At 65.1% G+C, this 57,671-nt stretch carries 41 protein-coding genes and 1 pseudogene (1 of these 42 running past the window's edge); 23 read left to right on the top strand and 19 right to left on the bottom strand.

The window, feature by feature from the left end:
• On the top strand, positions 1 to 247 hold the end of the coding sequence (gene gcvA, locus EV147_RS21390) for a transcriptional regulator GcvA (protein ID WP_130393221.1). Its footprint begins 647 nt before the window's first position; the window shows 247 of its 894 coding nt (coding positions 648–894); its start codon lies beyond the left edge, outside the window; it ends in the stop codon at positions 245 to 247.
• Here the strand turns inward: gcvA and EV147_RS21385 are convergent.
• From EV147_RS21385 to EV147_RS21355, 7 genes are read right to left on the bottom strand one after another with little or no spacing between them, the layout of a single operon-like run.
• Positions 244 to 1,431 carry a CaiB/BaiF CoA transferase family protein gene (locus EV147_RS21385; RefSeq protein ID WP_130393220.1) on the bottom strand — a complete coding sequence of 396 codons (1,188 nt, stop codon included), beginning with the start codon at positions 1,429 to 1,431 and terminating at the stop codon, positions 244 to 246. The two genes, gcvA and EV147_RS21385, sit on opposite strands and share 4 nt — an antisense overlap.
• The gene (locus EV147_RS21380; protein ID WP_130393219.1) at positions 1,421 to 1,825 is read right to left on the bottom strand and encodes a PaaI family thioesterase; all 405 of its coding nucleotides are present in this window, start codon (positions 1,823 to 1,825) and stop codon (positions 1,421 to 1,423) included. Before EV147_RS21380 ends, EV147_RS21385 begins: the two co-directional genes overlap by 11 nt.
• Positions 1,822 to 2,793 (bottom strand): tripartite tricarboxylate transporter substrate binding protein, encoded by a 972-nt coding sequence (locus EV147_RS21375; protein WP_130393218.1) that lies wholly within the window; start codon positions 2,791 to 2,793, stop codon positions 1,822 to 1,824. The genes EV147_RS21380 and EV147_RS21375 overlap by 4 nt, the downstream gene beginning before the upstream one ends.
• Positions 2,794 to 2,832: 39 nt before the next feature.
• Positions 2,833 to 3,633: an enoyl-CoA hydratase/isomerase family protein gene (locus EV147_RS21370; RefSeq protein WP_130393217.1), complete on the bottom strand. Its 801-nt coding sequence runs from the start codon at positions 3,631 to 3,633 to the stop codon at positions 2,833 to 2,835.
• An 8-nt stretch (positions 3,634 to 3,641) separates the two neighbouring features.
• Complete coding sequence (locus tag EV147_RS21365) at positions 3,642 to 4,412, bottom strand: SDR family NAD(P)-dependent oxidoreductase (protein WP_130393216.1); 771 nt, start codon at positions 4,410 to 4,412, stop codon at positions 3,642 to 3,644.
• A 1-nt stretch (position 4,413) separates the two neighbouring features.
• A complete protein-coding gene (locus EV147_RS21360) occupies positions 4,414 to 5,559 on the bottom strand; it encodes a thiolase family protein (RefSeq protein WP_130393215.1) in 1,146 nt (381 codons plus the stop codon).
• A gap of 13 nt (positions 5,560 to 5,572) precedes the next feature.
• Positions 5,573 to 5,926 (bottom strand): Zn-ribbon domain-containing OB-fold protein, encoded by a 354-nt coding sequence (locus tag EV147_RS21355; RefSeq protein ID WP_130393214.1) that lies wholly within the window; start codon positions 5,924 to 5,926, stop codon positions 5,573 to 5,575.
• Between the two features lie 332 nt (positions 5,927 to 6,258).
• On the opposite strand from EV147_RS21355, the gene EV147_RS21350 reads away from it, so the two are divergent.
• Positions 6,259 to 7,851, top strand: coding sequence for a phage integrase family protein (locus EV147_RS21350; protein WP_130393213.1), 1,593 nt, complete (start codon positions 6,259 to 6,261; stop codon positions 7,849 to 7,851).
• A gap of 6 nt (positions 7,852 to 7,857) precedes the next feature.
• On the opposite strand, the gene EV147_RS21345 is transcribed toward EV147_RS21350, so the two are convergent.
• Together EV147_RS21345 and EV147_RS21340 are read right to left on the bottom strand one after the other, a co-directional pair.
• Positions 7,858 to 8,874 carry a ParB/RepB/Spo0J family partition protein gene (locus EV147_RS21345; protein ID WP_130393212.1) on the bottom strand — a complete coding sequence of 339 codons (1,017 nt, stop codon included), beginning with the start codon at positions 8,872 to 8,874 and terminating at the stop codon, positions 7,858 to 7,860.
• Between the two features lie 4 nt (positions 8,875 to 8,878).
• Positions 8,879 to 9,535, bottom strand: a complete 657-nt coding sequence (locus EV147_RS21340; RefSeq protein WP_130393211.1) for an AAA family ATPase — start codon at positions 9,533 to 9,535, stop codon at positions 8,879 to 8,881.
• Positions 9,536 to 9,947: 412 nt separating this feature from the next.
• Between EV147_RS21340 and EV147_RS21335 the strand changes: the two genes are divergently transcribed.
• Positions 9,948 to 10,151, top strand: a complete 204-nt coding sequence (locus tag EV147_RS21335) for a cold-shock protein (RefSeq protein ID WP_006159056.1) — start codon at positions 9,948 to 9,950, stop codon at positions 10,149 to 10,151.
• Positions 10,152 to 10,272: 121 nt separating this feature from the next.
• On the opposite strand, the gene EV147_RS21330 is transcribed toward EV147_RS21335, so the two are convergent.
• On the bottom strand, positions 10,273 to 11,367 hold the full coding sequence (locus EV147_RS21330; protein ID WP_130393210.1) for a replication protein RepA: 1,095 nt from the start codon (positions 11,365 to 11,367) through the stop codon (positions 10,273 to 10,275).
• Between the two features lie 1,562 nt (positions 11,368 to 12,929).
• A complete protein-coding gene (locus EV147_RS21325; protein WP_008646365.1) occupies positions 12,930 to 13,133 on the bottom strand; it encodes a cold-shock protein in 204 nt (67 codons plus the stop codon).
• 311 nt (positions 13,134 to 13,444) lie between these two features.
• Here EV147_RS21325 and EV147_RS21320 point away from each other — a divergent pair, with 311 nt between their 5' ends.
• Entirely contained in the window at positions 13,445 to 14,800 is a 1,356-nt protein-coding gene (locus tag EV147_RS21320) for an NCS2 family permease (protein WP_130393209.1), read from the top strand.
• Between the two features lie 867 nt (positions 14,801 to 15,667).
• On the top strand, positions 15,668 to 17,044 hold the full coding sequence (locus EV147_RS21310) for a sigma-54 dependent transcriptional regulator (RefSeq protein WP_130393207.1): 1,377 nt from the start codon (positions 15,668 to 15,670) through the stop codon (positions 17,042 to 17,044).
• Between the two features lie 150 nt (positions 17,045 to 17,194).
• Here EV147_RS21310 and EV147_RS21305 read toward each other — a convergent pair whose 3' ends face one another.
• Together EV147_RS21305 and EV147_RS21295 are read right to left on the bottom strand one after the other, a co-directional pair.
• Positions 17,195 to 17,512 (bottom strand): hypothetical protein, encoded by a 318-nt coding sequence (locus EV147_RS21305; RefSeq protein WP_130393206.1) that lies wholly within the window; start codon positions 17,510 to 17,512, stop codon positions 17,195 to 17,197.
• 893 nt (positions 17,513 to 18,405) lie between these two features.
• The gene (locus EV147_RS21295) at positions 18,406 to 18,615 is read right to left on the bottom strand and encodes a hypothetical protein (RefSeq protein WP_130393204.1); all 210 of its coding nucleotides are present in this window, start codon (positions 18,613 to 18,615) and stop codon (positions 18,406 to 18,408) included.
• A gap of 177 nt (positions 18,616 to 18,792) precedes the next feature.
• Here EV147_RS21295 and EV147_RS21290 point away from each other — a divergent pair, with 177 nt between their 5' ends.
• The 6 genes from EV147_RS21290 (at position 18,793) to EV147_RS21265 (ending at position 25,244) form a co-directional block, all read left to right on the top strand.
• Positions 18,793 to 19,785 carry a YihY/virulence factor BrkB family protein gene (locus EV147_RS21290; RefSeq protein WP_130393203.1) on the top strand — a complete coding sequence of 331 codons (993 nt, stop codon included), beginning with the start codon at positions 18,793 to 18,795 and terminating at the stop codon, positions 19,783 to 19,785.
• A gap of 123 nt (positions 19,786 to 19,908) precedes the next feature.
• Positions 19,909 to 21,501, top strand: a complete 1,593-nt coding sequence (locus EV147_RS21285; protein WP_130393202.1) for a peptide chain release factor 3 — start codon at positions 19,909 to 19,911, stop codon at positions 21,499 to 21,501.
• 155 nt (positions 21,502 to 21,656) lie between these two features.
• On the top strand, positions 21,657 to 22,217 hold the full coding sequence (locus EV147_RS21280; protein ID WP_130393201.1) for a Panacea domain-containing protein: 561 nt from the start codon (positions 21,657 to 21,659) through the stop codon (positions 22,215 to 22,217).
• Complete coding sequence (locus EV147_RS21275; RefSeq protein ID WP_130393200.1) at positions 22,214 to 22,645, top strand: hypothetical protein; 432 nt, start codon at positions 22,214 to 22,216, stop codon at positions 22,643 to 22,645. Before EV147_RS21280 ends, EV147_RS21275 begins: the two co-directional genes overlap by 4 nt.
• Before the next feature lie 126 nt (positions 22,646 to 22,771).
• Positions 22,772 to 24,049 carry an MFS transporter gene (locus tag EV147_RS21270; protein ID WP_130393199.1) on the top strand — a complete coding sequence of 426 codons (1,278 nt, stop codon included), beginning with the start codon at positions 22,772 to 22,774 and terminating at the stop codon, positions 24,047 to 24,049.
• A 298-nt stretch (positions 24,050 to 24,347) separates the two neighbouring features.
• Positions 24,348 to 25,244: a mechanosensitive ion channel family protein gene (locus EV147_RS21265; RefSeq protein ID WP_130393198.1), complete on the top strand. Its 897-nt coding sequence runs from the start codon at positions 24,348 to 24,350 to the stop codon at positions 25,242 to 25,244.
• Between the two features lie 91 nt (positions 25,245 to 25,335).
• Here EV147_RS21265 and edd read toward each other — a convergent pair whose 3' ends face one another.
• Positions 25,336 to 27,162, bottom strand: a complete 1,827-nt coding sequence (gene edd, locus EV147_RS21260; RefSeq protein WP_130393197.1) for a phosphogluconate dehydratase — start codon at positions 27,160 to 27,162, stop codon at positions 25,336 to 25,338.
• A 252-nt stretch (positions 27,163 to 27,414) separates the two neighbouring features.
• On the opposite strand from edd, the gene zwf reads away from it, so the two are divergent.
• From zwf to EV147_RS21235, 5 genes are read left to right on the top strand one after another with little or no spacing between them, the layout of a single operon-like run.
• Complete coding sequence (gene zwf, locus EV147_RS21255; RefSeq protein WP_130393323.1) at positions 27,415 to 28,863, top strand: glucose-6-phosphate dehydrogenase; 1,449 nt, start codon at positions 27,415 to 27,417, stop codon at positions 28,861 to 28,863.
• 59 nt (positions 28,864 to 28,922) lie between these two features.
• On the top strand, positions 28,923 to 29,612 hold the full coding sequence (gene pgl / locus EV147_RS21250) for a 6-phosphogluconolactonase (RefSeq protein ID WP_130393196.1): 690 nt from the start codon (positions 28,923 to 28,925) through the stop codon (positions 29,610 to 29,612).
• Complete coding sequence (locus EV147_RS21245; RefSeq protein WP_130393195.1) at positions 29,609 to 30,625, top strand: glucokinase; 1,017 nt, start codon at positions 29,609 to 29,611, stop codon at positions 30,623 to 30,625. The genes pgl and EV147_RS21245 overlap by 4 nt, the downstream gene beginning before the upstream one ends.
• Before the next feature lie 25 nt (positions 30,626 to 30,650).
• A complete protein-coding gene (locus EV147_RS21240) occupies positions 30,651 to 31,361 on the top strand; it encodes a response regulator transcription factor (RefSeq protein WP_130393194.1) in 711 nt (236 codons plus the stop codon).
• The gene (locus EV147_RS21235; protein ID WP_130393193.1) at positions 31,361 to 32,695 is read left to right on the top strand and encodes a sensor histidine kinase; all 1,335 of its coding nucleotides are present in this window, start codon (positions 31,361 to 31,363) and stop codon (positions 32,693 to 32,695) included. The genes EV147_RS21240 and EV147_RS21235 overlap by 1 nt, the downstream gene beginning before the upstream one ends.
• An 82-nt stretch (positions 32,696 to 32,777) precedes the next feature.
• Here the strand turns inward: EV147_RS21235 and EV147_RS21230 are convergent, their stop codons facing one another.
• Entirely contained in the window at positions 32,778 to 33,713 is a 936-nt protein-coding gene (locus tag EV147_RS21230; protein WP_130393192.1) for a 2-hydroxyacid dehydrogenase, read from the bottom strand.
• A gap of 259 nt (positions 33,714 to 33,972) precedes the next feature.
• On the opposite strand from EV147_RS21230, the gene EV147_RS21225 reads away from it, so the two are divergent.
• Positions 33,973 to 35,712, top strand: a complete 1,740-nt coding sequence (locus EV147_RS21225) for an OPT/YSL family transporter (RefSeq protein WP_235844899.1) — start codon at positions 33,973 to 33,975, stop codon at positions 35,710 to 35,712.
• 9 nt (positions 35,713 to 35,721) lie between these two features.
• Here EV147_RS21225 and EV147_RS21220 read toward each other — a convergent pair whose 3' ends face one another.
• From EV147_RS21220 to EV147_RS21210, 3 genes are all read right to left on the bottom strand, one after another.
• Positions 35,722 to 36,213: a DUF421 domain-containing protein gene (locus EV147_RS21220; RefSeq protein WP_130393191.1), complete on the bottom strand. Its 492-nt coding sequence runs from the start codon at positions 36,211 to 36,213 to the stop codon at positions 35,722 to 35,724.
• 112 nt (positions 36,214 to 36,325) lie between these two features.
• Positions 36,326 to 36,631 carry a hypothetical protein gene (locus EV147_RS21215; RefSeq protein ID WP_130393190.1) on the bottom strand — a complete coding sequence of 102 codons (306 nt, stop codon included), beginning with the start codon at positions 36,629 to 36,631 and terminating at the stop codon, positions 36,326 to 36,328.
• A 64-nt stretch (positions 36,632 to 36,695) separates the two neighbouring features.
• Positions 36,696 to 36,890: a DUF1059 domain-containing protein gene (locus EV147_RS21210; RefSeq protein WP_130393189.1), complete on the bottom strand. Its 195-nt coding sequence runs from the start codon at positions 36,888 to 36,890 to the stop codon at positions 36,696 to 36,698.
• A gap of 144 nt (positions 36,891 to 37,034) precedes the next feature.
• On the opposite strand from EV147_RS21210, the gene EV147_RS21205 reads away from it, so the two are divergent.
• Positions 37,035 to 37,691 carry a DsbA family oxidoreductase gene (locus EV147_RS21205; protein ID WP_130393188.1) on the top strand — a complete coding sequence of 219 codons (657 nt, stop codon included), beginning with the start codon at positions 37,035 to 37,037 and terminating at the stop codon, positions 37,689 to 37,691.
• A gap of 24 nt (positions 37,692 to 37,715) precedes the next feature.
• Here EV147_RS21205 and EV147_RS21200 read toward each other — a convergent pair whose 3' ends face one another.
• Entirely contained in the window at positions 37,716 to 38,792 is a 1,077-nt protein-coding gene (locus tag EV147_RS21200) for a porin (protein WP_130393187.1), read from the bottom strand.
• 622 nt (positions 38,793 to 39,414) lie between these two features.
• Between EV147_RS21200 and EV147_RS26510 the strand changes: the two are divergent.
• The 5 genes and pseudogenes from EV147_RS26510 to EV147_RS21180 form a co-directional block, all read left to right on the top strand.
• Positions 39,415 to 39,531: pseudogene (locus tag EV147_RS26510) on the top strand (ESPR domain-containing protein); the annotation flags it as partial.
• Positions 39,532 to 39,558: 27 nt separating this feature from the next.
• Positions 39,559 to 44,607 (top strand): beta strand repeat-containing protein, encoded by a 5,049-nt coding sequence (locus EV147_RS21195; RefSeq protein ID WP_198680330.1) that lies wholly within the window; start codon positions 39,559 to 39,561, stop codon positions 44,605 to 44,607.
• A gap of 75 nt (positions 44,608 to 44,682) precedes the next feature.
• Positions 44,683 to 46,077, top strand: coding sequence for a two-partner secretion domain-containing protein (locus EV147_RS21190; protein ID WP_206751186.1), 1,395 nt, complete (start codon positions 44,683 to 44,685; stop codon positions 46,075 to 46,077).
• Between the two features lie 263 nt (positions 46,078 to 46,340).
• Entirely contained in the window at positions 46,341 to 55,613 is a 9,273-nt protein-coding gene (locus EV147_RS21185) for an ESPR-type extended signal peptide-containing protein (protein WP_130393184.1), read from the top strand.
• 237 nt (positions 55,614 to 55,850) lie between these two features.
• Complete coding sequence (locus EV147_RS21180; RefSeq protein ID WP_130393183.1) at positions 55,851 to 57,497, top strand: ShlB/FhaC/HecB family hemolysin secretion/activation protein; 1,647 nt, start codon at positions 55,851 to 55,853, stop codon at positions 57,495 to 57,497.
• Positions 57,498 to 57,671: the final 174 nt, after the last annotated feature.

Here is a 57,671-nt window from a genome sequence, read left to right as displayed (position 1 = left end):
GACGTACCAGAGTTCGGCGATGGCCTACGCGGCCGCCCTCGAAGGCCAGGGTTTCGCCATCGCCCAGCGCTTTCTGGTCGAGGACGACCTCGCCTCGGGCAAGCTCGTCGCGCCGTTCCGCAAGGCGCTCGACATGGGCGATTTCACCTACTACCTGATCACGCCGGCGGACCGCAAGGAGAGCCCGAGCATGGCCACGTTCCGCAAGTGGCTGCTGGCGCAGTTCGGAGACGGCGCGCCAGGCTAGGCCGCAGCGGCTTCGCAAAGCGTGGCGATCTGCGCCTCGCCGAAGCCGAATTCCCGCAAGACCTGCTCCGTATGCTGCCCGCATGCCGGCGCGGGGCGGGCCGGCCGTGCGTTGACCTCGGCACTGCAGACCGGAAAGCCGGGCACGCGCAGGGTGCCGAGCACCGGATGTTCGATCTGCGCGATCATGCCGTTCGCGGCGGCCTGCGGATGCGCCACCACATCGTCATAGGCCGCCACGCGCGCGCAGAGGATATCGGCCGCCTGCAGCGCGTCGAGCCAGGACTCGGTCGAACGGGTGACGAACGCCTGCGTCAGCGCCTCGACCATGGCGGCGCGGTTCGCCACGCGCAGCGGCGACGTGACGAAGCGCGCATCGTCGGCCAGCGCGGCCACCCCCAGCGTCTCGCACAGGCGGCGCCAGCGGTCCGGCATGTAGGCAGCCACCATGATCCAGCCATCGGCGGTGCGGAACGCCTGGTTGGGCGCGGCGTACGGCGCGGCACTCCCGGCGCGCACCGGCAACTGCCCATCGGCCAGGTACGAGGTCAGCGACGACTGCTGCAGCGCCAGCGCAGCGTTGAACAGGTTGACGTCGAGATGGCCGCCGCGCCCGTCGCGCGCCCGCTGGGCAAGCTTCGCCAGGATGCCGACCACGGCGATGTAGCCGGTCATCACGTCCACCACCGGCGCCTGCACCTTGCACGGCTCGCTGTCCGGCAGGCCGACCAGGCTCATCAGCCCCGCGTCGGCCTGCAGGATGCCGTCCACCCCGGCACGCTGCGCGTAGGGCCCGTGCTGTCCGTAGGCGGAGATCGAACAGTAGATCAGCGCGGGGTGCGCGGCGCACAGGGCCTCCGGACCGAGCCCGAGCCGCGCCATGACGCCGGGGCGCATGCTTTCCACCACGATATCCGCGCCGGCAATCAGGCGCCGCGCCGCCTCCGCGCCGGCGCCGGTCTTGAGGTCCAGCATCACACCCTGCTTGTTGCGGTTGAAGCCGTGGAACAGCGCGCTGTCCTCGCCGAGCCAGCCCGGCCCGAGCGTACGCCCCAATTCCCCGCCGGGCGGCTCCACCTTGATGACGCGCGCGCCCAGATCCGCCAGCAGCATCGTCGAGGCCGGGCCCGCCGCGATCTGCGTGAAATCGATGACCGTCAGGCCCTCCAGCGCGTTACCGAGCATGGTCGCGTCCTCCCGCTCTCTTGAATGTTCCCTGCGCGGTGGCAATCAGCGCGCCGTGCGCGTCGACCAGTTCGGCCGACGAAAAGTAGATGCTGCGGCCCGCCCGCGTCAGCCTGGCGTTGGCCCGCACCCGTCCGGCGCTGACCTTGCCCAGATAGCTGATCGACAGCATCAGCGTCACCGCGTTGCCCAGTTCGCCCTGGTCATCCTGCAGGCCGGCGTACCCGCACGCGGCGTCGAGCAGCGTGGCGCTGACCCCGCCCTGCAGCGTGCGCTGCCGGTTCAGGTGAGCCGGCGCGATGTCGAGTTCGAACGTGCACGTGCCGCGCCCGAGGCTGGCCAGCCGGATGCCCAGCGATTCGAGCAGCGGGTTGTCGATCTGCGCGGGGTTCACATCGCCACCTTGATGTTGTTCTCGGAGATCACGCGCTGCCAGCGCGCCAGCTCGCGGCCGATGTAGGCGCGCAGCTCGTCCGGCGTGGAACCCTTGACCTCGAACCCCTGGTTCGTGAACTGCGCCGCCAGTTCGGGCGACCGCAACGCCGCCAGCAGCGCCGCATTGAGGCGGTCCACCACGGCGCGTGGCGTCTTGGCCGGCGCCAGCAGGCTGTACCAGAGCTCGGCGTCGTAGCCCTTGAGCCCGGCTTCGGCGAAGGTCGGCAGTTCGGGCATCAGCGCCGTGCGCTGCTGGCCGGCAATGCCGAGCGCGCGGAGCTTGCCCGTCCGCACATACTGGATGGCCGACGCGAACGTGGCGAACGACACCTGTACCTGATTGCCCATGAGGTCCGAGATCGACGGCCCCGTGCCGCGATACGGCACGTGCAGCAATTCGGTGTGATTGAGCCGGGCGAACACCTCTCCGGCCAGATGCTGGGGCGTGCCGGGGCCGGGGCTGCTGTAGCTGACCTTGCCCGGATTGGCGCGCGTGTAGTCGACGAACTCCCTGAGCGTGCGGTACGGCTGCGCCATGTTCGATACCAGCACCAGCGGCACCGAGCCGATGCGGCCCACGGGCTCGAAATCGCGCTCGATATTGAACGGCACCTTCATGCCCAGGTACGGGTTCATCGTCACCTGGCTCGACGCGATCACGAGCGTGTAGCCATCGGGCGCGGCATGGGCCACGTGGTCCGTGCCAAGGTTGCCGCCCGCGCCCGGCTTGTTCTCGATGACGACGGGCTGGCCGAGTTGCTGGGCCATTTTCGGCGCGATCAGCCGCGCCAGGATGTCGTTGCCGCCGCCGGGCGCGAACGGCACCACGAGCGTGATCGGCTTCGACGGAAACGGCGCCTGCGCGGCGGCCGAGGTGGCGAGGATGATCGCAAACGCGGCCAGCGCGTGGCGGATCAGCTTGTTCATGATGGTCTCCTTGTGGTCTTGTCGTGAGCCTGGAGCGGCCTAGCGCCCGACGAACCGGGGCGCGCGCTTCTCGGCAAACGCCTGGCGCCCCTCGGTGCGGTCTTCGGTATCGCGCAGGGCGCCCCAGTACAGTTCGGTCAGGTCCTGCGCGTCGGCTTCGGACAGGTGCGCGGTCTGCCGCGCGAGCTTGCGCACCGCCTGGACGGCCAGCGGCGCATTGGCGGCAATCTGGCTGGCCAGGGCGAGCGCGCGGTCGAGCAGCCGGTCGGGCGCCACGGTTTCGGACACCAGCCCGATCCGGCTGGCCGCCTCAGCGCCGATGCGCTCGCCGGTCAGTACCATCTGCATCGCGTGGGCCGACGGCACGGCCTTGAGCAGCCGATGCAGGCCCGAGACGGCCGGCACCGAGCCGACCCGCACCTCGGGCAAGCCAAAGCTCGCCTGCGTGGACGCAATGCGCAGATCGCACTGGAGCGCGATTTCCAGCCCCGCGCCGAGGCAGTGCCCGTTGATCGCGGCAATCAGGGGCTTGGCGCACTGCAGGCCGCTCAGGTCCATGAGCCGGATGTAAAGTCCCCGCTCGGCGGCGGCCTCCGGCGCGTGAAACATCGCCTCGGGATAGCTCGCGGGCGCTGGCGCCCCCTTCAGGTCGGCGCCGGCACAGAAGGCACGCGTACCGCTGCCGGTCAGCACGGCCACGTGGATGCCGGCGCGGTCGCGGATCTCGCCCAGATGCTGGCGCAGCACGCGCAGCGTGGGCACGTCGAGCGCGTTGAGCGCCTCCGGCCGGTCCAGCGTCAGCACGGCCACCCGTCCTTCGATATCGAGATGTACGGTCATCGCTCCCCCTACACGCTCGGCGACGAAAGGCTGCGCCCGCCGCAGACATAGAGCGTCTGGCCCGTCACGTACGACGCCCCGGGGCTGACGAAGAAGCGCACCGCGTTGGCAATGTCGCCGGCCGTGCCAATACGCTGCACCGGCACCGACTTCTGCAGCCGCGCCTGCACCTCGGGTGCGAAGTTGCGGAACAGCGGCGTGTCGACGATGCCCGGCGCCACCGCATTGACCGTGATGCCCTGCGCCGCGAACTCGATCGCCAGCGAGCGGGTCAGGCTGACCACACCGCCCTTGGCCGCCGAGTAGTTGGCCTGGCCGAACCCGCCCAGCCACGCCCGCGACGAAATATTGACGATGCGCCCATACCCGCGCTCCACCATGCCGGGCAGCGCCGCGCGGCAGCACAGGAACTGCGACCGCAGGTTGGTATCGACCACCAGATCCCAGTCTTCGTCGCGCATCTTGAGGAAGCGCATGTCGCGCACGGCGCCGGCGTTGTTCACGAGGCAGTCGATCGGCCCCATCGTGCCGGCCACATGCTCGAACGCCGCGTTGACGGCGGCCGATTCCGTCAGGTCGACCGTCACGCCCATGGCGCGGTGGCCCCCATGGATCAGGCCCGCCACCGCGTCAGACAGCGCCGCCGCGTCGCGGTCCAGCAGTGCTACCGCCATGCCCTGGCCCGCCAGCTCCGTGGCGATGCCCAGCCCGATGCCGCGCGCCGCGCCGGTCACGACGGCTACCTGCCGCCCGTTGCTCTCATCGATGGATGCGTGCATGTCAGGCTCCCAGCAGGTGGACCGACGACGCGGCGTGATCCACGCCGGCAATGCCGCCCCCCGTGCACTGCGTCAGGCCGATGCGCGCCCCCTCCACCTGCCGGCCGTCGGCACGCCCCTGCAACTGCCACATGATTTCCACCATCTGCGCGATGCCGGTGGCGCCCAGCGGATGGCCCTTGGCCAGCAGTCCGCCGCTCGGGTTCACGGGCACGCGCCCGCCCAGCCGCGTGGCGCCCGAGCGCAGCAGCGGCACGGCGTCGCCGGGCGCCGCCAGCCCGAGGGCCTCGTAGTACAGCAGTTCGGCAATCGTGAACGCGTCGTGCAGTTCCACGACATCCACGTCCTGCGGCCCGAGCCCCGCCTGTTCGTAAGCCAGCCGCGCGGCCCGCGCCGTGATCTCGGCGTCCAGGATGTCGTCATCGGCGCCTTCCCGCAGCCCCGACACCACCACCGAGGACAGCACGCGCACGGGTTTCTCCCGCCGGGGCCGGCGCGTGGTCAGAACCACGGCCGCGGCACCATCGACCTGCGACGGGCAGCACTGCAGCAGCGTCAGCGGATCGGCGATCATGCGCGACGCCAGCACGTCTTCCAGCGTGGTTTCGGTGCGCTGCTGGGCGTACGGATTCAGCGCGCCGTGCCGGCGGTTCTTGACCGCCACGGCGGCGAGGTCTTCCGGCGAAGCGTCCCGCTCGTGCAGGAAGCGCGTGCCGCGCATGGCGTAGACGGCCGGCAGCACCATGCCGGCCGTGGCATAGAGATCGGTCATCGTGTCGTTGCGCTGCATCGGGATCGTGCCCCCGCCCAGCGCGGTCAGTTGCTCGATGCCGAAGACCAGCACGGTGCCGTACTGCTGCGCCAGCAGCGCGTGCCGCGCCAGGTGCACGCCGGTGGCGCCGCTCGCGCAGGCATTCTCGATGTTGTAGACCGGTACGCCCCGCAACCCGAGATCGCGCACGATCAGCTGGCCCAGAATCATGCCGCCCAGCACGTTGGCGCAATAGACGGCCTCGATGTCGTCGAGCCTGACGCCCGCATCCGCCACCGCGTCCAGGATGGCCTGCTGGGCCAGTTCCGGCGCCTTGACGCCGGTATGCCGACCGAACGGCGTCATCGCGCCGCCGGCAATGTAGATGTCCTGCATGGTCTCGCTCCTCTCAGTCCTGCTCTGCCTGGAACACGTAGCCGAACGTGGCGTCGGCCACTGGCGCGTAGCGGTCGCCGATGGCCGGGCGCTCCTTGCCTTCGAGCCGCCCGAACACGCGCAGCGGACCGTCAAGGTCGACATAGCCCAGCGCGTAGGGCGGCAGGCCGGTCTTCGGCGCGGGGTGGATGACCGTGAAGCTGTAGACGGTGCCTGCGCCGCGTACGGGCACCGTGTCGTATTGCGCGGCGAGGGGCGAGTGCGCGGGCAGCGCCGGAAAGTGGCGGGCGCCGGTGTCGCGGTGCCGGGAAGCCTGCAGGGTGGCCGGGGTGTCGGAACTCCACAGGCCGGGGGCCGGGGTGGTCATGGGTGTCTCCTTTGTCGAGGGTTGCCTTGCCGTGCGATGACTGGATAGTGGTCGGCGACAGGCGGCGCGACAAACGAGTTTTCGGGAGTCTTGACTTGTGTTTTTCTCAATCGATCAGCCACTGGCCCGAACGGTGGTTCGGTCCCGGGCCCCCGGTGCCGGGGCCGGCAGCGATAGGGTCAAACGTGCGCGACGACGCGATACAGCCCCGACAGATCCGTCTAAAACGGCTAAAATAATTTGCATTGCATTTCACACGACAGATTGGACCGGATGGATTTCCGCCGTGCCGAATCTTGTTGTAATTCAATCACTTATGTGCATCTCCCCAGATGGCTGAAGACCGCGATACGTTGACCGCGACCAAGCTGACCCGTACGGAATTCGCGGTCGTCCGCGCCTACGCGCAGGGGATGCGGCCGGTCGACATCGCCAATCGGTACCTGCTCGATCCCGATGACGATGGCGATCTCACGGAACACCAGGCCATCCAGCGAATACTGGCGCTGCGCGACCGTCTGGTGCAGTTTGCGCTGCAGCATGACCGGCCCGACATCGCCGAGATGTTCGAGGCGCTGCGCGGCCGCTCCGACGCGGGGATGTCTCGGCGGGTGGAGGCGCTGTCATCGATCGAGCAACTGGGCCAGGGCCGGCCCCTGCCCGCGCATCCGGTCACGCTCTGGTTTGGCCCAAGCCTGGCCCGGCGCCTTACAGACGCCGGCATCCATACGGTTCACGATCTCGTAGCCCTCGCCAACCGCCGGGGCAGTAGCTGGTGGCGGCATGTGCCGCGCGTAGGCCGCCGCTCGGCCGATACCATCGTCAGATGGCTGCGGAGCCGCGCGGATGGCGCCGGTATTGCGCTACGGATGGGGGTGAATTCCCCGGCACGTAAAGAGGCTATCAAAACGCTTTCGCCGTTGCGGCTTTCGGCGGGGATGCCGTACCCGGTGCCGCTGGAATTCATGCTCGGCGTACCCAGTTCTTCGGACGAATTGCAGTGGGTGAAAGACTGGCTGCAAGCGAAGGCTGGCTCTCGTAATACCTGGCTTAGCTATCGACGCGAGAGTGAAAGGCTGCTGCTCTGGTCGGCGCGGTCGGGCAAGTCTCTGGTGCAGTGGACGGGCCCGGACCTCGACGCCTACGAGGCATTCCTGGCCGATCCGCAGCCCGCAGCGTTCTGGTGCGGCCCAGCCGTGCCCCGCGAGCAGATGGATTGGCGCCCGTTCGAAGGCCCGATGAAGGAGAGTTCGCGGGCCGCTTCCTTGCGGGTGGCGCGCGTGTTGCTCAAGGAGATTCGGAGGCGTGCTGGCATTCCCGATCGCGCCATTGCGGTGGCACGGGCAGCCTCGGAGGCCGCTACGCCAAGCCCGCATGCACTGGCCGAAACGGAAGCATCAACACGGTTTCCGGTGATTGAATTTATCGACTGGCTAGGCCAGGAAGCGCCGGGACCGCGGCAGCGGGCAGCACTGGCGACTGCCCTGCTCGTGGCCCGCCACGGGCTGCGCATTGTGGAACTGGCGACGCTGCGGCTGTCCGACACCACGGCGTCAGGCACCACCGGCAGGTTGACACTACCTGCCAAGAGCGCCGCCCGGCGCAAGCCCATCGACCTGGAACCCGATGTGTGGGAGGCGCTGCTGGATCATTGGGCCGACCGGGCGCTCGGCGCGGATGGGGCAGCGGAGGGAGGACTGGAATGGGCAGCGGAATGGGGGGCGGAAGGGGCGCCAGCGGCAGCGTTGATCGCTCCAGCCGACTTTCCCGATACGGCGCGGGGCCGCGCCAAACGGGCCGCCCCGTCAGCGGGCTATTCCGCCAGCGGCTTCGATCAACTGCTACGCGCCTATTGGAAGCGGTTTGCTGCGGCGCAGCCAGATGTTCCGGCGGGTTTCTCGCCGCGCCGGCTCAAGATGGGTTGAAGCAGATCAGAGCAGGGTCTTGTCGAGGCCGAAGCGGGCCTTCAGTACTTCGAGCAGGTCTTCACGCGCATTGCGATCCGTGATCTGCACGTCGAGCATGACCCGGCCGGAATCCCATTCCTTGATCGTGCCAAGCAACTGGCCGCCGTCCGTTCGAATCTTGTACTGCCGGCTGATTTCCTTGACCTTGCGCGCCTTGCCCTCTTGCGCCTGCTTGCGGATCGCCTCGACTTCGCGGCTCGACAGCCCGTCGTTCATGACCCGCGCGGCAAGCTCCCGTGTACGGTCTTCCCCGGCCAGCTTGAAGTAAAGCGTCAGTTCATAGCCTGCAGCAATCCCGATGGCGCTCGGGCGCTCGCGCATCACGGCAATCACTGACTCTGGCAGCTTCAGCAGCGCCAGCGTCTTGTTGACCGTCCCGGCCGACATGCCCGTCAGCTCGCAGATTTCCTCTTCCTTCTGGACCTTGCCTTCATCCAGCAACTGGCGCCAGGCAATGGCGTTGTCGAGCGCCGACTGGTCCGAGCGCTGTTCATTGAGCAGGAACGAGAGCCGGTAGAAGTCGAGATCGCTGAGATCGGTCTCGACAAAGCACTCCATCTCCAGCTTGCCCGCCGACGCCAGCGCACGCTTCCGATAGTGGCCATCGATCAGGATGTAGTGGCCCGGGCGAGCGGGATCGGGAGCCGCCAGACCCGGCGTCTTCTGCCCGTGCGTGGCGATCGACGCAGCCCGCTCCTGGACCACGGCCGGGTCGTAGATCCGGCGCGCGTTGAAGGGATTGTCATGAAGCTGCGCGATCGGGATGCGCACGAGCACCCGTCCATCCATCGACTGCACTTCACTTTCAGCGCTGAAAGTGCGCGCGCCGGGGGTCGTGTTCTGCGCTTGCAGCAACCCGTTCGGCCGTTCGCTCAGGGCGGCCTCGGCACGCGCAAACCGGTCAACCGCGTCGCTCTTCGTCTTCTCCGCCGCCATCCCGGCGAGCATGCCTGCCTTCAGGCTCTTCAATTTCGTCGTCATTCTCTTACTCGATCAGGGACAGAATCTCGTCCACCATCATGTCTACTTCCTGGATCGCCTCCCGGGCGCCCGGCACGCCGTGCACGGTGCAACCCATCGCCAGACATTCGCGAAATGCGGAGCGCGATCCGACCATCGAATTCAACAGCGGTACTTCGGCGTCATCGCCGAGGATCTCGATCGCCTGGCGCGCAATCGACACACGGCGCTGGACCATATTCGCCATCACCCGGATCTGCAGGCTTTCGTTCTGGACCTGGGCATGCCGCGCCAAAGTCTTCGCCGCCACCGCCGCCCAGAGGTCGGGCGGCGAGGGCACCACGGGAATCACCGCAAGATCGGAAATCAACAGCGCGCTCGACGGGGCAGCCGAATGAACCGCCGGCGGGCAATCCACAAGGATGTAGTCGTAGTCGTTGACGAACTTGCGGACCTCCCGGTGCATGGCGCCGCCTGACGGCGCAAGCCCGATCACCGAGGCGGGAAACGGTCGCTCATCACTCGCCTGGGCCGCCCAACGGGTGGCCGTGCCCTGCTCGTCCATGTCGACCAGCAGCGATCGCGCGCCGCGCAGCCCGAGAGTGCCCGCCAGATGCATGCTGACTGTCGTCTTGCCGCAGCCGCCTTTCTGGTTGAAAACGGTGATGATTTTTGCCGCCACTACGGTCTCACTTTCAGCGCTGAAAGCGCCGGATGAAGATGTTCAGTTAGACCGAACTGTAGCGAAATCGACTATGCGCTACAACCCATTTCTGAACATTTGAATAAATCAAGGAAGTAGCGACGGCGAGAGGCGGGCGAGGAGGTCTTTGGGCGACATGGCCCCCAGTATCCGCTACATCAATAGTGCGGGATTCTTCTTCTTGAAAAGCGGTATGAAATCCGCCTAAAGTAAGGGTAGTGCGCATTACGCCGCACATGACACCGCAACACATTGTGGTTATGATGCCCGCTACAGTCGAGTCAAGTCGTGTTACCTCGTTGGCTTCCGTTCGGTATCTACGAGACCTCAGCGTGCTTGAACGGTTGTTTGCGTTGTGTGTAAACGAACTTGCTTCGAAAGGAAATCTGTTATGGCAACCGGTACGGTCAAGTGGTTCAACGAGACCAAGGGTTTCGGCTTCATTACTCCGGACGACGGCGGCGCCGATCTGTTCGCTCACTTCTCCGAAATCCAGGGTTCGGGCTTCAAGACCCTGAAGGACGGCCAGCGAGTGACGTTTGAAGTCAAGCAGGGCCCCAAGGGTCTGCAAGCCTCGGCCATCAAGCCGGCGTAAGCGGAACCACGCAGTGGCTGGCTGGCCGGGTGCTCCGGTCTGACTGGCGACGCAAAAAAGGCAAGCGCGAGCTTGCCTTTTTTGTTGCCTGCACGGATAACCGTGCCCGACGCCGGAACGCTCAGCCGAGCTTGCGCACGCTGGTACGCGACGGTTGCAGGATCAGGGCCTTCGAGGAGTCGGCATCGACCTTGGCGCCCGGATAGACCACGAGCACGTCCTTGAGTGCCTTGCGGAACAGCGCCCGGAACTTGCGTTCGCTTTCGGTTTCGGTGCCGAACTGCATCTGCAGCGCCTCCCAGGGGATCTCGGTGCGTCGCTGGATCGTGAAAAAGCGATAGGTCAGCCAGGAATACACATCGAGCGCGAATGGCGACTGCTTCAGCGCCTTGAGCGCACGCATGTCGACGGGCACCGGGCGGTTCACGAGCTCATTGAAAAACGGCTCCGACAGCACCACGAAGCTCTCGAACATCGAGCCCTGACCCGGTTGCATCGGGTCCCACCAGGTCGACAACTGGTCGGCCAGCAGATACCCCACGCGGTCGATCGACATCGGCTCGTGGTTGGGAGCCTGGTTCGGCACCGGCATCGATTTGTTCTGAACGATCGCGATCGTCGCCGAAAACAGCCGGATCATTTGCTGGCGAACCAGCGTCATGGTGCCCCGCTTGCCGCCTGTGGCCATCGGGATGCCGAGGTTGTACATGAACTCGGACAACGAGTTGCCCAGCGAGATACGGCGGTCATCCACCGTCCCCGTGAACTCCCCGCGCTTCTTCTTGGCCATGATCTCCTTGCCGATCCAGGCCAGCATCAGGCGCGGATAGGAGCCGTAGGGGTAGCCGAGCGAAACGGTTTCCGAAACCAGCTTCTGCTTGCCATTCGCCGCGCGCTCCGAACGCTGCTGCGTGAAATAGCCGGGCTGGATCATCAACGAGATATTCCCGCTGGTGCGGGTCCACACGGGTGGCGCGCCCTTGGGTGCGCGATACGGCAGGGTCACCTGCACGCTGGCGCGGCTCAGGAAGCCGACTTCGCCGCTTTGCCAGGCATCTTCGCGTTCCATGGCCTGCGCTTCGTCAAAAAGGCGCTGGAATTTCTCGGACGGAACGACGGCGCTCTCGTTTCCCGGAACGATGATGCGCGACGGTTCGGCGTCGGCGTCCAGAACGACACGTTCCCTCTCGGTGGCCATAGAGCGTTTGATCGGCATGTTGATGATTTCGGATTACCCGCCTTTGTACGCGATCACGTATACGTTGTCACGCAGAAACAGGTACGTATACGCGATTCGACGATTCGTCGCCTGCATTGTGTGGCGAGGCTTGCAGTTTCCGGAACCCCGTGGGTGGCATCGCCGAGGCCAGGGCGGGCTGTCAGCATCCGGCTCGGCGCGTCGTCGGCCAGGGCTCAGATTGCCGGCCTGTTGTTTGCTGGCCGTATTTCGGCCGACTGGCGAGATGGCGGCCATACGGTGGGCAACCCGGGAGGGTTGTCCACGGTTGGCTGCTCATCCACTACAAGTAAACGATACCGATACGGGTTAACTACTCGTAAACCGTATACGGATAGCCAACCGCCTTGATTTCAAAGGTGTTTACCTGCCCGTTCGTACCCGATTCTGCGGACATCCGAACCCGTTTCTGCGATAGCCCGAACCTGAATCTGCGGCCAGACGAACCCGTTTCAGCGAAAGCCGCGAACCGGATTCTGCGGGGATAACCTGCTGATCCCACAGGCTTTTCCACAGGATCAACGGGCACAAGCGTACCCGTTTCTGCGCAAGCCGCCTCGGGCCGTCGCTCGCAGCCTTCTCCCGGCGCCCCGGCAGATGCTTATCCACGCAGAATCGGGTACGAAAAGATGTCTTGTCCGCAAGCTGAGCGTCCGATCCGCAATGCTCGGGGGCGAAGCCTGGCCCAAAACCGTACCCAATTCTGCGCCGACGGGCTTCAGACCCGATTTTCCGGCAAGCGTACCCGTTTCTGCGACGTACCCGTTTCTGCGAAATGCGCGACAGACGGCCCGCCCAGGACCAGCGTACCCGTTTCTGCGCACTGCCCGAGTGATCCGCATGCCGGTAGCGTACCCGTTTCTGCGACGAAAACTTAAGCACGGACCAGGCGCCGCGAACATCGCGCCCACGTATACGTGCTTGCCGCGTGAGTTTGCACTGACTCAAGATGGCCGCAGGTGGCGCCTCGCATCGCGTGGCCGTACCCGTTTCTGCGGCCCAATCGAGGTATACGCACGGGCGTACAACCCTCCGATCCCGCGCCTGGGCCAAGGGCGTACCCGTTTCTGCGTCTACCGACCCCCGGAAAGCGTACCCATTTCTGCGGCGCCCGCCGCAGCACAATTTTTGGTTCGGGCCAAAGGCGTGCGCGTACCTGATTCTGCGGGGATAACGCGCCTGCCAAAAAAAGAGGCGGGATAAGTCGGCGCCAAAACGGACGCCACGGGCCCTTGGCGCGCCAAAGCGTACCCGTTTCTGCGTCGCGCCGATTCGGCGGAGCGTACCTGTTTCTGCGGGCGGGATCAGGCACCTGAGGCGTGAACCGTACCTGTTTCTGCGAGGAAGGCGGGGCGGTGGTCGGGCACCGTGCGTACCCGTTTCTGCGTGGGCCGCCGGGAGGCGATAGCGTCTCCCCCAGCCGGCTGGAAACGGCGCGGAGTGGCGAATTCCATCCGGCGCGTCCGGTTCGGACGAAAAAAAACCCGCCGTTGGGCGGGTTTCTTCAGCCATCTGCACGCCGTGTGGCGTGCGGAAGGTCTTTACAGCGGCGTGATGTTCGCGGCTTGCAGACCCTTCGGGCCGTTCTTGACTTCGAACGACACGCGTTGGTTTTCCTGCAGCGACTTGAAGCCATCAGCGCGCACTTCCGAGAAGTGAGCGAAGAGGTCGTCACCGCCGGCGTCCGGCTTGATGAAGCCGAAGCCCTTGGCGTCGTTGAACCACTTGACGATACCGGTTTGCATGATATTGCTTTCCAAAAAAGTAAAAAGAAACCGATGGTGCACGCACCACCGTACTGCCGAACTCAAGGAAAGGACACCATGGACAACCGAAGTACCAAGACGGTGGCTAACGAATGAACTGTTGCCTCGTCGCTTGAATCTGGGTGAGATTTATACGGGGGATTCCCGCGTACGTCAAGGCGGGGGAATCCCCGGCCCATGGCTGGTCCGGCCGGGTGGCTTGTGGGATCATCCCGCCTTTTGCGAAAAGCGCACAATTGCCGGGGCGCCGCCGCCACCTGGACGCCGGCCCCGGATTCTGGAGACCACCGATGACTACGCCCGACCAGGCCCCCGTGCCCGCCGGCCTGCCACCCGCCCCCGCCGACGGCCTGCTCGAACGCCTCTTCCGGCTGCGCGAGCACCAGACCAACGTACGTACCGAGATACTGGCCGGCGTGACCACGTTCCTGACGATGGCCTACATCATCTTCGTGAACCCGAGCATCCTGGGCGATGCCGGCGTGCCGAAGGACGCGGTGTTCGTGGCCACCTGCCTGGCGGCGGCGATCGGCACCCTGATCATGGGTTTCTATGCGAACTATCCGATTGCGATGGCGCCGGGCATGGGCCTCAACGCGTACTTCGCCTACACCGTGGTCAAGGGCATGGGACTGCCATGGGAGGCCGCGCTGGGCGCGGTGTTCATCTCCGGCTGCCTGTTCCTGATCGTGACCCTGTTCCGGATCCGCGAGGCCATCGTCCGGGGCATCCCGCCGGCGATCCGGGGCGCGATCACGGCCGGCATCGGCCTGTTCCTGGCGATCATCGCGCTGCAAAGCTCGGGCATCATCACCGGCAATCCGGCCACGCTGGTCACGCTCGGCGACCTCCACAAGCCGCCGGCCGTGCTGGCCATCGTCGGATTCTTCGCAATCGTCGCGCTGGATCGCCTCAAGGTGAAGGGCGCCATCCTGATTGGCATCCTGCTGACCACGGTGCTGAGCTTTGTCTTTGCGGGCAACCAGTTTCACGGCGTGGTATCGGCACCCCCGTCGATCTCGCCGACGCTGTTCAAGCTCGACATTTCCGCGGCGCTGTCGATCGGCATCCTCAACGTGGTACTGGTCTTCTTCCTGGTGGAGCTGTTCGACGCCACCGGCACGCTGATGGGCGTGGCCAACCGCGCCGGGCTGCTCAAGGCGGGCAAGATGGACCGGCTGAACAAGGCGCTGATGGCCGATAGCACGGCGATCATGGCCGGCTCGCTGCTCGGCACGTCTTCGACCACCGCCTATATCGAGAGCGCCTCGGGCGTGCAGGCGGGCGGCCGCACCGGCCTGACGGCGGTCACCGTGGCCGTGCTGTTCCTGGCCTGCCTCTTCGTTGCGCCGCTGGCCGGTACCGTGCCGGCCTATGCCACGGCCCCGGCGCTGCTGTATGTGTCGTGCCTGATGCTGCGCGAGCTGGTGGAGATCGACTGGAGCGACGTGACCGAGGTCGTGCCCGCCGTGCTGACCGCGCTGGGCATGCCATTTACCTACTCGGTTGCTAACGGCGTGGCATTTGGCTTCATCTCCTACGCGCTCCTGAAGCTGCTGACCGGCAAGGCGAAGGAGGTGCCGCTGATGGCCTGGATCATCGCCGCCGTTTTCCTGTTCAAGTTCTACTACCTGCCCGGGCACTGAAACGCACAATCCCCGCCCGCGGGCGGGGTTCAAAATGAAAACGATGACATTTTGGTTTCAGGCGGCCTGAACCCGTACCCGTTTCTGCGGCCAGCCGCCCGAACAGGCGTTCCAAGGCGTACCCGTTTCTGCGACGAATGTAAGGACTCATTTACCTATTCGGCCAGAGAAAAAGCCATCCCGGCGCCTCATACAAAAGTATGAGACTTGGCTGAAAGCGAACATTGCGGGCTGGACAAAAGGGGTGAAATGCACTGAACTAGAGTCGTGGCAATTATTTGAGGGCGCGCAACGGCGCCCTTTCTTGACTCCGGGATATGGGCGCGTGCCGAGGGCGCGGGTCTGGCCCAAACGCCACGGTTTCCGGACACGGCAGGCCGCTCCGGCGATTGGATACGAGACCGCTTCGACAGGCGGCTTTCGCCACCACGGAAGAGAGTGTGCGGACACACGCATGCCGACAAGACGGCTCGAAGACAGCCAACAAAAACAGCTCGAACCCAGAATAAAGACAGTGGTAACCGCGAACGTGTAGTGCCGGGGGATGTTGTTCAACGGGGAACAGATCATGACCGCAGGAGAAATCCGGCGTCCCGCCATCGGGCCTATCAGCCGGACTAACAATCAAGCCGTCAGTCATGCCATCCAGCGTGCCTGGACCGAGAGCCATGGCACCTTGCGGCACATCTTGCGCCGCCCTGCCGTGGACACCCAATCCCGCAGTCCGTCCAGATCGTGAACCCCCAGACGTTGCGCGCGGAGCCTTCCGCGCAGCCAGCGGAACCCGACCGGGCCGGGTGGCCCGTTGCCGCGCCAGCGGCAGGGGCAGCCGCTACCAACAAGAAGCCCAACGTCAGGGAGAACGTCATGGACAGACTGTGCAAGGCGCCGGCACGGTCCGCACAGATCGTGCTCGTGTCGCGTTATGAGGATTTTGGTTTCAACGGTACGCAGTTCGGCTCGGGATGGGAGATCCGCCGGGTACAGCAGGTCAGGGACCTGGAGCGCGCGGTACGGGGCAGTTCGCCGATGGCGGGCATCCTCGACCTGCAGTCGCCCTACAGCGATGCCGAGCTGACGCAACTGGAGCAGGGCCTGCAGCATCTGCATGTGATGTGGGTCGCGATCACGTCCACCACCATGCTCGAAGACGAGCGCGTGCGGCGGCTGATCCGGGACTATTGCGTGGACTACGTGCGCACGCCGTTCTCGTTCGACGAACTGCTCTACACGCTCAAGCACGCGCACGGCATGGCGAGCCTGCATGGCGGGCGCCTGCCCGAGCCCGCCGCCGCACGCGGGCCGATGATCGGCGAGTGCGCGGCCATGCGCGCGATGTTCCGCTCGCTGGCCAAGGTGGCCCACAACGACGCGCCGGTGTTCATCTCGGGCGAGTCGGGCACCGGCAAGGAACTGGCGGCCCAGGCCATCCATGAATCGTCGAGCCGTCGCAAGGGACCGTTCGTGGCCATCAACTGCGGCGCCATTCCGTCGCACCTGGTGCAGTCCGAACTGTTCGGCTACGAAAAGGGGGCGTTCACCGGCGCCAACCAGCGCAAGATCGGCTGGATCGAGCAGGCGCAGGGCGGCACGCTGTTCCTCGATGAAATCGGCGACCTGCCGCTCGAGAGCCAGGTGGCACTGCTGCGCTTCCTGCAGCAGGGCACGATCACCCGGCTCGGCGGGCATCAGTCGATTCCGCTCGACCTGCGCATCATCTCGGCCACCCACGTCGACCTGGTGGCTGCGCAGGGCGATGGCCGCTTCCGGCCCGACCTGTTCCACCGGCTCTGCGTGCTGACCCTGACCATTCCGCCGCTGCGCGAACGGGGCGAGGACATCCTGCTGCTGGCCAACGCCGTGCTGGCCGGACACGGCCACGAGGCGCACCGCCGCATCCGCGGCTTCTCGTCCTGCGCCACGCAGTCGATGATGCAGTACAGCTGGCCCGGCAACGTGCGCGAGCTGATCAACCGGGTGCGCCGTGCCATTGTCATGACCGACAACCGGAAGATCACCGCCGAGGACCTGCAGCTGCATGGCGGCGTGGAGGTTCCACGCAAGACGCTCGACGCGATCCGCGAGGAGGCCGAGCGCGAGGCGATCCGTACCGTGATGGCCAGCCACGGGTTCCATGTCGTGCCGGCGGCGCGCGAGCTCAATGTCTCGCGCGTGACGTTGTACCGGCTCATGCACAAGCACAACATCCGCGTGGACCTGCAACAGTCTGCAACCGGCGAGTAGGCAACGGCGAGTAGGCAACGGCGAGGTAGAGCCAAGGGGGATCCGGCGACGTCCGCTCGCCGGATCCCCTTTGTCCTTCCGCCCGGACAGCGGCGGCAGGCTAACGCGGCTTGGCCCGCGTGGGATCGTGCGCCGGTTCTGGCGCTTTTGCTATGTCATGCTGACCTTGCCGCGACGCCCGCGCGGCGGCACCCCATCGCCCTGGCTGGGCCGCCCCGGAGCGAGGTCGTGCGGGTCCGTGAGGTTGTCGCGTGCCTGGCGTTCGGCCGGCGGCGTCTTGTCGTCGGGTTTGAACTGCATGTCACCCCAGGTCCAGCCGAAGGCCCGCACGTAGCTGTCATTGCTGACGGCCGCGCGGCTGTTCAGGTCGGCGGAATCGGGCCGGTCGAACCAGGCGTGGTTCCCGGCCAGCGCCGGGGCGGCCGCGGTCGAGAGCAGTGCCATGGCGGCGGCAACTCTGGCAAGCATGGGTGGCTCCCTCCCTTTCTGGAAAAAGGTGCCCGCCGGGGGACGGAGCACGTAAACCGGTTTAGGCCCGGTCGAGCGAAAAAGCAACTGCCGCTTGCCGCGGGCCTGACGGACGTCACTCCGCCGGAAATGGCGCCAAGGCGCCAGGCCGTCAGCAGACGGGATGACCGTTGCGCTGGCGGCTGGCGGCCGTGGCCGATCCCCGGTTCGCTGACGCACAGAACGACGCGGCCGGGCGCGCGGTCTGCCGTGGAGACGGCAACAGGGGGGGCGACAACAGCTCGCTGACGGTGGGGGCAGGGCCGGCGAGCCGGTGGGCACGGCGGCGCGCGGTCATTCGCGCTGGTGGATGACGCATGGCAATGGCTCTCCTGCGTTCTGTCTCATTCTTGTTGGACTGGTGTTTCTCCCTGCGGGACCACAGAGCGACAAGTGTGCCAATCGCACGCAAACAGTTGTTTTACAAGGAAATTGGCCAGGCTGGCGCGGTGCACCCCCGCCAAATGGAGGGCATCTGGCCGCAATCGGTTGCGCCGCTGCAACGCGAAGCGCACGGCAGGCCCCGCGAGGACGCCGCGTGACGGGTAATTTCCACGCGCGGCAACGCGGCCGTTGGGGCAGCGGATGGCGCAAAGGTGGGAGACGGGGGCCGTCAGCGCCCCGCAAAACAGACATCGATGTCTGCATCGGCACGTCCGGGGGCGAAAGGCAGGGCAATCTGCCTACCGGCGGGCGGGCACGCCGGCGGGCGCGCAGCCCGCGTGCATCTGGTTGCAGCCCTGAAACCGCGTCTGGCCAGGATGCGGTCCGCAAGAAGGGTCCGCAGAAACGGGTACGCCTGGCTGCGCGGGCGGCGCAACCGGAATCCCGGCGCAGCGTTCAGTGCCGGCCTTTCAACGTGGCGCGGTGGCCGCGCCCGATGCGCCAGCGGCCGGTACGGCGGCCCCCGAGATCGGCTTGGGGCCGGGGCCGGGCGGCGGGTTGCGTTCACATCCGGCCAGCAGCATCGTGCCACCAGCCAGGCAGGCCGCGACAACTGCCAGTCGGGCGGCGGCGGGGCGCCGCGCAGGGACATTGCGGATCACGGACATCCTCCTGTTCATGTGTGCCTCGTTCCACTGTAGCAGCGCAAACGGGTGTCAGGCGGCACGCCACCTATGATGGACCTGTGCATCAGACGCCGGCCGACAGACAGCCGCCGGGCCCTCGGGCAAGCTGCCCGAAGCCTATCGGCGCCGCAAACGTGCCATCGGCGCCACTCCAGACAAGGATCGACGGCAATGCCCTCCGAGAATGCGCCCGACGACGTGGATACACTGCCCCGCCCACAACGCGGCCGCTGGCTGCCCGACCGCCACACCGGCACCCGTACCGCGCGGGTGGTCACTGCCGCGGTCAGTGCCTGGTTCGACCACCGCGCGGCCAGCAAGGGTGCGGCGCTGTCCTTCTACATGCTGTTCTCGCTGGCGCCGATCCTGGTGCTGGTGATTTCGATCGCCGGACTGTTCTTCGGCGCCGAGGCCGCCCGGGGCGAGATCTTCGCGCAGCTCGACGGGCTGGTGGGCCCGCAGGGCGCCGCGGCGATCCAGGAAATCCTGGCCGCCACGCATCGCGCCGGCGGCAGCGGCGTGGCCGCGCTGGTAGCCATGGGCATCCTCGTGGTGGGCGCCACGAGCGCGTTTGCCGAACTCAAGAGCAGCCTCGACGACATCTGGCAGGCCCCGCCGCCGCAGGGCGCCGGCTGGCAGAAGCTGCTGCGGGCGCGCATGGCCTCGTTCAGCATCGTGCTGGCGCTGGCGTTCATGCTGCTGGTGTCACTGGTGGTGAACGCCGCGCTGGCCGTGGTGAACCGGTTCTGGGGCCAGCTCTGGACAGCCTCCTGGTTCGCGCCGGTGGCCGATGTGATCTCCACCGCGTTCTCGTTCGCCGTGGTGACCGCGCTGTTCGCCACGATCTTCAAGATGCTGCCCAACATCCGCATTGCCTGGAAGGACGTGCTGATGGGCTCGATCATCACCGCGCTGCTGTTCTCGATCGGCAAGCGGCTGATTGGCCTGTACCTCGGCAACAGTGCCGTGGCGTCTTCGTATGGCGCTGCCGGCTCGGTCGTCGCGCTGATGCTCTGGGTGTACTATTCGGCACAAATCTTCTTCTTCGGCGCCGAACTGACGCGCCAGTATGCGTTGCAGTTTGGCAGCCTGCGCGGGCAGGATCCGGCCCGGCAGAATCGGACGACACTATCTGGTACCCCGGCAGGCGGCGCGAACCGGTAAAATAGTGCGCCATCTGATTCCGGGAACCGTTCCCGGAACGTCATCGTGCTCCCGCCGTTCGCCTCGCCGCTCCCGTAGCCGGCGCCAGTGCCCGCCCGGGCGCCACTACCAGGTTCATCTGCCGTGAGTTCGCTTGTTTCCGAGATTGCGCGTCGTCGCACGTTTGCCATCATTTCCCACCCTGACGCGGGCAAGACCACGCTGACCGAAAAGCTGCTGTGGTTCGGCGGCGCCATCCAGGTGGCCGGCGAGGTGCGCGCACGCAAGGCCGACCGCCACGCCACGTCCGACTGGATGGAGCTGGAAAAGCAGCGCGGCATCTCGGTGACGTCGTCGGTGATGCAGTTCCCCTACCAGCCGCGCGCCGACCTGCCGGAAAACATCGTCAACCTGCTCGACACCCCGGGCCACGAGGACTTTTCCGAAGACACGTACCGTACGCTGACCGCGGTGGACTCGGCCGTGATGGTGATCGATTCGGTCAACGGCGTGGAAGCCCAGACCATCAAGCTGCTGAACGTCTGCCGGCTGCGCGCCACGCCGATCCTGACCTTCATCAACAAGCTTGACCGCGAAGGCCGTTCGCCGATCGAACTGCTCGACGAGATCGAAGACGTGCTCAAGATCGAGTGCGCGCCGATGACCTGGCCAATCGGCATGGGCAAGGCGTTCCGCGGCGTGTACCACATGATCGACGACAAGGTGCAGCTGTTCGACCCGAAGGGCGACAAGGGCACCGCCGCCATCCTCGACGGCCTCGACAACCCGGAGCTGGACCGCATCCTCGGCTCGCAGGCCGACGAACTGCGCATGGAGATCGAACTGGTACGTGGCGCCTCGCACACGTTCGACCGCGACGCGTTCCTGGCCGGGCGCCAGACGCCGGTGTACTTCGGCTCGGCCATCAACAACTTCGGCGTGCAATCGCTGCTCGACGCGCTGTGCCAGCTCTCGCCGCCGCCGCTGGCGCGCCAGACCGAAAGCCGCACCGTGGAGCCGGAAGAGGCCAAGTTCAGCGGCTTCGTGTTCAAGATCCAGGCGAACATGGACCCGCGCCACCGTGACCGCATCGCCTTCGTGCGCGTGTGCTCGGGCCGCTTCGACCGCGGCATGAAGCTGCTGCACGTGTCGCAGGGCAAGACCGTGGCGATCAACAACGCCATCACGTTCATGGCGCAGGACCGCAACACCACCGAGGAAGCTTTCGCCGGCGACATCATCGGGGTGCCCAACCACGGTACGATCCGCCTGGGCGACGTGTTCACCGAAGGCGAGCCGCTGCGCTTCACGGGCATCCCGTCGTTCGCGCCGGAATTCTTCCGCCGCGCCCGGCTCAACAACCCGCTCAAGGTCAAGCAGTTGCAGAAGGGTTTGCAGCAACTGGCCGAAGAGGGCGCCACGCAGATGTTCCGCCCGCTGGTCTCGAACGACCTCGTGCTCGGCGCGGTCGGCATGCTGCAGTTCGACGTGGTGGCGCACCGCCTGGAACACGAATACGGCGTGGATGCGATCTTCGAGTCACACGAATGCGCCACCGCCCGCTGGCTCAAGGGCGACCCGGCCGAAATCGAGAAACTGATCGACAAGGCCGGCCACAACGTGGCCCTCGACGGCGCCGGCGACCACGTCTACCTGGCACCGAGCATGGTCAACCTGCGCCTGACGCAGGAACGCTTCCCGAACATCGAGTTCCGGGAGACGCGGGAGATTGCCTGAGATCACGTCGCGCGGTTTCAAGCCGACGTTCGCCTGCCGCGGCTACTGTGCGTCCATACAGTAGCCGCTATACATCCCCAGATGTCGCGGGTTCTTGATGCCCCAATTCCCAAGGCGTTGTTCGTGTCGTGAAATCACCAGGAAAGGAGGCCGCCATGTTTGACGAAACCAAGCTCGCCCAGGCTGCTGCCTATCTGGTCGACAAGCGGAACGGGCGGATGTCGCACCTGAAGTTGATCAAGCTCCTGTATCTGGCGGATCGCGAGGCGCTGCGGCGTTACGAGTCACCGATCACCGGGGACAACTACGTGGCCATGTCGCACGGCCCTGTCCTGTCCCGCACGCTCGATCTGATGAACGGCTTTGTTCCTCCGAATGCGGAAGGTTGGGCCGGCTGGTTGTCGGATGTACAGAACTACGAAGTCACGACTATCCGTCCGGTGTACCGTGAGGTGCTCGATCACCTGAGCGACGCCGAGATCGGGGTGCTTCACGACACGTTTGAGCGTTACGGCCACATGACACGGTGGGAGCTTCGGGATCTGACCCATGATCCAAAGCAGATCCCTGAATGGCACGATCCCAAAGGTACCAGCCGCCCCATCCATCTTGGCCGGGTCCTGGAGGCCGTCGGAAAACCGCCCGCGCTCGCGCAGCGGATTCGCGAGGAGTTGGAAGCCAGGCAGAACCTCGATGATCTCTTTGCGAGGCTATGACGTTTGTCACCTGCAAACGCGCAACGCTTCTTATCCCCTCGGGACCCCCGGCTGACCCCGAGCGGTTTCACCTCTTCGTTCTGCTGACCGATCCTGATCCCGAGGGAAGGGTGCTTCTCGCATCCTTCTCGTCGATCAAGCCGGGAATGTTCCATGACCCTACCTGTATCGTGGAACCGGGCGAGCATCCGTTCGTGACGCGTCTCACGTGGGTCAACTACTCGCACTGCCGGATCGAGGAGGCGACCAAACTCTTGGACGGTATAAACGCCGGACTTTCATCGTCCGCGAAAACGTTGATCAGCGACTGCTGGCACGGATTTGCAGGGGGCTGTTCGAAAGCCAGCATGCGCGACCCGCCCATCGACGCTTTTACCTCGATTGCCAGGGCTGAACACTACGCAGTTGTGGGGCCTGGCCCGGGGTAATGTGTCAAACCCGATACAAAGCCCTTCGGCGCGTGATCGGGTTCCCGGCTAGAATCGGCGTTTTCGCCATGTACGCGAGTGCGTACATGGCGCTACCCGCTGCCAGACGTCCCCGCCACGCCCCCCATGTCCTCCGCCTCCGCGCAGCCGGCCAATGAGCCGGACAACGTTTTCCGCGATCCCGCTTTCCGTCACTTCTGGTTTGCCCGTCTGTGTACCACCATCGGTTACCAGATCCTTACCGTTGCGGTGGGCTGGCAAATGTATGCGCTTACTAACGATGCGTTCATGCTGGGGATGGTGGGGCTGGTGCAGTTCCTCCCCTCGATCGTGCTGCTGCTGATGTCGGGCCATGTGGCGGACCGTTTCGACCGTCGCATCATCGTGCGTACCTGCCAGATGGTGGAGGCACTGATTGCCGTCGCCATGGCCGTGGCGAGTTTCTCGGGCTGGATCACCAGCGAGTACATCTTCCTGTTCGTGGCGCTGCTCGGGGGGACCCGGGCGTTCGAGACGCCCACGCTGCAGGCGCTGCTGCCGAGCGTGGTGACGCCGCGCCAGCTGCCGCGTGCGGTGGCGCTGGCCAGTTCGGCCACGCAGGCGGCCATCATCATCGGTCCGGCGCTGGGCGGCTTTGCCTACGTGGCCGGGCCCGGCGTGGTCTACACGATCAGCGCGGTGCTGTTCTCGATTGCCGCGTTGATGGTCTTCACGCTGAAGCTGCGCCAGGCGCCCCAGCGCCTGACCGCGCCGGTCAGCGTCAAGACACTGTTCGCCGGCTTCGCCTACATCCGCAGCAACCCGGTGCTGTTGGGCGCGATCTCGCTCGACCTGTTCGCGGTGTTGCTCGGCGGCGCCACGGCGCTGCTGCCGATCTATGCCAAGGACATCCTGCACACCGGCCCGTGGGGCCTGGGGCTGCTGCGCTCGTCGCCCGCGATCGGGGCGCTGGTCACGGCGCTCTGGCTGGCCCGCAACCCGCTGAACCGCCGCGTGGGCCGCGTGATGTTCGGCGCCGTCGCCATTTTTGGCGTGGCAACGATGGTCTTCGGCATTTCGACGTGGCTGCCGCTGTCGATGGCGGCGCTGGTGGTACTCGGCGCCTCCGACATGATCAGCGTGGTAGTTCGCTCGACGCTGGTGCAGCTCGATACCCCGGACGACATGCGCGGCCGGGTAGGCGCCGTCAATTCGGTGTTCATCGGCGCGTCGAACCAGCTTGGCGAGTTCGAATCCGGGGTCACCGCCGCGCTGCTGGGTCCGGTCGGGGCGGTGCTGCTGGGCGGCTTCGGCACGCTCTGCGTGGTCGCCGCCTGGATGAAGCTGTTCCCGATGCTGACCAACCGCGACCAACTGCACGACCACAGCGCACACGGCTCCGGAAAGGCAGCTACGGCACGCTAGTGCTGCGCAGCAACCAAACGGAAACGGGCGGCCGGGCCGCCCTTTCTTCTGGTCGGAGCGTACCCGTTTCTGCGTTGCCGCAAAAACCCGAGCAAGATTTCCAAACCGTGTAAGGAGTGCACGCGGATCGACATTGCAGGTCTTTCATGTGATCGAAAAGGCGATTTGCTCGGGCCACAGCCTGATCCAAGCGTGCCAAGACGATACGCAGAAACGGGTACGCTTTTTCCTCTCCCGCTGCCGTCCTGGCACATCCTTCGCGAGTCCCGTCGGTTTTGCCATTTTGTGGAGCCGACGCATGGACCTGAATTTCATCGATCACGCCAAACTTGAGGCCACCTGGGCGTATCTGGCCCAGTTCGCGGTCAGCCAGGGGCTGAACTGCCTGGCGGCGCTGGCGATTTTGCTGGTGGGGTGGTGGCTGTCCGGGCGAGCGGCGCGGACGCTGCGTAACGGGCTGCAGCATACACATGTGGACGATACGTTACGTCCGATGCTGGCCAGCGTGGCGCAGTGGGTGGTTCGGGTGCTGACCGTGGTGCTGGTGCTGTCGCAGTTCGGCGTGCAGACCGCCAGCATCATCGCCATGCTTGGCGCGGCGGGGCTGGCGATCGGGCTGGCGCTGCAGGGCACGCTGCAGAACATCGCCGCCGGGATCATGCTGGTGCTGCTGCGGCCGTTTCGCGTGGGGCAGTACATCGACGCGCAGGGCGTGGCTGGCACGGTGCGCGAGACCGGGCTGTTCATGACGGAGTTGCAGACGTTCGACGGGGTTTGCCTGCGGGTGCCGAACGGCAAGATCTGGGGCAGCCCGATCATGAACTACAGCGAGAATCCCACGCGCCGGATGGATATCGAGGTCACCGTGACGTTCGACAGCCCGATCCAGGCGGGGCTGGACGCACTGCGGGCCATGCTCGACGGCGACAAGCGCCTGCTGGAGACGCCCAGGCGCGAGGTGATGGTGGTGCGCTACACGGACCGGGGCGTCACGCTGAACGCGCGCTACTGGACGTCCAACGACGATTTCTGGAGCGTGCAGTACGAGATGTTCGCGCGGCTGAAGCGCACGCTGGAGGAAGCCGGCTGCCGGATCGCGGTGCCCGTGCAGGAGGTGAGGGTGCCGGAGGGAGATGAGCGCGAAGGCAATGAAGGGTATCGTGAGCGGATCGTGGTGTCGGGGAAGCCGAACTAGGGCGGGTTTGCTCCCCTCTCCCACTTCATGGAAGAGGGGAACCAGGTTGTCGGTACGGAAAGCGTACCCGTTTCTGCGTAGCAAACGAAGCCTATTCCTCCTCCCCAAACAACGAACAGGCCCCCGTCTCAGCCGTCCCCACGTGCTTCCGGAATCCGCCAAACAGATCCCGCCCCACACCATGGCGATTGGGCGTGAGGTCGGGTTTGTCAGCCTCCCGCGCAGAGAGTTCGGCGTCAGATGCCCTCACCGTCAGCACGCCGGCCGGGGCATCCACACGCACGATATCCCCGGTGCGCACGCGACCTATGGCGCCGCCAGTCAGCGCCTCGGGGCAGACGTGGATGGCAGCCGGCACCTTGCCCGAGGCCCCCGACATCCGTCCATCCGTGACGAGCGCCACGTGGAAGCCGCGGTCCTGCAGCAGCGTCAGCGTGGGCGTCAGCTTGTGGAGTTCGGGCATGCCGCACGCGCCGGGGCCCTGCCAGGGCAGCACGGCCACGAAGTCGCGTTCGAGTTCGCCGCGCTTGAAGGCGGCCAGCACGTCGTCCTGGTGATGGAACACGATGGCCGGTGCCTCCACCACCTGGTGCTCGGGCTTGACCGCCGATGTCTTGATCACGCAGCGGCCCAGGTTGCCGTCGAGCACCTTGATGCCGCCATCGGGTGCGAACGGGCTGGCGGGCGTGCGGACGATAGTGTCGTCGAGCGGCTGGGCGGGGCCGTCCGTCCAGCCCAGCTTGCCGTCATGGAGCACCGGTTCGCGCGTGTAGTCGGCCAGTCCGCGGCCCACGATCGTGTTCACGTCGTCGTGCAGCAGCCCTTCGGCCAGCAGGCCGCGAATCACGATCGAGAGCCCGCCGGCCGCCTGGAACTGGTTCACATCCGCCTTCCCGTTCGGATAGACGCGCGCCAGCAGTGGCACGGCGGCCGAGAGTTCGTCGAAATCGTCCCAGGTCAGCTGGATGCCGGCCACGCGGGCCATGGCGATCAGGTGCAGCGTGTGGTTGGTGGAGCCGCCCGTGGCCACCAGCCCGACGATGCCGTTGGCGAACGCGCGTTCGTCGAGCACCTCGGCAATCGGCATGTAGCGCTCGCCGCCGTGCACGAGCCTGAGCGCCTGCCGGGCCGATTCGCGCGTCAGCGCCTCGCGCAGCGGCGTGCCGGGGTTGATGAAGGCCGTGCCCGGCAGATGCAGGCCCATGATCTCCATCAGCATCTGGTTCGAGTTGGCCGTGCCGTAGAACGTACAGGTGCCGGGGCCGTGGTAGGACTTCGTTTCCGCTTCGAGCAATCCCTGCCGGTCGATCTTGCCCTCGGCGTAGAGCTGGCGGATGTGGGCCTTCTCCTCGTTGCCGATGCCGGTGGTCATCGGCCCGGCCGGCACGAACACGGCCGGCAGGTGGCCGAACGAGAGTGCGCCCATCACCAGCCCCGGCACGATCTTGTCGCACACGCCCAGGTACAGCACGCCGTCGAACATCTGGTGCGACAGCGCCACGGCCGTAGCCATGGCAATCACGTCGCGCGAGAACAGCGAGAGGTCCATGCCGTCCTGGCCCTGCGTGACGCCGTCGCACATGGCCGGCGTGCCGCCCGCGAACTGGGCGGTGCCGCCCGCTTCGAGCGCGGCTTCCTTGAGCCACTGCGGGTAGGCCTGCAGCGGCTGGTGGGCGGACAGCATGTCGTTGTAGGCCGAGACAATGGCCAGGTTGGGCCGCTCCTGGGCCTTGAGCCGGATCTTGGCGTCGTCGGGCATGGCGGCCACGGCGTGGGCCAGGTTGGTACACGAGAGGTTGCTGCGCTCCACCTTCTGCCCGGCCATGGCGCGGGTGCGGTCGAGGTAGGCCTGGCGGGTAGGGGCACTGCGGGCCACGATGCGGGCCGTGACCCGTTCGAGCGCGGGGTGTCGGGGCATGGGGTTCTCCTTTGAGGGGCGCTTCTCAGCGTAGCCGAAAACGGCGGACGCCACCGTCACGCAACTTTCATGCACGCAGAAATGGGTACGCTTTGGCGCCCGGGCCGCCCGGATGCTGCCTGGCAGCGCCGCCGCGTGCACAACCCGGGGCGAGTGACGTAACATGGCCGGAGCATTTGGCTGGAACCAATGCGCCGCCCGGCCGGACTCATAGTGTCGGGGGCGATCCCCCGCAAGGAGCCCAGGGTGAGCATGCCCGATTTCGACATGGTGCTGTTTGGCGGCACCGGTGACCTGGCGCGGCGCAAGCTGCTGCCGGCCCTTTTTGACGCGCACCGCTGTGGCGTGCTGCACCCCTCGGCGCGCATCCTCGCCACGGGCAGCCATCCGCAGACCACTGAACAATACAAGGCCACGCTCGAGGAAACCGTGCGGCCCGGCCTCGAACACGCCCCGCCCGATGCCTGGGCCACGTTCCTCGACCGCATCTGCTACGTCCAGGCCGATGCCCGCCAGCCGGCCCATTTCGACGCGCTGGCCGAGAAGGTGCTGGCCCGCAAGCCCGAGGTGGTGGTCTGCTACCTGGCCACCGCGCCCCATATCTTCGTGCCGATCTGCGAGCAACTGGCGCGTACCGGCCTGAACACCCCGAACGTGCGCGTGGTGCTGGAAAAGCCGCTCGGGCACGACCTGGATTCGTCCGAGGCCATCAACTCGGCCGTGGCGAAGTTCTTTGCCGAAGACCAGATCTACCGCATCGACCACTACCTGGGCAAGGAATCGGTCCAGAACCTGATGGCGATCCGCTTCGGCAATGCGCTGTTCGAACCGCTTTGGCGGCGCGAGTGGGTGCAGGACGTGCAGATCACCATCGCCGAGGAACTGGGCGTGGAGAAGCGCGGCGACTTCTACGACCAGACCGGCGCCCTGCGCGACATGGTGCAGAACCACCTGCTGCAGATGCTGTGCATGGTGGCGATGGAGCCGCCGGCCAGCCTCAGCGAGGACGCCATCCGCGACGAGAAGATCAAGATCCTCAAGGCGCTCAAGCCGATCCAGCCACAGGACGTGGCCGAGAAGACCGTGCGCGGCCAGTACCGCGCGGGGGCCATCGGCGGCAAGCCCGTGGTGGGCTACGTGGAGGAGCAGGGCATTGCGCCGGACAGCCGCACCGAGACCTTCGTGGCGGTCAAGGCCGAGATCGCCAACTGGCGCTGGGAGGGCGTGCCGTTCTACCTGCGCACCGGCAAGCGGATGCAGTCGCGCGTGGCCGAGATCGTGGTGCATTTCCGCGACGTGCCGCACGCCATCTTCCCCAAGCCGCTTGGCCTGTCGCCGCAGAACCGGCTCGTGATCCGGCTGCAGCCCGAGGAAAGCATCAAGCTGTACTTCCTCGTCAAGCAGCCCGGCGACACGCTGGAGCTGACCCAGACCTCGCTCGACCTCGATTTCGCCACCTCGTTCAAGAAGCGCCGGGCCGGCGCCTACGAGCGCCTGCTGCTGGACGTGATCCGTGGCCGGCTGGGCCTGTTCGTGCGCCGCGACGAGCAGGTGCAGGCGTGGCGCTGGGTGGAGCCGATCATCGACACCTGGGAACAAAGCTCGGTGCCGCCCAAGCCGTACACGGCCGGCACCTGGGGCCCGGCGGCGTCGTCGGCGCTGATGTCGCGCGACGATGCGCTGTGGCACGAGGAAGTCTGAGCCGCTCCGCCCCGCAACCCGCACGATTCGCACGATTCGCACGACCCACGGAGACCGCCATGCGCCAGTTCGACCATGCCAACGCGATGGACCAGGCCGAGGCGTTGGCCATGTCCATCGGCCACGCGCTGGACCTCGTGATCAAGGCCCGCGGCTGGGCCGTGCTGGCGGTATCGGGCGGCAAGTCGCCGCTGCCGATGTTCGAGCGGCTGCGCTACCACCCGGTGCGCTGGGAGGCGGTCACCGTGACGCTGGTAGACGAACGCGCGGTGCCGCCCGACCATGCCGACAGCAACGGCGCGCTGGTGCGCAACCATCTGCTGCGCGAGGGCGCCGGCGTGGCCGGCTGGGCGCCGCTGATCCGCGACGCCGCCGAGGCGGCCGATCCCCAGAGCGCCGTGCAGCGGCTCAACGCGGCGTTCTGCCAGCCGGACGTGGTGGTGCTGGGCATGGGCGAGGACGGGCATACGGCGTCGCTGTTCCCTGAAGCGCCCGAGTTGCAGGCGGCGCTGGCCGAGCCCCAGCCGGGCTACGTGGTCACGCACCCCGGCACGGCGCCGCACGCCCGCGTGACGCTGAACCTGGCGGCGCTGCTGGCCGCCGAGCGCACCTTTCTCGCCATCACCGGCGAAAAGAAGAACGCGGTGCTGGACCGCGCGCTGGCGGCGCCCACCCCGGCGCTGCCGGTCAGCGTGGTGCTGGCGCGGTACCGGCGCGGCGTCGATATCTTCCGGACCGAGAACACATGACACAACGCTCCCCGTCCTCCCACGGCTATCCGCGGCTGCTGGCCGATGTTGGCGGCACCAATGTGCGGTTCGCGCTGGAAACCGCGTCGATGCGGATCGGCGAGGTCACCGCGTACAAGGTGGCCGAGCATCCGTCACTGGAAGCCGCGATGCGCCAGTACCTCGGCACGCTGCCGCCCGACGCCCGGCCGCGCCATGCCGCCATCGGCCTGGCGAACCCCATCACCGGCGACCACGTCAAGCTGACCAACCACAACTGGGCCTTCTCGATCGAGGCCATGCGCGAAGCGCTGGGGCTGGCCACGCTCGTGGCCATCAACGATTTCACGTCGCTGGCGCTGGCCCTGCCCTGGCTGCCCGCCGGCGGGCTGGCGCAGGTGCGCGGCGGCACGGCGGTGGCCACGGCGCCGCGCGCGCTGATCGGGCCGGGCACCGGGCTGGGCGTGTCGGGGCTGGTGCCGGCGCCTGGCGGCGGCGCGGTGGCGCTGGCGGGCGAGGGCGGCCATATCGAGGCCATGCCCGATACCGACGACGAATGGATAGCCTGGCGTGCCGCCCACGCGCAGTTGGGACGGGTGTCCGCCGAGCGGCTGCTGTCGGGCATGGGGCTGTCGCATATCCACGCCTCGCTGTCCGCAGAAACGGGTACGCCCCTGGCCGAGCCGCTGACCCCGGCGCAGGTGACCGAGGGCGCGCTGCAACTGGGCGATCCATTGTGCCGGCGCGCGTTCGACGCGTTCTGCGGCCTGCTGGGCTCGGTGGCGGCCGATGTGGCGCTGGTGCTTGGCGCCCGGGGCGGCGTCTATATCGGCGGCGGCATCGTGCCACGCTTCGTCGAGGCGTTCCGGGCGTCGCCGTTCAACGCGCGCTTTGCCGACAAGGGGCGCATGGGCAAGTACCTGGCCGATATCCCGGTGTTCGTGATCACCGCCGACTATCCCGCGCTGCCGGGGCTGGCGCGCGCGCTGGCCGACCGGCTCGAAGGTGACATGCGTCACGCCCATCGCTCCTAGCCCCTGGCTCCCTCCGAAGACGAACATGCGTGTACTGCTGGTGGAAGACGACGCCATGATTGGCGAAAGCGTGAAGGTGGCGCTGCGCCAGGAAGGCTTTACCGTGGACTGGGTGCGCGATGGCGACGCCGGGCTCGATGCCGCCACCGACCAGCACGGCCCCCGGGCCGATGGCGGCTACGACATCGTGCTGCTGGACCTGGGTTTGCCGCGCCGCTCGGGGCTGGACGTGCTCAAGGCCCTGCGCGCCCGCAACGTGCGCACGCCGGTGCTGCTGGTCACCGCGCGCGACGCCGTGGCGGACCGCGTGGCCGGCCTGAATGCCGGTGCCGACGACTACGTGATCAAGCCGTTCGACCTGCAGGAACTGGTGGCGCGCATGCACGCCACGGCCCGCCGGGCGGAAGGCCGCGCCGAGCCCGAGCTGCGCTACGGCGATATCGTGCTGAACCCGGCCACGCGGGAGGCCACGCAGGCCGGCACGCCGGTGCGGCTGTCGGCGCGCGAGTACGCGCTGCTCTCGGCGCTGATGGCGCGGCCGGGCCAGGTCTGGTCGGTGGCGCAGCTGCAGGAGCGGCTCTACGGCTGGGATGACGAGGTGGGCAGCAACACGGTGGAGGTGTATATCCACGCGCTGCGCCGCAAGTTCGGGGCGGCGCTGATCCGCAATATCCGGGGGGTCGGCTACCTGATGCCCCAACTCGACGGCGCCACGCCGGAACAGGCGGCGGACTGATGCGCTCGATCCAGCGGACCCTGCTCTGGTGGCTGGCCGCGGGCCTGGCCGCCGGCATCGCCGTGGCCACGGGGCTGATCTATGGCCAGGCGCGGCAGGAAGCCAATGCCCTGTTCGACTACCAGATGAAACAGGTGGCCGCCGCGCTGCCGAGCCAGTTCTCGGTACCGGTGGCGCCGCCGTTCGTGCCCGGCGATGGCGCCTCGGCCGACCTGCTCCACGCGGACGAGGACGTGGTCATCCATATCTGGGACGGCTCGGGACGCAGCCTGTACCTGTCGCATGCCCACCCGGTGCTGCCGCCGCGCGCCGAACTGGGCTTCTCCAATGCGCGGACCGAATCGGGCGAGTGGCGCATCTACAGCGTGCAGCTCGGGCCGGCCGTGGTGCAGATCGCCCAGCCGCTCAGCGCCCGCCGCACGCTGGCCGCGCATATGGCGCTGCGCACCGTGGCGCCGCTGCTGCTGCTGTTGCCGGTGCTGGGCTGGCTGGTCTGGCTGGCGGTGGGGCGTGGCCTGCGGCCGCTGCGCGAGATCGCCACCGAAGTGCGGGCGCGCGACGCCAATACGCTGGCGCCGCTGGCCGTGCGCGACATGCCCGACGAGATCGCGCCGCTCTCCGCCGCGCTGAACCAGCTGCTGGCGCGGCTGGCGCACGCCATCGACACCCAGCGCGCGTTCGTGGCCGATGCCGCCCACGCGCTGCGGACCCCGCTGACGGCATTGCAGCTGCAGGCCCAACTGGTGGAGCGCGCCGAGACGCCCGAGGCGCGGCAGGCGGCCGTGGGCCAGCTCAAGCAGGGGCTGGAGCGGCTGACGCATCTGGTGGCCCAGTTGCTGACGCTGGCCCGCCAGGAGCCTGGCGCCGCGCCCCCGCCGCACGAACCGGTGAACCTGCGCACGCTGGCCGCCGGGGTGGTGGCCGACATGTCGCAGGCCGCCATCGACCGCGACATCGACCTCGGACTTGAGGAAAGCGGCGCCCAGGGGCCGGTCACGGTGCGGGGCGATGCCGATGCGCTGCGGATTCTGCTGACCAACCTGATCGACAACGCGCTGCACTACATCCCGCGCGGGGGCCGGGTGGACGTGCAGGTGGCCCACACCGCGCAAGGGATCGAACTGACGGTGCGCGACAACGGCCCGGGGATTCCGGCCGAGGAATGCGGGCGCGTGTTCGACCGCTTCTACCGCGCGCCCGACGCGCCAACCGGCGGCAGCGGGCTGGGGCTGGCGATCGTGGCCGAAGTGGCGCAGTCCCACGGCGCCCGTATCGCGCTGGAGGATGCCAGGCCGGGTTTGCGGGTGAGGGTGGTGTTTCCGGCGGTGGGGTAGCGGCCTCGGGTAGATTTGAGACGTTCGAGCAAAGAAATGGGCAATTCCTTGCTCAATCGTCTCAATTTCGCGCTGGCAAGCCTCAACCCACCGGCGCCACCAACGCCTCCCCGGCAAAATGCCGCCGCGCATTCTCGAGGAACTGGTCCACCGACGCCTGCACGGCTTCGGGCGACCAGCCGCCCACATGCGGGGTCAGCACGACGTTGGGGCAGTCGAACAGTTCGGCCGGCGGCGCCGGTTCGCTTTCGTAGACATCCAGCCCCGCGCCACCTACTTCGCCGGCGCGCAACGCATCGGCCAGCGCCCGGGTGTTCACCACGCTGCCGCGCGCGATGTTGACCAGATAGCCGGCAGGCCCCAGCGCCCGCAGCACGGCCGTGTCGATCAGGTGGCGGGTCTCGGGGCCGCCGGGCGTGGCCACGACCAGGTAGTCCGCCCACTCGGCCAGCGCCATGACATCGGCGAAGTACTGGAATGGCACGTCCGTGCGCGGACGGCGGTTGTGGTAGCCGATTTCGAGGTCGAAGCCCTCGCCGCGCCGGGCGATGCGGCGGCCGATCGTGCCCAGGCCGATGATGCCGAGCCGCTTGCCCGAGACGTTGGGCGGCAGCGCGATGCTGCTGCGCCAGACGCCGTCGCGCGTGGCGCGGTCCAGCGTGGGCACGCGGCGCACCGTGGCCAGCAGCAGTGCCATGGCGTGGTCGGCCACGCAACTGTCGTTCGTGCCCGCGCCGTTGGCCACGGCGATGCCGCGCGCCTGGCAGGCGCCCAGCGGGATGTTCTCGTAGCCGGCGCCCAGGGCGCAGACCAGGCTCAGTGCCGGCATGGCGTCGAGCTCCCCGGCCGTGATGCCGGTGGTGCCGTTGGTCAGCAGGACACGGAACGTTGGCCCGCGCGCGGCGATCCCGGCGGCGCGGCCCTCCGGCGTGGGCGCGTAGCAGACTTCGTAGTGTTCGGAAACGAGGGCGAGGTGGCCGGGTTCGAGCTGGATCAGGACAAGCAGGGCGGGCTTCATGCGTGACAGCGAGAGGAGAGGGTCTTGTAGTGGATGCCGGCCAGGCCGACGCGACATTCTATGCCCGGGTTTGCGCGCCTGCCTGACGCGCCAGCGGTTTCCGGGCGATTGCCGGCTGGCGGCGCGGCACGCAGAAACGGGTACGCTTTGCGCCGGACTGCGGGAAAAGGCACGCAGAAATGGGTACGCTGTGGGGTGTGTCGGTGACGGATGTGCCCACCCGTACAAGATGCGACAACCCAAGACCAAACCCAACCCCATGACCCTCCCGCGCCCCGACACCTGGCAATACCACCTGCTCCTGGGCGCCGCCGGCATGCTCGTGCTCGGGCCGCTGGGCGGCATCGCGGCGGCGTACATGAACTTCTCGCTCGGCTTTTTCGTCGGGGGGCAGGTGCTGGCGGGCATCCTCGGTTCGGCGGTCACCGCCGGCTATGGCGCCGCGGGCAGGCATGGCGCGAACTACATCCAGACCGCTGCCGCCTCGGTGGCCGGCATGGGCGGCATGGCCGTGGTGATCCAGGCGATGGGGTGGATGGGGCTGGCCGAGCCGCCGCTGTGGCAACTGATCGGCTACATGCTCTGCATCGGCATGTACGGGGTGGGGGTCGGCATGCTGTACACCCCGCTGCTGGTGGACCGGATGCAACTGACGTTCCCATCCGGACTGGCCGTGGCCAACATCCTGCGGGCGCTGACGGACCCGGTGCTGCTGCGCCGCTCGATTGCCCGGCTGGCGGGCGGCATGGGTCTTGGTGTGCTGGCTGGCGTGGGGTCGGCGCGGGTGGCGTGGCTCGGGGCGATCGACCTCTCGGCGTCCACCTTCGGTGCCGGGATGATCGTGGGCGCGCGGATCGGGGTGGCGGCGCTGGTCGGCGGCCTCGCGGGCTGGGCGCTGACGCCGTACTTCGTCTCCATCGGCTGGCTGGCGCCGGGCGACCCCTATCGCAAGATCACGTTCCTGTTCGCGCTCGGGATGATCATGGGCGCGGCGCTGGTCGACGTGCTGCTGTTGCTCGGGCGCGCGTGGCAACGGTCGCGGCAGGCGCGCGCGCCCGGCGAGGCCAGGGCCGGGCCGCAACGCTGGATCGTGGCCTGGGTGGTGGTCTGGGGGCTGGCGGTGGTGGCGGCGGGCGTGGCCTGGTTCGGCCAGCCGGTGGGCTACCAGCTGATGGCCGTGCTGCTGGTGCTGGTGTTCGCGCTGGTCAATGGCATCTCGGTGGGGATGGTCGACCAGAATCCGATTTCCTCGGCCTTCGTGCTGACCGTGATCCTGATGGCCGCCGTGGGGTTGCGTGAACCGCACATCGGGTTGATTGCCGCGACGGTACTGCTGGTGTCCACGGCCGAGGCGTGCGACATGCAGCAGGACCGCTCCACGGGCTGGCGGCTGGGCACCAACCGGATGGTGCAGTTCGGGTATCAGGTGGCGGGCATCGTGGCCGGCGCGGTGCTGGCGGTGCTGCTGGCGCGGCTGTTCATGGAGGCATACCCCGTGCTGCGGCTCGACCAGACGCTGCTGCCGGCCGACCAGCAGCCCGCGCGCTGGACCTCGGCGATGACCTACAAGATCGTCGGCGCGCTGCGCAGCATGGCCGAGGACCGGCCATACCAGCGGCTGGCGGTATGGATCGGGCTCGGCATCGGGCTGGCGACGGAAATTCTGCGCAAGGCGATTCGCGCGTCCGCGCGCTATCGCGCCTTCGCGGCGCGGGGGCGGCCGGGGCGCGTGGTGGACTTCGTGATCGATGCCGTGGTGCTGCCCTCGCCTTACGCGTCGTCGTTCGGCGGTTTCGTCAACCTGTCGGCGGCGGCGTGGATGGCGGCCGGCGGCGTGGTGGCGAGCCTGGCCGACGCCCGCACGCGACCGGCGGCGAACGATGCCGCGCTGCCCGGGGACATGAGCACCACGTCGCTGATGGGCGGCGGACTGATTGCCGGCGACGCGCTGGCGGCGCTCGGCTTCGGCATCGCCGGCCTGCTGGCGGTGGTGGGATGACGCCCGGCGCTACTTGTTGGTGATGACGCTGATCTTGCCGCCCGGTTCGAGGTACATCGCCTTGACCTCCTCCACCGACGACACGCCTTCCTGGCGCATCTGCGATTCCAGTTCCTCATCGGTGATGGCGTGGCGCGCCATGTTGGCGCGCAGCTTGCGGCCATTGCGCACCAGCATCACCGGTTGCGGGTCGACAAAGCGGCGGATGGCGGGCGAGAGATAGGCGCCCAGATCGAGCAGCCGGTTCCAGAGCACCAGCGTACCCACGAGCAGCGCGGCGTCGGCCACGCTGTCGCCCTTGCCGGCCATGCCGTTCTGCGCGGCGTCAGCCACGATGACGATGATCAGCAGGTCCGCGATGCCCAGCGAGCCCACGTCGCGCCGCCCGATGAAGCGGAACAGCAGGAACAGGAACCAGTACATCAGCGTGCCGCGCAGCATGGTTTCGAGCGGCGAGATGCTGAAGGCGAGGACGTGGTGCCAGTCGAACGAAAGATCCATGGCAGAAACGCCAGAACGGGATCTCTACATCGTACGGAGCGCAGGCGTCCGGCGGCGACAGCGGCTGTCCGATCCGCCTGTCAGGTCTGTCCTACGGAAATTGGAGAAAGGACTACGAAGTGCCGTCGAATCCGCGCGCGGCGTTGGCGGCGTAGTCGGCCGCGGCAATCAGCACGAGCCGCGACGGTTCGAGGCGGCCCGGCGCCAGCGCGGCCGCGCGCAGCATGCTGCCAAGCCGCTGCAGCAGCGTGGCCGTGGCACGGCCGCCGTCGAGGGTGCGGAAATGCATCATGGCCTTGTCCACGGAGGCCATGGCCAGTGCCGAAACTGGCGCGCCGGCCTGGGCGGCATCGGCATGGTCGATGATCTGGCTTGCGTAGAGCTGCACGATGCCGTCGTGCGTATCGGGTGCGTTCATGTCGGTCTCGCTGGTTGCCACGCGGAGGCGATCCCGGCGCCCCCACGTGGCTCGCAAGCCAGAACTATGCCGGTGGCGCCCCCTCGTGGAAGCACGCCTTGAGCTGGCTGCGCAGTTCGGGCGAGTCCTGGTGATCGTGGACCTGCACCGCATGCTGCACGGCGGCCTCCAGCAGCTCGGCCTCGGTGTCGGCGCTCAGCGCGACGGTGCATTGCTTCTCGCTGGGAAACTCGCGGCAATCGATGTATTTGCGTCCCATGACAGCCTCCTGGCGCGAACGATGGCAACGCGCCTGTGATCCAGTATAGGAGGCGCATTCCTGCAGGAATTGGCAATTCCGGCTACCCTGTCGCCACTTTCGAAACCCGTCGCCGGCGCGTCGCCGGCGCCCGAGAAACAAGTCATGACTCAATCACTCAAGATCGACGTGGTGTCTGATATCGCCTGCCCGTGGTGCGCCGTGGGGCTGTCGTCGCTGCTGGTGGCGCTGGACCGCCTCAGGGACGAGGTGGAGGCCGAGATCGTGCTGCATCCGTTCGAACTGAACCCGCAGATGGGCCCGGAGGGCGAGGCCATCGTCGATTACCTCGGCAAGAAGTACGGCCGCACGCCGGCGCAGATTGCCGAGAGCCAGGCGATGATCCGCGAGCGCGGCGCCGCCGTGGGCTTCACGTTCGGCCCGCGCGATTTCGTCTACAACACGTTCGACGCGCACCGGCTGCTGCAGTGGGCGCTGACCGAAGGCAAGCAGCTGCCGCTGAAGCTGGCGCTGCTGCAGGCGTACCACGGCGACGGCAAGGACCCGAGCGACCACGAGGTGCTGGTGGAGGCCGCCCGCTCCGTGGGGCTGGACGCCGAGGACGCCCGCGCCGTGCTCGACAGCGACGAATTCGCGCAGGATGTGCGCGACGAGCAACGTGAATCGCAGGCGATGGGCATCCAGTCGGTGCCGTCGATCATTTTCAACAACCACTACCTGATCTCGGGCGGGCAGCCGCCCGAGGCGTTCGAACAGGCCATCCGCGGCATCGTGGCCGAGCAGAGCGGCAAGCCGGCCTGACCGGCCCGGGCGCCCTGCCGGTGCTCAGAAGTGGTGCCGCACGCCAGCCATCACGCCTACGCGCGTGCTCTGGCTGACGTCGGTCACGGGCGTGCCGGCCCAGTACTCGGTTTCGCGCCCCACCGTGCCGCCGCGCATGTGCACGACGTCGGCTTCCAGATACACGCTGGTCCGCTTCGAGAACGCGTAGTCGGCCACCAGCGCCACGCTGTCGGCGTTGCCGCCGCCCAGATGCACCGGTACGTCCTGGAACTGCGTGGTGACGGCGCCGGACTGCCGGTAGCGGTAGTAGGCGCCCGACAGATGCAGCGCCGGGGTGAGCTGGTAGCCGAGCCCCAGGAACGAGATGGCGAAGCGCGCATCGCCGGCGGACTCGCGCCGGCCCATGTGTCCCAGGTAGGCGGTGGCCTTGCCCACCGTGTAGGACCCTCCCACCGAGTAGTTGCGGATCGTGTTGCCGCCATCGTCGCTGCGCCGCTGGTCGTACGCCACGCCCAGCGCCAGCGCGCCCTGCTGGTACTTGACGCCGCCGCCCAGCGTGGTGCCCCGGCTCATGCCCCCGGGCTGCTCGCCCGCGCCGTAGTCGAGCTGTACCGAGAACGGCCCCACGGTGCGCTGGTAGACCACGCTGTTGTTGATGCGGTAATCCTGGAAGAAGATATCGCCGCCGATGTAAAGCGGATCGGACCAGAAGTTGCCCCAGCCCTGGTCCAGCGGATCGAACGCCCAGCCAATGTTGTTGAGCGCGTTGTACTGGCGGCCGAACGTCAGGCTGCCCCAGTCTCCGGCCAGTCCCACCCACGCCTGCCGGCCGAATAGCGCGTTGTAGGCCACGCGGCCGTCGTCGCTGTTGAAGCCGCTTTCGAGCTGGAAGATCGCGCGGTTGCCGCCGCCGAGATCTTCGGTGCCCTTGAGGCCGAAACGGCTGCCGACCATGCCGCCCGAGACCAGGCCGGCCTGGTCGTGGTGGCGGGCATCGACGTTCGAGGTGTAGCGCACCGCCGAACTGACGATGCCATACAGGGTCACGCCGGACTGGGCGTGGGCGGCGCAGGGCAACAGCCCGGCCGCGAGCAGCCAAAGGCTGGCTGAGGTCTTCACGAATTGTCCTCCGGAATACGGACCGGCCCGCGCGCAGTGGGCGGGCAGGTTCAGGCAAGCACCTGAGGGGGTTCCAGTCCCGCGTGGCAGTCCTTCGGGAACCAGGGCACACGGAAGGCACGCGGGGCGTTATCCGGCTGCGCGCGACGGAGCGGCGCAGGGTCCGGATCGAGGGTCGAAGCGATGGCGAATGCTGTGAGCGGGCACAGGCAAGCCGGGGGTGGGGCGCGAGGCCCGTTTGATCTCCGCCGCACGGCTTCGACAAGGCGCGGCAGTGCCCAACAGGTCATGTCGGAGCGCCACGCCGGTGCGGCGGAAGGGCCGTAGTTTACCGCATCGACGCCTTGTCCCGCGTGGCGTGCGAATATCTCCGCCTTTTCGCGAGATATTCGAGGCGGAGAATCAGACGATTTATCGATATAGAATTTTAAGGTTATTACTATTCACTACGGCTTCCTTTTGTCATAAGACTTCTAGTGTCCACGGTGGTTTGTTTGCGTTGACTCGTTCAATTTTAGGGAATTGGCGATTGACTGCCTGGCTTGTCTCCCTCTGATTTCTCCGAAACATCGCATTCGCTTTATTTATCACCGACACAGCGAAAAACGACAAGAGGGAAACCATGAACAAGAGCCGGTATCGCCGCGTCTTCAGCAGGCGGCTTGGGATGCTTGTGGCAGTGGCGGAGCACGTGAGAGGGCGGGGCAAGGAGCCCGGCGAGGGCGGGGACCCAACGCAGCCCCGTGGCGCGCTGGCGGTGGTGTCGATGATGACCACCATCGCCGTGACGTTACTGGCGCTGCAGCTGCACCGGGCGCACGCGCAGTCGCTGCCGACCAACGCCAACGTGGTGGCCGGGCAGGCGGCGATCTCCCGGCCTGACAGCAGCACGCTGCACGTCGATCAGGGCAGCCAGCGCGCGGTGATCGACTGGAATACGTTCAATATCGGACAAGGCAATACGGTCCGCTTCAACCAGCCGAACGCGCAGGCGCAGGCGCTGAACCGGGTCACGGGCGGGGTGCCATCGAACATCCAGGGTTCGCTGCTGGCCAACGGCCAGGTGCTGATCCAGAACGCCAATGGCGTCTTGTTCGGGCGTGGGGCGGTGGTCAACGTCGGTTCACTGCTGGCGACGACCAAGGCGATTGATGCCAGCGCCTTCATGGCCGGGCACCCGCTGACGCTGAGTGCAACCGGCCAGCAGGCGGGGATCATCAACGAAGGGCAGATCAACGCCGCTGGCTTTGTCACGCTGATGGGCGATCAGGTGCGCAACACCGGCTCGATCTCGACGGCGCCCGGCGGGCAGGTGATCCTGGCGGCGGGCGATGGCGCGACCGTGGCGCTGCCCAACGGACAGGGTGTTTCTGTCACGCTGACCGATGCGACGGCCCACGCGCTGGTTGAGAACGCGGGCAACATCCATGCGCAGGACGGCACGGTGCTGCTCACGGCGCGCGGCAAGGATACGTTGCTGAATACCGTGGTGAATCTCAGCGGCGTGGTGCGGGCAACCACGATCGTCGCCGACGCTGGCAAAACTGGCGATATTGCGATGTCGGGCACGCTCGACGTGTCGAACACCTCGGCCGGCGGTCGGGGCGGTGCCGTCGTGTTGTCCGGCGACCGGGTGGGCCTGTTCGGTCATGCACGGATCGACGCCACAGGCGACGCGGCAGGCGGCAAGGTGATTCTCGGCGGAGACTCGCTGGGCAAGCTGGCCGGCACGCGGGCCGCCGGGTTGCTGCAGGATGGGGTGAACTTCGCCAACTTCACGCAGGTGGATCGTGGGGCGAGGATTCTGGCCGGGGCAAGCAATGGCGACGGCGGCTTTGTCGAGACATCGGGCCACAGCCTGAACATCCACGGCACCGTGAGCGCGGCGGCACCGAACGGGAAGTCGGGCCACTGGCTGATCGACCCGACCAATATCACGATCAGTACGGGTGCCGATGCAAACTACTCGGGTAACGTCTCGGGAGGCTTCGACGGGGGTTCTAACAACACCGCCACGGTCAATAACGGCACGATCAACGATGCATTGAATGCCGGGACCGACGTCACGATCACGACGACGAGCAATGGGACGGCCACTGGCAATATCGTCCAGGAGGCGGGCGCCGACATCATCAAAACCAGCGGTGCAGCCGCCAACCTGAGCCTGATTGCGGATGCCAGCATTACGCTCAACGGCAATATCACCTCAACCTCCAATGCGCTGAACCTGACGCTGACGGCATCCTCAGGCGCAACCCGTGGCGCTGTGCAGCAGGCGACCAATACCACAATCGACGTCAACGGCGGGCAGATACATTTCTCCGGAGATACCGAAGGCGGCTCGGGTATCGCAGTGTTACTCGGTGGAGCCGTACTCAATGTCGGAGGTGGCGACATCACCGCCACCTCCAGCAACTCGCATGCGATAACCATAGACGGCGGTCTTACGCAGGTCGGAAACGGTACCCTGCATATCTTCGGCAGCGCGACCGCCTCGGGAAATAACCGGATGGGGGTTTATATCCGCAGCGAGATCGACGTATTGGAAAACTCCACCCTTATTCTCGAGGGCGAGTCGGTGACCAGCCCGGGTATTCAGATCAACCACATCATCGAGGCCAGGGATAACGCCCGTCTGGTTGTCAATGGCACGACACAGGGTGACTCGGGCATATGGGCGGGTGGAAATACGTCCTTCCACCTACAGGGCAATTCCACGGCGGAGCTTTTCGGTTCCTCGAACACCTCTGCCGGCGTCCGTCTGAATAATGTGATCGTCGAAGGCGATGCCAAACTCAACGTTACCGGCATTTCGGTGGCGGCGGCGGGAGCATGGGCCAACTTCGATATCAGGGACAACGCCTCGATCAATGTGTCCGGCGCATCCGATACCAACGTAGGAGTACTTAGCAACACTGCCGCATCGGGAAATGCTTCACTCCATCTGACGGGGATATCCAATACAAATGTCGGTGTGTCCTTGAACATCGCAGCTTCCGACAATGTCGCGGCGAATGTGACCGGCACGTCGACGACCAATTCAGGCGTCAACGTGCGCGGCAATTTCTCCGGGAATGCCACGCTCGATCTCACGGGAACGAGTACGGAGAGTGCAGGTATCGTATCCGTTCCCCAAGGGCTGAACTTCACTGACAATGCGGCGCTTCACGCCGTGGGTAGCTCCACCAATGGCAGCGGAGTGGTGATGGACAGCGGCTTCGGCTTCCATGGAACCGGAAGCCACACCATTACCGGCCATTCCGACCAGGGCGATGGCGTCGATTTGACCGCGCTGGGCGCGCTGGACATCACGCAGGGTTCGTTCGACATCCGCGGCACGTCAAACAACGGATTTGGTGTGGATCTCGGAGATCAATTCCAGATCAACGCGAACGGCGGCACCCTCAGTATCAACGGCACATCCGCCACGAAGGCGGGCGTGCTCATCGACGGCGCGTTGAACGTGGCCGGTACTGGCAACGTGGCTGTCAGTGGCACGTCGGGCAGTGGGCCGGGCGTGGCGTTGAACGGTTCGATCGACGTCGGGGGCAATGGCTATCTGAATCTGTCCGGAAGGTCCACCGATGGTGTGGGACTGGATCTCGCCAACGGCAGCATGCATTCGAGAGGGGATGGGCTGGCCAACGTCTCCGGCGACTCCACCACAGGCGTCGGCACCGACCTCGGCAACAGCACGATTGGCTCGGTGGAGAACGGCATCATCAATATCTGGGGAAACTCCACTGAAGCGACAGGCGTCGACCTTGGAAGCAGTGCGATCAGCACCATAGATAACGGCGAGGTGAATATCTTCGGGAAATCGGACAATGGTACCGGCGTGGACAACACGAATGGATCCATCATCGCTGACGGTAACGGCTCCAGCAACATCTCCGGAATGTCCACCAATGGCACGGGGTTCGATAACGGCAACGGTTCCATCGAAACGAAGGGAAATGGCTCGATCGATATCGCGGGGACGTCCACCGAGGGGCCTGGATTCGAGAATGGCAACGGTACCATCAACGTAACCGACAACGGTACGCTCAATATTTCCGGAAATTCGACCAACGGCACCGGCGTGGATAACGGCAATGGGGCCATTAACGTTGACGGCAACGGTTCGGCCACGATTTCCGGAAATTCCACCAATGGCACGGGATTCGATAACGGCAACGGTACCGTCAATACGAGCGATAACGGGACGACCAATATCTCGGGCAATTCGACCGAAGGAACGGGCATTGACAACGGAAACGGCACGATTAACGTCATCGACAACGCCTCGGTCAACATCTCCGGCAACTCCGGAAATGGCAGCGGCGTGGATAACGGCAATGGCACGATCAATACCGATGGCAATGCCTCGACCAATATCTCCGGTAACTCCACCAACGGCAGTGGCGTGGATAACGGTAATGGCACGATCAATACCGATGGCAATGCCACGACCAACATCTCCGGTAACTCCACCAACGGCAGCGGCGTGGATAACGGCAACGGCACGATCAATACCAGTGGCAATGCCTCGACCAATATCTCCGGTAATTCCACCGATGGAGCCGGCGTTGACAACGGCAATGGCACGATCAATACCGATGGCAATGCCACGACCAACATCTCCGGTAACTCCACCAACGGCAGCGGCGTAGATAACGGCAATGGCACGATCAATACCAGTGGCAATGCCTCGACCAACATCTCCGGTAATTCCACCGATGGAGCCGGCGTTGACAACAGCAATGGCACGATCAATACCGATGGCAATGCCACGACCAACATCTCCGGTAACTCCACCAACGGCAGCGGCGTAGATAACGGTAATGGCACGATCAATACCAGTGGCAATGCCACGACCAACATCTCCGGTAATTCCACCGATGGAGCCGGCGTTGACAACAGCAATGGCACGATCAATACCGATGGCAATGCCACGACCAATATCTCCGGAAACTCCACCAACGGCAGTGGCGTGGACAACAGCAACGGCACGATCAATACCGATGACAATGCCTCGACCAATATCTCCGGAAACTCCACCGAAGGGGCCGGCGTTGACAACAGCGATGGTGCGATCAATACCGGCGGCAACGGCTCGGCCAATATCTCGGGCAACTCGACGAACGGTAGTGGGATAGACAATACCAACGGCACCATCATCACCGGCGAGAACGGTTCCATCAACATCACCGGAAACTCCACCAACGGCGAGGGTATCGACAACACCAACGGCACGCTGGAGCCCGGCGGCGGAACCGTGACCAACAACAGCTACCAGGGCAACAGCAGCAACGGATCGGACGATGGTGGCGATAACGGAACCGCTGGCGGCGGCGATTCCGGCGGCAGCGACGCCGGGACCATTGCGGCCGTGGTCGGCGCGCTGGGTATCGGCGGCACGTTGGTCTACTTCTGGGAAGACCTTAACCGCGCAGGGTGGTATCTGGAAGACGCGCGGCCGCTGACCATTGAGTTGGGCGACATGTTCCAATGGACCGGCGCCCGGATCGAGGGGCTCAAGATTGACGCCGCAGCCAAGACCGCCGACGTGAAGATCGCCATGAACGCGGGCATGCTGGAAAGAAAGATGTCGCTTCGGGATGCCGCCGACGGTGTGCAGCGCTACGTGTTCGAAGACCCTGCCACGAACACCCGCGCCGATCTCTCCGTCAATGTTCGGACCAACGAATTCTTTTACGCGGAGAACGGCGTCGCGGACGGCAAGCCCTACGTGGTGAAGACGCAGGGATGGCTCAAACCGTCTGGCGAGCCGGCAACGCAGGCTGGCTCGACGGTATCCGGCATCGGCAACTGATTTCATCGATCTCGTCAGAGCGATATGGATCAGTCCGGTGCAGCTGGGCCGCGCGGCGCGGCGGGCGTGGTGTCGATGATGACCGCACTCGCCGTGCTGCTGCCCCTGCCACGCCACATGGCGCACGCGCAGCCGCTGCCGACCAACGGGAACGTGGTGGCCGGGCAGGCGGCGATCTCCCGGCCTGACGGCAGCACGCTGCACGTCGATCAGGGCAGCCAGCGCGCGGTGATCGACTGGAATACGTTCAATATCGGACAAGGCAATACGGTCCGCTTCAACCAGCCGAACGCGCAGGCGCAGGCGCTGAACCGGGTCACGGGCGGGGTGCCATCGAACATCCAGGGTTCGCTGCTGGCCAACGGCCAGGTGCTGATCCAGAACGCCAACGGCGTCTTGTTCGGGCGTGGGGCGGTGGTCAACGTGGGCTCCTTGCTGGCGACGACCAAGGCGATTGATGCCAGCGCCTTCATGGCCGGGCACCCGCTGACGCTGAGCGCAACCGGCCAGCAGGCGGGGATCATCAACGAAGGGCAGATCAACGCCGCTGGCTTTGTCACGCTGATGGGCGATCAGGTGCGCAACACCGGTTCGATCTCGACGGCGCCCGGCGGGCAGGTGATCCTGGCGGCCGGCGATGGCGCGACCGTGGCGCTGCCCAACGGACAGGGTGTTTCTGTCACGCTGACCGATGCGACGGCCAACGCGCTGGTTGAGAACGCGGGCAACATCCATGCGCAGGACGGCACGGTGCTGCTCACGGCGCGCGGCAAGGACACGTTGCTGAAGGCCGTCGTCAATCTCAGTGGCGTGGTGCGGGCGGGGACGGTGGTGACCGATGCGGCCAGGACTGGCGATATTGTGATGTCGGCTACGCTCGATGTGCCGAATTCCCTGGCAGGCGACCAGCGCGGCGCTGTCGTCTTGTCCAGTGACCATAGCGGCCTGATCAACAACGCGCGCGCCGCCGCCACGGGCGACGCCGCCGGCGGCTCCGACAGCAGCGATCCCGGAATGGTGGCCGCCTTGGTCGGAGCGGTGGGTATCGGCGGCGCCATTGCCTATTTCTGGAACGACCTGCAACCCCCAAGCTGGCTTCTCGACGCGCCGCGCCCCCTGAGCATCGAACTGGGTGATGCCGCCTACTGGTCCCGTGCGGAGCTGGCGGCTGTCAAGGTGGACGCGGCGCGCAAGGTGGCCGACGTGCGGGTCGTCACGAAAGCCGGCAAGCTGGAGAGGAGGATGCGGCTGCGCGACGGCGTCGATGGTGTACAGCGCTACACCTTTGAGCATTCGGCGATGGCCACCCGTGCCGACCTCTCGATCGACACCCGGACCAACGCGTTTTTCTACACCGAGAGCGGTGTCGCCGAAGGCAAGCCTTACGTGGTCAAGGCGCAGGGATGGCTGACGCCATATGGTCCGCCTGCCGAACAGTCCACCACGCCCGCGACCGATATCGAAATTTGACGATCCATGCCGCAGTCACTCGAACTGAATTGATGCAGGCTGAGCCCATCACTGCATTACTTAAGCTAATTACTATTAAGAACTCGGCCTCCATGAACTAGGGGATCAATCAGACTTCAATTCCACTTAAATCATAGTATCTGCATTTTAAGATTCTTCCGATTAACAGACTCCGCATTCCTTCCTACGATCCGTCCCGAAAGCTCTCTTGAGCAGAGGTCCGCCTTGGGCCCGTTTCGCAGACCGATCGTCAGGATGGAACCATGAACCAGAATCTTTATCGCCGAGTCTTCAGCAAGCGTCTCGGGATGCTTGTGGCTGTTGCAGAGAACGTCAAGAGCCAGGGCAAGCAGCCCGGCGAAGGAGGTAGCCCGGGCGGAAGGCCGCAGGGTGTGGTCTCCATGATGACGGCCGTTGCCGTCGCGCTGCTGGTGGCGGATCTCGAGGCGGCCCATGCGCAATCGCTGCCCACCCACGGCAATGTCGTCGCCGGCCAGGCCACGATCTCCCAACCCAACGGCAACACCCTCAACATCGATCAAGGCAGCCAGCGCGCCGTGATCGACTGGAACACCTTCAATATCGGCAAGGACAACACGGTCCGCTTCAATCAGCCGAACGCGCAGGCGCAGGCGCTGAACCGCGTCACGGGCGGTCTGCCGTCGAACATCCAGGGCTCGCTGCTGGCCAACGGCCAGGTGCTGATCCAGAACGCCAATGGCGTGCTGTTCGGCCGGGGAGCCGTGGTGAACGTGGGCTCGCTGCTGGCCACCACCAAATCCATCGATGCCAATGCCTTCATGGCCGGCAATCCGCTGGCGCTCTCGGCCACCGGCAAGCAGGCTGGCATCGTCAACGAGGGCACGATCAACGCGGCCGGTTACGTCACCCTGATGGCGGATCAGGTCCGCAACCCTGGCTCGATCACGACCGCCGCGGGCGGTCAGGTCGTGCTGGCCGCCGGGGACGGCGCCACCGTGGCACTGCCGAACGGGCAGGGCGTCTCCGTCACGCTGACCAGCGCCACCGCCAGCGCGCTGGTAGAGAACGCGGGCAACATCCACGCGCAGGACGGCACGGTGCTGCTGACCGCCCGGGGCAAGGACACGCTGCTCAATACCGTGGTCAACCTCAGCGGCGTGGTTCGCGCAGGGACGGTGGTTGCGGATGCCGGCAAAACCGGCGACGTCACGGTGACTGGCAACGTCGATGCTTCGGACAAGCGCGCCGGCGGCAAGGGCGGCACGGTGGTGCTGTCCGGCGACCGTGTCGGCCTGTTTGGCGATGCCTTGATCGATGCCAGTGGCGATGCCGCCGGCGGCAAGGTGATCCTGGGCGGGGACTCCCTGGGCAAGCTCGCGGGCACACAGGCAACCGGACTGCTGCAGGACGGCGTGGCCTTCGCCAGCTTCACGCAGGTGGATGCCGGGGCGCGCATCCTGGCCGGTGCCAGCAACGGTGACGGTGGCTTTGTGGAGACGTCGGGCCACAGCCTCGACGTTCAGGGCGCGATCAGCGCGGCGGCGCCGAACGGCAAGTCGGGCGAATGGTTGATCGATCCGACCGACGTGACGATCGGCAACGGCGCCGATGCGAACTACATCGGCAACGTGTCGGAAGGCTTCAGCGGCGGTTCGAATGCATGGGCTACCGTCAATGTCGGCTCGATCAACAACGCGTTGAACAACGGCACGGACGTCACGATCACGACGGCCAGCAACGGCACGGCCGGCGGCAACATTACCCAGCAGGCGGGTGCGGATATTCGCAAGACGACGGGCGGCGCGGCCAACCTTTCGTTTCAGGCCGATCGCCACATCTGGGTCAATGGCAACATCAGCTCGACCTCGAACGCCCTGAATCTGAGCATGACGGCCGCGATGGGAGGGGGGGCCAACGGCGGGGTATATCAAAACTCCCAGTCCACCATCGATCTGAATGGCGGCTATATGAATGTCAGCGGCAATACCAGCGCATCCGACTGGACCGCTGTGAGCTTCGAGGGGAACGTTTCCGTGGGTGGCGGACGGATCGAGGGGCATGCGAACCAAGCCACCGGTGTGTCAGCACTGCGGCGGTTCACGAAGAACGGAACCGGCCAGCTCGACGTGATTGGTACCTCACTGGATGGTTCAGGCGTCTACTTCGGTGGCGGCAGCTATATTGAGGTGCAGGATGGCGTGCTGAACATCGGTGGTACGTCGACCAATGGCATCGGCAGCCAATTCCGGCACGGCGTCGGTATGTGGGCCCGTAACAACGCAACGCTGAATATCTCGGGAGTTTCCACGGAGGGTGACGGCATCCGAGTGGGAAACTTTGGACAGAATACGGATTCGAACCTCCTGACGTCAGGGAACGCCTCGATCAGCTTCAACGGGCAGAGTGCCAATGGCACGGGCACATCCGTGATGCGGATAAGCGCCTATATCGCGGATAACACCAGACTGAATTTCGAAGGTCATTCCAATCTCGGTGCGGGCGTGTACTTCGGCTTCAGCGGAGGACACTCCTCTCTGACCGCCGACCACAATGGTGGAATCAGCATTCGCGGTACCAGCACCTCGGCAGTCGGGGTCGATTTCTTCTTCCATGGTTATTCCCCAGAACAATATACACGGCTGACCGCCTCCGGTAACTCGTTCTTTGATATCACGGGTTCAAGTCGGGACGGTGCCGGTGTCAACCTTGATGTCGTGGGAGTATTTACTAATAGTTCGCGCACTACCGTTACTGGCACATCAACGCATGCTCAAGGCGTAGCCGCCAACCGCAACTACACCTTCTCCGGCAACGCCTCGGTGAGCATGGTGGGAACGAGCACAAACAGCATCGGCACTCAGCTTGGCGGCACGAGAGATTTCTACGGAAACTCGTCGCTGAACGTTACCGGAAGCAGTACAAACAGCACCGGCGTATCCATCAGCGGTCGCAACGCCCTTTGGGACAACACGTCGATCGATATCACCGGCCAGTCCGTGCAAGGCGAAGTTGTCTGGTTGACAAGTGGCGGGAGTATGGATTTCCGGGGGAACAGCTCAGGCAATCTGACCGGTAACAGTGGCGGGCCTGCGTCGGGCGTCTGGATTCAGGGCGCCCTGAACGTTGGAGACAACAGCACCGTTAACATGACGGGCGAAAGTTATGGCGGCGGCGTCTGGCTTCACTCCTCCTCGACTCCCACAACTGTCTCGGGAAACGGCACACTGAATATCCACGGTACGAGCCACGCAACCCTTAATCCGCGCGGTTGGGGCCCTGGCGGCGGAACCGGCGCCGGCGTCGGTATTCGCATGGGTGTTGCCGTGTTGGATGACGGTAACCTGAACATCGTTGGCAACGCGACGGGAGGCGGCGCGGGCGTCTACGAGGCCACCACGGGATACCTGGACGTGCGGGGCAATGGCACCGTGAACATGACCGGGACGACCAACACTGGCGATGGCATCGCAGTGTGGGGCAACAACAATGTGAGTGGCAATGGCAACCTGACAATGGATGGCTGTTCGACGAACGGCTCGGGCTTCCATCAGGTCAAGCACGGGAACAGCAGTTGGCATATCGGCGGCAATGGCTCGGTCGATCTGACCGGCAACTCGGTCGACCGGAACGGCGTTGATCTCAACGGCACCATTTCCCTCACGGGCAATGGCAAGCTCAATGTGACCGGTGGTTCTACCAACGGCACGGGGGTGGATCAGAACAGCGGAATTGGCGTTAGCGGGAATGGTTCGTTCAATATCTCGGGCAACTCCACCAATGGGACCGGCGTCAACCAGAGCGCCAGGATCAACATCGGCGGGAACGGTGCATCGAATGTTTCGGGTAACTCCACCCACGGCACGGGTGTGGATCACGGCGGCCGGGTCAATATCGGCGAAAACGGCTCGTACAACATCTCGGGCAACTCTGCCAATGGCACGGGCGTGAATCAGCGTGGCCGGTTCCAGATTGGCGACAATGGATCGTTGAATATCTCCGGCAACACAACCAATGGCACCGGCGTGGACCAGCGAGGCCGGTTCTACACTGACGACAACGGTTCGCTCGATATCTCGGGCAACTCGACCAATGGCAAGGGCGTCGACAACAACGGCCGGATCGACACCGATGGCAACGGTTCGACCAATATCTCCGGAAACTCGACCAATGGCGCGGGAGTGAGTAACGGAAACGGCTCGATCCACACCGGCGAGAATGGCTCGACCAACGTCGCAGGTAACTCGACCAACGGCACGGGCGTTGACAACGGCAACGGTTCGTTCAACACCAGTGGCAACGGCTCGACCAATATCTCGGGTAATTCGACCGAAGGTACGGGTGTAGACAACGGTAACGGTTCGATCCACACCACCGACAACGGAACAACCAACGTTTCAGGCAACTCGACCAACGGCACCGGTGTCAATAACGGGAACGGGTCGATCCACACTGAAGCCAACGGTTCCGCCAACGTCTCCGGCAATTCGACCAATGGCCGCGGTGTGGACAATAGCGGTCGGATCGAGACTGATGCAAACGGAGCGACAAATGTTTCGGGAAACTCGACGAATGGCACGGGTGTCCACAACGGCAACGGTTCGGTCAATACGAAGGCCAATGGCTCGACCAACGTCTCCGGCAATTCGTCCAACGGCACGGGCGTCGATAACGGTAATGGGTCGTTCAACACCGGTGGCAACGGTTCGACCAATATTTCGGGTAACTCGACCGAAGGTACTGGTGTAGACAACGGTAACGGCTCGATCAACACAACCGACAACGGCACGACGAACGTTTCGGGCAACTCCACTAACGGCACGGGCGTCAATAACGGCAACGGTTCGATCGATACCGGTGGCAATGGCACGACCAACATCTCGGGCAACTCGACCGAAGGCACCGGCGTCGATAATGGCAACGGTTCGATCAACACCACCGACAACGGCACGACCAACGTTTCGGGTAACTCGACCAACGGCACCGGCGTCAATAACGGCAATGGGTCGTTCAACACCGGCGGCAATGGCTCGACCAATATTTCGGGTAACTCGACCAACGGGACGGGTGTAGACAACGGTAACGGTTCAATCGACACGACCGACAACGGCACGACCAACGTCTCGGGCAACTCGACTAACGGCGCCGGCGTCGATAATGGCAATGGCTCGATCGATACCGGCGGCAATGGCTCGACCAATATTTCAGGTACTTCGACGGAAGGCCCTGGCGTCGATAACGGCAATGGTTCGATCAACACGACCGACAACGGCACGACGAACGTCTCGGGTAACTCCACCAACGGCACCGGCGTCAATAACGGCAATGGGTCGTTCAACACCGGTGGCAATGGCTCGACCAATATCTCGGGCAACTCGACCAACGGGACAGGTGTAGACAACGGCAACGGTTCGATCAATACGACCGACAACGGCACGACCAACGTTTCGGGCAACTCCACTAACGGCACCGGTGTCAATAATGGCAACGGTTCGATCGACACGACCGACAACGGCACGACCAACGTCTCCGGCAATTCGTCCAACGGCACGGGCGTCGATATCGGTAATGGGTCGTTCAACACCGGTGGCAACGGTTCGACCAATATTTCGGGTAACTCGACCGAAGGTACTGGTGTAGACAACGGTAACGGTTCAATCGACACGACCGACAACGGCACGACCAACGTCTCGGGTAACTCCACTAACGGCACTGGCGTCAATAATGGCAACGGCTCGATCGATACCGGTGGCAATGGCTCGACCAATATCTCAGGTACTTCGACGGAAGGCCCTGGCGTCGATAACGGCAATGGTTCGATCAACACGACCGACAACGGCACGACCAACGTCTCGGGCAACTCCACCAACGGCACCGGCGTCAATAACGGCAATGGGTCGTTCAATACCGGTGGCAACGGTTCGACCAATATCTCAGGTACTTCGACGGAAGGCCCTGGCGTCGATAACGGCAATGGTTCGATCAACACCACCGACAACGGCACGACCAACGTCTCGGGCAACTCCACCAACGGCACCGGTGTCAATAATGGCAACGGCTCGATCGATACCGGCGGCAATGGCTCGACCAATATCTCAGGTACTTCGACGGAAGGCCCTGGCGTCGACAATGGCAACGGTTCGATCGACACGACCGACAACGGCACGACCAATGTTTCCGGCAATTCGACCAATGGCGCTGGCGTCAATAACGGCAATGGGTCGTTCAACACCGGTGGCAATGGCTCGACCAATATCTCGGGCAACTCGACCAACGGGACAGGTGTAGACAACGGCAACGGTTCGATCAACACCACCGACAACGGCACGACGAACGTCTCGGGCAACTCCACCAACGGCACCGGCGTCAATAACGGCAATGGGTCGTTCAACACCGGTGGCAATGGCTCGACCAATATCTCGGGCAACTCGACCAACGGGACAGGTGTAGACAACGGCAACGGTTCGATCAACACGACCGACAACGGCACGACCAACGTCTCGGGTAACTCGACCAACGGCGCGGGCGTGGATAACGGAAACGGTTCGATCGATACCGGTGGCAATGGCTCGACCAATATTTCGGGTAACTCGACCAACGGGACGGGTGTAGACAACGGCAACGGTTCGATCAATACGACCGACAACGGCACGACCAACGTCTCGGGCAACTCCACTAACGGACCCGGCGTCAATAACGGCAACGGTTCGATCGATACCGGCGGAAATGGCTCGACCAACATCTCGGGCAACTCGACCGAAGGCACGGGCGTCGATAACGGGAACGGCTCGATCAACACGACCGACAACGGCACGACGAACGTCTCGGGTAACTCGACCAACGGCACGGGTGTCGATAACGGCAACGGCTCGGTCTATACCGATGGGAATGGATCGACCAACGTCTCCGGCAATTCGACCAATGGCAGCGGTGTGGATAACGGAAACGGTTCGATGTTCACCGATGGCAACGGTTCGACCAATATCTCAGGCAACTCGACGGAAGGACCAGGTGTCGACAACGGGAACGGCACGATCGACACCACTGGCAACGGGACGACAAACGTTTCGGGCAATTCGAGCAACGGCACGGGCGTCGATAACGGCGACGGTTTGATCAACACCGACGGCAACGGCTCGACCAATATCTCGGGCAACTCGACCAACGGTACCGGCGTCGATAACGGCAATGGATCGATCTACACTGACGGTAACGGATCGACGAATATTTCGGGCAACTCGACCAACGGCAGGGGCATCGATAACGGGAACGGCACCGTCAATACCGGCGGTAATGGATCGGCTAACGTCTCCGGCAACTCGACGAACGGCAGCGGTGTGGACAACGGCAACGGTTCGATCCATACCGGGGGCAACGGCTCGACCAATGTCTCGGGCAATTCGAGCAACGGGACGGGCGTCGATAACGGCAACGGCTCGATTTATACCGATGGCAACGGCTCGACCAATGTCTCGGGCAACTCAACCAACGGCACGGGCGTCGATAACGGCAACGGCTCGATCCACACCGATGGCAATGGCTCGACCAATGTCTCCGGCAATTCGACTAACGGCACGGGCGTCGATAACGGCAATGGCTTGATTAATACCGATGGGAACGGCTCGACCAATGTCTCGGGCAACTCAACCAACGGCACGGGCGTAGACAACGGCAACGGTTCGATCAATACCGGGGGCAATGGCTCGACCAATGTCTCCGGCAATTCGACCAATGGCACGGGCGTCGATAACGGAAACGGCTCGATCAATACCGGGGGCAACGGCTCGACCAATGTCTCCGGCAATTCGAGCAACGGGACGGGCGTCGATAACGGAAACGGCTCGATCAATACCGATGGGAACGGCTCGACCAATGTCTCGGGCAATTCGACCAATGGCACGGGCGTCGATAACGGAAACGGCTCGATCAATACCGGGGGCAACGGCTCGACCAATGTCTCCGGCAATTCGAGCAACGGGACGGGCGTCGATAACGGCAACGGCTCGATTGATACCGATGGCAACGGCTCGACCAATGTCTCCGGCAATTCGACCAATGGCACGGGCTTCGATAACGGCAACGGTTCGATCAATACCGGGGGCAACGGCTCGACCAATGTCTCCGGCAATTCGACCAATGGCACGGGCGTCGATAACGGCAATGGTTCGATTAACACGGGAGGCAACGGCTCGACCAATGTTTCCGGCAACTCGACCAACGGCACGGGTGTAGACAACGGCAACGGGTCGATTAATACCGATGGGAACGGTTCGACCAATGTCTCGGGCAATTCGAGCAACGGGACGGGCGTCGATAACGGCAACGGCTCGATTAATACCGATGGCAACGGCTCGACCAATGTCTCGGGCAATTCGACCAACGGCACGGGCGTAGACAACGGCAACGGGTCGATCGATACCGGAGGCAACGGCTCGACCAATGTTTCCGGCAACTCGACCAACGGCACGGGTGTCGACAACGGCAATGGTTCGATCAACACGGGAGGCAACGGCTCGACCAACGTCTCGGGCAATTCGAGCAACGGGACGGGCGTCGATAACGGCAACGGTTCGATCAATACCGGAGGCAACGGCTCGACCAACGTCTCCGGCAATTCGACCAACGGCACGGGCGTAGACAACGGCAACGGTTCGATCCATACCGATGGCAACGGGTCTACCAATGTCTCGGGAAATTCGACGAACGGAACCGGTCTCGATAATGGGAATGGCTCGATCAACACCGGCGGAAACGGTTCAACCAATATCTCGGGTAATTCAACCGAAGGTACTGGGATCGATAACGGCAATGGCTCGATCAACACCGGTGGCAATGGTTCGACCAATATTTCGGGCAACTCGACCAACGGCACGGGCGTCGATAACGGCAATGGGTCGATCAATACCACCGATAACGGGACGACCAACATTTCCGGTAACTCGACCAACGGTACGGGGGTAGATAACACGAACGGGGGCATCAACAACAGCGGAAACGGGACGACGAATATCTCCGGAAACTCCACGAACGGCACGGGTATCAAGGACGGTAACCAGTCGGCAAGCAGCGGTTCCGGTTCTGGGGGTGGAAGTTCTGGCGCGGCCATCGCTGGCGCGGTGGGAGCGGTAGGCCTGGGCGGGGCCATCGCCTACTTCTGGGGCGATGCAGGCGCGGCAAGTTGGTATCTGGATGCACCGCGTCCGCTTAGCGTCGAGATTGGCGATGATTTGTACTGGTCTGGCGCGCAACTCGAAGCCGTAGAACTGGATGTTGCAGGCAATACCGCCAACGTCAAGATCGCAACGAAGGCCGGGACGCTGGCGCGGCAGATGGAGTTCCGCGATGGCGCGAATGGCGTGAAGCACTATGCCTTCGAAGACCCTGCGACGAAGGTCAAGGCCGATCTCTCCGTCAACTCCGAGACGCACGAGTTCTTCTACACGGAGAGTGGTGTCAAGGGTGGGAAGGCCTATGTCGTCAAGACGCAAGGCTGGCTCAAGCCGGTGGACGTCAAGGCGCCGGCTGCGGTCTCGTCCATGAGCGGGGCCGGGAGCTGATTGGCGCAGGCCGGCGTCCCGACATGACGCCGGCTCATGGGCGCCGGAACTCCGGCGCCCAGACTCGCCTTTGGCTCGGCGCGGACCGGTATTTGCCAATGCCGGTCCGAACCCGTTCTAGTGACCAAAGGCGCGACCAGCATCCTCTGAGCCACAGCCTTGTGCCGCGGCTGAAGTACTTCCCGATTTCCCGCGCGGGAGGTATGGATACCCGAAAATCTTCAAAGCCATACCGAAATGTCCTTTACGGGCTTAATCCGAAACGCCGCCCTGCGCTGCTTGCTGCCGGCGTTGCTGCCTGCCATGGTGGTGGCGGCACCGATACAGACGGCTCCGGTGGAATTCCGCACGCTACCGGCGGAAGGCGCTTCCAGCGAGGCAGCCGTGGCGGTGCTCCGTACGAGTGCCTCGCGAATGGCGCCCGTGCCGACCACGCTGGCGGATGTCGAAACATGGTCTGAGGCGTTGACGAACACGTTGCGTCGGAACGGCTTCCCCGTGGGGCAGGTCCTGATGACGGAGGAAGCCTGGCAAGCCACGCGGCAAGGCCAGACGCCGTTGTTCACAGTCTTTCCGGGTCGCATCAGCGGCATCCGTCTTGACAATCAGACGCGCATGAAGGACGCGCCGCTGAACCGGCTTGCCACCAAGGCAATGTGTGGCACCGAGCCGGTGGCCGGCACATGCCTGTTGCAGACCGCACGCCTGGAACGTACGACGCAACTACTACAGGATCTTCCTGGCGTCGCCATCGGGAAAGCGCCAGAGTTCTCGCCCGGCGCAGGAGTAGGCGATATCGACGTGCTGTTTACGCTCGTCGAGCAAGGCAAGCCGTTCACGGGCGACGTCTTCTTCGACAACAAGGGCATCGAGTCCACGGGGCTGGTGCAGCTTGGTGTGACCGCATCCGGCAACAATTTCCTGGGGATGGGCGAGAGCTATGCGCTGACGCTGACCGGCACCGAGAAGCGGATGTGGACCGGATCGCTGACCGGTAGCGTGCCGGTCTTCGACGACGGATTGCGCCTGACGGCTGGCTTCACGCGGCAGCAGTACTCCATCAACGCCGCAACGCGGCTGACTGGCGTGGCCAATACCGCGCAGGCTGGTCTGCGCTATCCGATCACGCGGGGGCTAGATTCCAACATCTGGATCGGCGGATCGTACCTCCACAGCTGGACCAAGGTCGAGTTCCCGATCCTCGGTTCGGCCGCGCACAGCACGCTCGATGCACTGCGTGTCTCGCTGCAAGCCAACAATGGCGACCGTGCCCAGCAACTGCGTAGCAACATCTGGAGCGGCGAGGTGGCGCTGACTGCCGGGCACCAGAGCAATGACAACACGTTCTACAACGCCGTCACTCAGGTGGCCGGCAACTACGCCAAGCTGACCGGCTCCGGTTTCGGTACCTATGGCCTGAACTGGGGCGGCGATCTGTTCCTGATGGGGCAGTTCAACGGCCAGTACGCCAGCAAGAACCTCGACCCGAGCGAAAAACTCGGCGTGGGTGGTCCGAACGCGGTGCGCGCCTACCGGGCTGACGAGGGCTCGTTCGACGATGGCGTGATCGTCAAAGCGGGCCTTTACAAGCGCATACCAGTCGCAACCGGACACCAGATCCAGCTGGGCGTCTTCTCGGATTTTGCCGTCGGGCGGGTCAACCACAACCCCTGGAATGGTTGGGCGAGCAGTTACGTCGGGATTCATGACATATCCAATCGCCGGGTGTTGTCCGGCTATGGCGTAGGCATTGATTGGCTTACACCATTCGGCGCGACCCTCTCCGCATCGGTATCAAAAGCCTACGGCTTTGCCTCTGCCTCGTGGGTCGACCGCGGCAACAAGCCGGTCCAGTACTGGCTCTCCCTGACATGGGGCCGATGATTTTCGGCGGCTGCAGTGATGCAGTCCTCTCCTCCACACATTATCCAATCACGTAGCCGTCATGACACAGCCCACAATATTCAGCATCAACAAATTCGAATACCAGTGCTATCGCGGGGAGCACGAGAACGCCGGCCGGGAGCTGGTGTCGCTGCTGCACCGGATCGACAGCCA

It is taken from the genome of Cupriavidus agavae, assembly GCF_004217045.1.
GTDB lineage: Bacteria > Pseudomonadota > Gammaproteobacteria > Burkholderiales > Burkholderiaceae > Cupriavidus > Cupriavidus agavae.
This window is presented reverse-complemented; position numbering and strand designations above follow the sequence as displayed.

Excerpts from the sequence above, each read along its gene's own strand:
- edd (WP_130393197.1), bottom strand. The coding sequence starts at position 27,162 with ATGCCCCGACACCCCGCGCTCGAACGGGTCACGGCCCGCATCGTGGCC.
- EV147_RS21290 (WP_130393203.1), top strand. The coding sequence starts at position 18,793 with ATGCCCTCCGAGAATGCGCCCGACGACGTGGATACACTGCCCCGCCCA.
- EV147_RS21185 (WP_130393184.1), top strand. The coding sequence starts at position 46,341 with ATGAACCAGAATCTTTATCGCCGAGTCTTCAGCAAGCGTCTCGGGATG.
- EV147_RS21180 (WP_130393183.1), top strand. The coding sequence starts at position 55,851 with ATGTCCTTTACGGGCTTAATCCGAAACGCCGCCCTGCGCTGCTTGCTG.
- EV147_RS21220 (WP_130393191.1), bottom strand. The coding sequence starts at position 36,213 with ATGGATCTTTCGTTCGACTGGCACCACGTCCTCGCCTTCAGCATCTCG.
- EV147_RS21385 (WP_130393220.1), bottom strand. The coding sequence starts at position 1,431 with ATGCTCGGTAACGCGCTGGAGGGCCTGACGGTCATCGATTTCACGCAG.
- EV147_RS21295 (WP_130393204.1), bottom strand. The coding sequence starts at position 18,615 with ATGAACAGGAGGATGTCCGTGATCCGCAATGTCCCTGCGCGGCGCCCC.
- EV147_RS21210 (WP_130393189.1), bottom strand. The coding sequence starts at position 36,890 with ATGGGACGCAAATACATCGATTGCCGCGAGTTTCCCAGCGAGAAGCAA.
- EV147_RS21195 (WP_198680330.1), top strand. The coding sequence starts at position 39,559 with ATGATGACCACCATCGCCGTGACGTTACTGGCGCTGCAGCTGCACCGG.
- EV147_RS21310 (WP_130393207.1), top strand. The coding sequence starts at position 15,668 with ATGGACAGACTGTGCAAGGCGCCGGCACGGTCCGCACAGATCGTGCTC.
- EV147_RS21245 (WP_130393195.1), top strand. The coding sequence starts at position 29,609 with ATGACACAACGCTCCCCGTCCTCCCACGGCTATCCGCGGCTGCTGGCC.
- EV147_RS21215 (WP_130393190.1), bottom strand. The coding sequence starts at position 36,631 with ATGAACGCACCCGATACGCACGACGGCATCGTGCAGCTCTACGCAAGC.
- EV147_RS21350 (WP_130393213.1), top strand. The coding sequence starts at position 6,259 with ATGGCTGAAGACCGCGATACGTTGACCGCGACCAAGCTGACCCGTACG.
- EV147_RS21280 (WP_130393201.1), top strand. The coding sequence starts at position 21,657 with ATGTTTGACGAAACCAAGCTCGCCCAGGCTGCTGCCTATCTGGTCGAC.
- EV147_RS21305 (WP_130393206.1), bottom strand. The coding sequence starts at position 17,512 with ATGCTTGCCAGAGTTGCCGCCGCCATGGCACTGCTCTCGACCGCGGCC.
- EV147_RS21360 (WP_130393215.1), bottom strand. The coding sequence starts at position 5,559 with ATGCAGGACATCTACATTGCCGGCGGCGCGATGACGCCGTTCGGTCGG.
- EV147_RS21330 (WP_130393210.1), bottom strand. The coding sequence starts at position 11,367 with ATGCCGATCAAACGCTCTATGGCCACCGAGAGGGAACGTGTCGTTCTG.
- EV147_RS21370 (WP_130393217.1), bottom strand. The coding sequence starts at position 3,633 with ATGACCGTACATCTCGATATCGAAGGACGGGTGGCCGTGCTGACGCTG.
- EV147_RS21230 (WP_130393192.1), bottom strand. The coding sequence starts at position 33,713 with ATGAAGCCCGCCCTGCTTGTCCTGATCCAGCTCGAACCCGGCCACCTC.
- EV147_RS21235 (WP_130393193.1), top strand. The coding sequence starts at position 31,361 with ATGCGCTCGATCCAGCGGACCCTGCTCTGGTGGCTGGCCGCGGGCCTG.
- EV147_RS21270 (WP_130393199.1), top strand. The coding sequence starts at position 22,772 with ATGTCCTCCGCCTCCGCGCAGCCGGCCAATGAGCCGGACAACGTTTTC.
- pgl (WP_130393196.1), top strand. The coding sequence starts at position 28,923 with ATGCGCCAGTTCGACCATGCCAACGCGATGGACCAGGCCGAGGCGTTG.
- EV147_RS21190 (WP_206751186.1), top strand. The coding sequence starts at position 44,683 with ATGATGACCGCACTCGCCGTGCTGCTGCCCCTGCCACGCCACATGGCG.
- EV147_RS21365 (WP_130393216.1), bottom strand. The coding sequence starts at position 4,412 with ATGCACGCATCCATCGATGAGAGCAACGGGCGGCAGGTAGCCGTCGTG.
- EV147_RS21265 (WP_130393198.1), top strand. The coding sequence starts at position 24,348 with ATGGACCTGAATTTCATCGATCACGCCAAACTTGAGGCCACCTGGGCG.
- zwf (WP_130393323.1), top strand. The coding sequence starts at position 27,415 with ATGCCCGATTTCGACATGGTGCTGTTTGGCGGCACCGGTGACCTGGCG.
- EV147_RS21325 (WP_008646365.1), bottom strand. The coding sequence starts at position 13,133 with ATGCAAACCGGTATCGTCAAGTGGTTCAACGACGCCAAGGGCTTCGGC.
- EV147_RS21275 (WP_130393200.1), top strand. The coding sequence starts at position 22,214 with ATGACGTTTGTCACCTGCAAACGCGCAACGCTTCTTATCCCCTCGGGA.
- EV147_RS21355 (WP_130393214.1), bottom strand. The coding sequence starts at position 5,926 with ATGACCACCCCGGCCCCCGGCCTGTGGAGTTCCGACACCCCGGCCACC.
- EV147_RS21375 (WP_130393218.1), bottom strand. The coding sequence starts at position 2,793 with ATGAACAAGCTGATCCGCCACGCGCTGGCCGCGTTTGCGATCATCCTC.
- EV147_RS21320 (WP_130393209.1), top strand. The coding sequence starts at position 13,445 with ATGACTACGCCCGACCAGGCCCCCGTGCCCGCCGGCCTGCCACCCGCC.
- EV147_RS21335 (WP_006159056.1), top strand. The coding sequence starts at position 9,948 with ATGGCAACCGGTACGGTCAAGTGGTTCAACGAGACCAAGGGTTTCGGC.
- EV147_RS21240 (WP_130393194.1), top strand. The coding sequence starts at position 30,651 with ATGCGTGTACTGCTGGTGGAAGACGACGCCATGATTGGCGAAAGCGTG.
- EV147_RS21345 (WP_130393212.1), bottom strand. The coding sequence starts at position 8,874 with ATGACGACGAAATTGAAGAGCCTGAAGGCAGGCATGCTCGCCGGGATG.
- EV147_RS21205 (WP_130393188.1), top strand. The coding sequence starts at position 37,035 with ATGACTCAATCACTCAAGATCGACGTGGTGTCTGATATCGCCTGCCCG.
- EV147_RS21225 (WP_235844899.1), top strand. The coding sequence starts at position 33,973 with ATGACCCTCCCGCGCCCCGACACCTGGCAATACCACCTGCTCCTGGGC.